The organism is Streptomyces sp. B6B3, from assembly GCF_039871525.1.
GTDB lineage: Bacteria > Actinomycetota > Actinomycetes > Streptomycetales > Streptomycetaceae > Streptomyces.
Genome location: NZ_JBDPLU010000019.1, coordinates 113,875 through 169,317, shown reverse-complemented (window position 1 = coordinate 169,317; position 55,443 = coordinate 113,875). Strand labels below are relative to the sequence as shown.

Here is a 55,443-nt window from a genome sequence, read left to right as displayed (position 1 = left end):
CCGCGCCGACCTGGAGGCTGGCTCCGACGAGTACGACGCCGCCTACGAGACGTCTGAGTACCACCTCGCGGACTCGCTGTTGATCACGCGGAGTAGGAACTCCGACGAGGAGCCGGACATCATCCGTGGTTTCGATGTCGAGACCGGCGAGGAGCTGTGGGAGCGGGAGTTCCCGGAGGGCCGGGGCCTGGTAGGTGCCGTGGACGAGGAGCCGCTGGTGCTCCACGAGGTGCTGGCGGACGAGGGGTACCCCTACCTCAATATCGCCCGGCTGGATCCGGCGGACGGCACGCTGAACCTCCAGGGACTCCTCCCTCAGGACGCCGAGGACAGCTTCCTCTACCTCACCGACGTCATGGAATGGGACGAACAATCCCTGTACGCGATGGAGTTGAACGGGGCAGCCCGCACGTTCCGTCTGGTCGCCATCCGCCGCTGACGGCACATCGTGCGTGGTGTGTCCCATCAGACAGGACACACCACGCACGAGATCGCCCAGCGCTCCGTACCTCTGGTTCGGGTGGCGGACACGTGGACGCCCTCCGCGCGCAGGACCCCGAGCAACCCGACCGACACCACCTGACCCGGCCGGGCCGCGTCCCTCATATGCGCGGTGGCCGACTCATCCGCGATGGGCCACGGCGAGCATGTGCGAGCTGGCTGCCAGGAGTTCGGGGAAGGGCTCGGCCATCTGCGCGGCAGCCAGCGCGGACTCGAACAAGGGCGTGTCGACGACGGAGACACCCGTGTGCCGCTCGGTGGCCGCGAGCATGGCCCAGGCCGGGCCCTCGACGCCGAAGACGTGGGCGCCGGTGAATCCCGCCCGCGTGACTTCGGCGTGCAACTCCTGCCCGCTGTGGAAGTACGCCTGGGTGAACGCGCGCTTTCCGTCATGGATCTTCGTCTCGAGAACGCGCGTGACGCTCTCGCGCATGGCCGGGGTGTGCAGATGAGAGAACGCGGCGTGTTCGAACAGGCTGGCGTAGCAGCTGATGCCGGCAGCGGCCAGCAGTCCGCCCGGGCAAAGGACTCGGCGTGCCTCGCGCAGGGCCTGGCGGCGGTCCTCGGCCTCGATGAGGTGATAGAGCGGGCCGAGTAGCAGCACCACATCGCATGAGGAGTCGCCGACGGCGAGTTGCCGAGCGTCCCCGAGCTCCGCCGTACAGCCGGACACCCGGCCCGCCTGTTCGACATGCCGTGGCACCGGGTCGACCAGGTGCACCTGGTACCCGTTCTCGGCGAGCCACCGTGCGTGGATCCCTGGACCACCGCCCACATCCAGGATCCGGGCCGGAGCGGGCGGCAGGTAGCGGCGCAGCAACTCCTGGGTGCGCAGCAGTTCCAGCCGGCCGTCGGCGGTGGTCGTCAGGCGGTCGGCCTCGTTGACCGTGGTGGCGTAGAACCGCATCACTTCGGGCGCCAGCACGGGCACGGGTTCGGCTCGGGTCATGGGCGCATTGTGTCCCGTGAGCAAGAGGCCGTTCGTCGTCACGTGAATGAGTCGTCCGCGATCACGAGCTTCATCACCAACTCGTTGTCGGTCAGATCTGGCAGGGTGGTGATGGCGCCAGCCGCACGGAGGTCTGCTTCGGAACTGCGGCCCGAGGCGACGCCGATGACGCGGACGTTGTTGGCCAGTGCCCCGGCGACGTCTGCCGGAGTGTCGCCGATGAGGACGACCCGACCCTCAGATTCGCTGTGCCGCGCACGGCGCAGGGCAGCTTGAACCAGCGGTGGCCGGGTGTCGCTGTCTTCGCCATAGGCACCGATGTCCCAGACGATCGGACCGTCGAGTCCGAACACCCGCAACTTGACCTCGGCCGACACGCGGATGTTGCCGGTGACCACAGTCTGGCGCATGCCCGGGACGCCTGCCAGCGCGCGAAGCGCCGATGCCGCGCCCGGGAGCGCGTGCCCCCGTTCGCGAATTTCCACCGCGCGGTTGAGGTGCTGGGCGCCCAGGGCAACCGCGAAGCTCTCGAAGTCCTTCCGGGTGGTGGTCAGACCGTGCAGAGCCGCCGTCTCGCGGAAGATCACGCGGTCGGTCATGCCGTCAACCGCCGCCTGCTGCCTCATGCGTACGCCGGTGACCTGTTCGAAAGCAGCACCGAACAGGTCCCGACCAGAGCCGCACATCGAGATCAAGGTGTGGTCGATGTCCCACAGCACCAGCCAGGTCATCTCATTCCCCTGCCCCGATCGGCCCACGTCACTTCTCGGCACTCCCTGTGCTTCTATGCTGACTCTACGGCCTCGCAGAGTGGGGGATCGCATGGCAGCGTCCGGATTCGAACTCGGGAAACGCCTGCGTGCGGCGCGGGAGAAACAGGGGCGATCGCAGGTTGCCGTTGCCGGCCTGTGCGGGATCACAGTTGATTACCTGTCACAGATCGAACGCGGCCTCAAGCTACCGTCACTCACAGTGCTTTCCTCCCTTGCCAGAGAGGTCGGGACTCCGCTGTCCGTTCTTCTGGGCGAGCCCGACCAAGCCGCACCCAGTGGCTCCGGAAGTGCCACCTCGGTCGTCGAGGGACTGCTCGGTATCGGTCCGGCGGCTGTCAGTGGCGGCGACCCACTTACTTCTGTCGTTCTCCGCGATCGCGTGGAGCAGGCATGGCGGATGTGGCAGACATCCCCCCAGCGTTTCACCGTGGCAGCCGCCGTACTGCCAACCCTGATTGCTGAAGTGGAGTGCGCACGGCGGGCCAGTGCCACAGCGACGCCCGACGAACGACGCGAAGTCCTCCGATGCGCCGCCGACCTCTATGGGCTTCTCCGCTCCTACTGTCGCCGTACCGGACGCTCCGACCTGTCGGTGATGGTCGCGGACCGGGCGTTGCGAGCTGCCGAAGAGGCCGATGACCCTGTGCGGATCGCCGCAGCGCACTGGAACCTTGGCCATGTGCTCCTCGGCGACGACCGCCCTGACGACGCCGAGCACGTGGCGCGGCAGGGGCTGAGCCAGCTCAAGGAGTGTCCGGGGAACCAGGACTCCAAAGCGATGCAGGGCGCTCTGGAACTGGTGGTCGTTCTCAGTCGGACTCACCGTCGCGAATGGTGGCCGGCTCGAGAGCATCTGGAGAAGAGCGCCGCTCCCCTGGCCGATAACGCGGGCGAAGGGAACACGATGTGGACGGTTTTCGGACCGACGAACGTGAAGCTGCACCTCCTGACCATCGAAATGCGGGCCGGGGAGACAACCGAAGCCCTGCGCGTTGCCGACCAGGTGAGTACGGACGTCTTACCCTCCCGCGAGCGGCGGTTCACCTTCACCCTTGACCTCGCACGCTGCTACGACCTGCGGCGCGAGGACACCGCTGTGCTGCTCCACCTCATCGACCTGGAAGAGATGGCCCCGGAGGATCTGGCGCGGAGCCCGGAAGCACACGCCATCGCACACCGCCTGGTCAGGCGGGTGCGCCCCACGTACCGCAGGCAGGCGAGCTCGCTGGCGCAGCGCATGGGCGCCCTCTGAGCAGCCGTCCCCGTGGTCGACCCGAACTGAGAGTTCGGGTCGGTTCGTCGACGGCGGCCTACGGTCCCTCCACCGACCTGAGCAACGGAGAGGGGCCGTCGTGTCGCCCGGAATTCTGCGTGACGCTGCGTCTCAACGCGAACACCGTGCCTACGTGCACAACATGTCCGGACGGGTAGCGCTGACCGACGTGGTGGCAGATCTCGGGCGGGTGCTGCGTCATGCCTGAGTCTGCCGGGCCACCAGCCCGTCCGGAGTGGCTGCCCGATGTCCGCCAGGGTGTTCGTGCGGTGCCGTGTGGGAGGTGGTGGGACGCCGTCCAGCTGGCCGCGTTCGACGCTGTCCTGGTCATCAATCTGATGCAGCACCGCTCCGGCCCGGCCATCGAGGACCAGAACGAGGACACCGTCACCTGGCTGGTGCCCGTCCGCACGACCGACGGCTGGCGGATCCCGAGCGTCACAGTCCTGGGCCGGGGACAGCAGATCCATGTCCCCCCGCCCCGTTGGGCCACGTCCCGGCGGTGGCTGATCGAGCCGCCGGTGGTCGGGGACTGCCTGACCAGCCCGGAGTTGCTGCGCACCGCCCTCGCCACGGTGCTCGGCTCGCCCCGCCGGGGGGATGGCGAGGTGCGCGGTGCCTGAGCCGATCGACTGGTCGGCGGGGACACCGGATCACATCCGCAACCCGATCCCGCATCACGAGCGGTGCGCCTGTGGCGGGTTGCTCACCGAGGCGGAGCGCGAGCGGCACGACTGCCCGGGCCCGACGGGCGTGGGCGTGGAGACGGTGCGGGATGGCGTTGATGCCGCGTAAGCAGATGCCGGCCATCGCCCGCGACGAGGCCGTGGCCCTCTACCGAGGCGGGCGGTCGATGAGTTCGCTGGCTCGGAAGTACGGCGTGTCCGCCGGCAGGCTCACCCGCCGGTTCCGGGAGTGGGGTGAGCCCGTGCGCGACCACGCCGCCGCCCAACGGGCCCGACGTGGGATGACTCTGGCCGAGTGGCGACGGCGCGTCGACCTCCCACCCTGACCAGGCGCCCGTGGTGGCCAGACGAACGGGTCTTGAGACGGACGCAGCCGGCCCGGAGCCGGATAGTGTGGCTGCGCTCCGGCAGCGGGATCGGCCGCGGGCCGGGCGGAGGTGTTCGTCCGCTGCATGCCGACCGTCAGGAGTGGAGCCATGCGCGCGAAGCGCCGCAGGCTGGTGTTCGAGGCCGTCGGGCCCTTGCTCGAACCGGGGGAGCCGGTTGAGGTGACGGCCATCGTGAACCTGAGCACCGTCTCCGCTGCCCGGGTCGTGGCGACGAGGGCCGCCTCCGCGGCCGTGTCCACGGTGCTGACCCTCGGGGCGCTGACGACGATCCCGAGGCGGGCTCCGTTCTATCTGGTGATGACCGACCGTCGGGTGTTCGTCTTCGGGACGAGGGGGGCGAACGAATGGCCGGGGGATCTCCAGATGACGATTCCGCGCGCCGGTCTGGTCCGCTCGAAGGTCAGGGAGCGCCTGCTCAACTCGTTCTTCGTCGTCCTCTCGCCGGGCGGCGAGCAGGGCTTGAAGATCATCTTCCCGTTGCCCCACCGCGGGGCGCGCCGCGCGATGGCGGCGGCTTTGCCCGAGGTCAGCTGACCGCCGCCGAGATCGTGGGCGTCGTTTCATGGGCCCTCGGCGTCCGGCGCGGTGCGCCGAACGCCGAACGCCGAGGGCTGATGCGGCGCACGCGGATCCACGGGAAGGTTCAGCCGTTGAGGATCCAGGAGAGGTTGAAGCGGCGCCAGACCATCGCACGGTAGGAGTCGGGGCCGGTGGTGTCGTTGAAGAAGTCGGTCTCGACCAGGGCGCCGATCTTCCAGTCGGCGGTCTTGGTCATGCAGGAGTAGCCGCCCTCGTAGCCGACGCCGGAGACCGGGACCTCCTCCAGCAGCCGGCTGGCGGTGTACGTGCGGGCGTCGGCGTCGTAGCTGATGCGCACCCGCATCGCCCGCCGGCTGCTGGTCGAGGCCGAGTTCAGGAAGATGGTGCGGGCCGGGGCGTCGATGTTGTAGGCCAGCACGCTGCCTTGGCATCGTGGGTCGGGCAGGCCGGTGTCGGTGCCGAACGCGCCGAAGCCGCCGAGCGTGCCGCGGGCCACCTGGCGGTAGGTCTCCTCGCCCGGCCGGTCGTTGCGGTACAGGTTCCCGTCGGGGGTCTGGGCGATGGTGCCCTCGCTCTCCGCGCCGCTCAGGCTCTGGTAGGACCAGGTCCGGTTGCCGGGGGAGCCGCGGCCGACGATGTTGCGGCCCTGGGCCGGCACCACCAGCTCGCCGGAGCGCAGGGCGATGCCGTTGCCGGGGCCGACGGCGTCCCACGCCCAGCCGCTCGGGGTGAGTTGCGACGTCAGGTTAACGGGCGTTGACCAGGTGTTTCCGTCGTCGGTGCTGGTGGTGAGATAGAGATGGCGCCGGCCCTCGTCGGTCGAGTCGACCTGCCTGGTGCGGGATCCGTCCGGCAGGAGTTCGTTGCCGAGGAAACTGCGGTCGCCCGCGTTCCACGACAGGAAGAGGTAGACGGTGTTTCCGTCCACGACCGGGGTGGGATTTCCCCAGGTGCCGGTCCCGGAACCCACGACTTCCCTCAGCCCTTCCCAGTCGCCCGGCGTCGCCCCGTGGTTGGTCGTCGTCGTGGTGCGCTTGTAGACGAGGTTGATGTCGCCGTAGTCGCGGTTGAAATGTCGGCGTCCCTCCGCGAAGGCAAGTATTCGTCCGGTGCTGGTGGTGACGACCGCGGGAATTCTGAAGGAATGGAATCCGACGCCGGAGGAGAGCTCGTCGGGGGAGGACATGTTGGCGCTCCTGAACAGGGGGAACACCTCGTGGTACGGGGTGGCAGAACCGGCGGGATCCTCGGCCGCCGAGGCCACGTGGCTGGATTGCGTGGCGAGGGCCAGGGCGGTGCCCAGGGGCACCGACATGAAGGTGCGGCGTTTCACGTCAACTGAACCCTTTTCTTCCGAGGCTCACGACCGCGCGGAATTCTGACGCGCTCGTCCGGATACGGAGACAGCGCCGCGTGATCGGTGGGGGAGCCGAGGGAAATCCTGAAATCAGGAAGGACGGTGGTGCGGCGGTGCATGGCTCGCGACGGCGCTGGACCGGGCTCGGAGAAGGCGGCCCGGTGCATGCCGGAGTGGGTGTGGCGTGACCCTGACAATATAGGTCGAGACCAATCGACTGTCCAGAGCCGGAAAGGTGACCTGACCTGGGCTCGTTCACATTTCCATTGGAATGACCTTTGGAAACGCGGCGAAACGCGGCGAGTCCACGGCGGCGCGGGCCGGTCGGCCGGGTGGGCGTCGGTGGATAATCGGCGCATGGTGACGATGAGCGACGTCGCGAAGGCGGCCGGCGTCTCCCCCATGACGGTGTCGAATGTCATCAACGGCCACCGGTACGTCAGCGACGAGACGCGACTCCGGGTGACCGAGGCGATAGACCGTCTGGGGTACCGGGTCAACGTCGCGGCCCGGAACCTGCGGGCCGGCAGCACGGGCGTGATCGGCCTGGCCCTGCCCGACATCGACCAGCCGTACTGCGCGCAACTCGCGGCCCAGGTCGTGGTCGAGGCGGGGCGCCGGGGCTACCGGGTGGCCATCGAGCAGACCGGCGCCTCGCGACAGGGCGAGGTGGACGCCCTGGTCCACTCGCGGCTGCGGATGTACGACGGCCTCATCATCAGCACCGTGGAGCTCGGCGACGCCGACGCGCCGACGTTTCCCACCGACTTCCCCGTGGTCGCGCTCGGCGAGCGGATCCGCGGGCGGGCTATCGACCACGTGTCGATGGCCAACTTCGAGGGCGCCAGGGACGTCACGCGGCATCTGGTGGAGGCCGGCTGCCGTCGCATCGCGATCGTCGGCGGCCGGACGGACGACGACGAGGGCGCGGCCCCGCTGCGCACCGCGGGGCATCTGGCGGCGCTCCGCGAGGCGGGCATCGCGGAGCGGGAGGAGCTGGTGGTGCCCTGCCCGTTCTCCATGGCCGCCGGCGCCGACGCCGTGCGGGGCCTCGTCGCCGCGGGCGTCCGGTTCGACGCCGCCATGTGCCTGACCGACTCGATCGCGGTGGGCGTGCTCCGGGGCCTGGCCGACGAGGGGCTGGCCGTGCCGGACGACGTGCTGGTCACCGGGTTCGACGACATCGGCCAGGCCGCGTACACCGTGCCGTCGCTGACCACCGTGGCGCCGGGCCACCAGGAGATGGTGGCGGCGGCCCTCGACATGCTGCGCGCGCGCATCGACGCCCCGCGGGGGGACGGCGAGGGCAACGCGTTCGTCGGACCGCACCGGGTGGTGGTCCGGGAGTCGACCACCCGCGGCTGACGGCCGGCGCCTCAGGATCGCCCGGAGCTGTCCGCGCTCTCAGGGCCGTCGTCCCCCCATCCCGCGTAGCAGAGATAGACGCGCGGCTCACCGCCCGGGTCGGGGACGGTGGAACCGGGCGTCTCGCGGACGCCGGCGGCCGTGATCCGGCCGGTGCGTGGATCCACCACCCGGTAGGGCAGGGGGACGACGCCCTCGGCCCAGGGCGCGAACCGGAGGTCGCCGCCGCGCTCGCCGTAGCCGACGTAGAGGGTGCCGGGGGACAGAAGCCCGCGCGGGGCCGTGGTCAGGGTCCAGCTGGGGCGCAGGTCCGTGGTGGGCAGCCCGGCCAGGACGCGGGAGATCATGCCGACATGGCCGGAGCCCTCGAAGTCCAGCGCCTCGCGCCAGCCCGCGCCCTCGACCAGGAAGAACGGCTCGTGCCCCGGTTCGCCCGGGCGCAGCACCCACTGCCACAGGCTGCCGGCGCCGTAGACCACGCCCATGGTGCCGCCGGCGCACAGGTTGCTCCACGCCTCGTGCCCCTGCCACCAGCCCGCGGCCTTGCCGCGCCGGCCCGAGTGCTCGTACGTCGGCTCGCCGTTGGCGACCCCGCGGGCCGGCTCGTTGCGCCACATGTCGGCCACCCGTTCCGGCACGTGATCGCCGCCGTGGCCGGTCTGGCACCACTGGAAGTCCAGCCAGGGCGCGTCCTGGTGGGCGTTGGCGACGGTGTGCGGGCGGTAGTGGATGCCGCAGGGCTGGCCGTAGGCGTCCCACTCCTCGATCTCCCGCCCGCCCGCCTCGACCTGCGGCTCCCGGCCGCTGCCGTCCGCGCCGACCAGGTAGACCACCGGGTCGGCGCCGTAACGGGCCACCAGATAACGGCAGTAGCGCGCGTACGCGGCGGGCGGGACGACCGTTCCCGCGACCGAGAGCCCCTTCCAGCCGAAGCCCTGGAAGACCGGCTGGAGCACCGGGACGATGCCGTGGTCGGTGAGGATCGCCAGCAGCCGGTCGAGGTACTGGAAGTAACCAGGGTTGAGCTCGTCGAGGCCGCCGTCCGCGAGGTCCTCGAAGGCGACGTCGAAGCCCTGGTCCGCGGTCCGGTCCCGCGGCCCGCGGGCGCCCATGTCCGGCTGAACGCTCATCAGCAGCGCGGCGTTGAACCCCTTGGCCGCCCGGTCGGCCGCGTAGACCCGGACCTGCTCCTCGGTGGCCCGCCAGGGCAGGGCCCAGACCGTGTCGCCGACCAGCAGCGCCGGCGTGCCGTCGGCGTGCACCAGGCTGCGCCCGCCGGGCGACATCCGCCAGAACCCGTGCCGGCGGAACGGGCCGTCCCCGGCGACCGCGCCGGACTCCGCGCCGGACTCCGCGCCAGGCTCCGCGCCGGACTCCGCGCCAGGCTCCGCGCCGGCCCGGTCGGCCTCCGCGCCGGCCCCGTCGGTGACGGACAGTTCGCCGGTGCGGCCGGCCAGTCCCGGGTCTGCGACGTCGGCCTCGGTGCGCCAGCGCCACCGGCCGCCGGCCAGCGGGGAGGCGAAGCGGACGCGCCAGGTGCGGCCGCCGTCCCAGAAGGCGGGGCGGCGCAGCGCCGCGCCCGAGTCGTGGACGAAGTCGGCCCACACCGCCACTCCGGCGTAGGCGTCGGGGTGGTCGTGGGCGGCGGTCAGGGTGATCTCGGCGCGCTGCCACGGGGCGATGCTCTGGTGCACGGTCGCGGGTCCTCGGTCGTCCTCGGTCGTCGGCCGTCACGGCCCGTTGGTGGTCGGTGGGTGGTGGGGTGCTGGTGGGGGCGGGGTGGGGGTGTCAGTCGCCGCCGTCGAGGTCGGTGCGGCGCCGCCCGAGCTCGAACCGGTCGCCGGCGTCATGCAGTTCGTACAGCTTGGCGCGGGTGGACGGGGAGCCGAAGGGGCGGTGCAGGATCATCAGCAGGGTGCCGTCGAAGGCGCGGAACGGCATGCCGTGCCCGCTGTCGCCGTCCACCAGCACCGGCCGCTGCTCCCAGGGGCCGGCGAGCGTGCCCGACGCCGAACGCGCCTGGGTCTGGGCGTAGTACTGGGCGCCGTTGGGGCCCAGCCAGGTGGACCACAGCATCAGCAGGTCGCCGGTGCGGCTGCGATAGAACTCGCAGCCGTCGGTGACATAGGTGAGCCCGCCGGCGTCGGCGGTGATCAGCTGGTTGATGCCCAGGGCGTCGGACGCCTTGAAGAGGTGCACCGGATCGCCCACCGTTCCGGTGAGGTCCGGGGTGAGCCGGACGGCCTCCATCGTGCCGTCCAGGCGCTGCAGCCACTCGTGCGCGTAGACGAGCCACGGCTGCCCGCGTTCCACGAACAGCGTGCCGTCCAGGGCCATGAACGTGTCGGGCGTGTGCGGGCGGTCCCGGTTCAGCGGGGTGAACGGGCCGTAGAGGGAGTCGCTGACCGCGACGATGGTGCCGCGCCGGTACGTCCGGATGGGCACGTCCGGCGGCGCGGCCAGCTCCTGCTCCTCGTCGTGCAGGGTGGTGAACAGGTACCACTTCCCGCGGTACTCGTGGACCTCGGGCGCCCAGCCGCCGTCCTTCGCCCAGTTGCCGTCAGGAACCCGGAAGACGACGTAGGGACCCTGCCAGGAGACGAGGTCCCGGCTGCGGTACATCATCGTCCCGGTGCCCGAGACCCCGCTGGTCTCCGGCACGTTGGTGATGTACAGGTGGTAGGTGCGGCTGCGCCGGTCCGCGACGACGAACGGGTCGTGCACCCAGACGTCCTTCAGCCGCAGTCCCGCCGGCGGTTCGCCACCCGGGGCGGCGAACGCGGCGTCGCCCAGCAGGGGAGTGGCGGCGGTGGCCCCGGCCGCGCCGATCAGAGCTCGTCTTCCCAGAGATGTCATGGACGGCTCCCCATCGCCGATCGGTCACACGAGAGCCGGGCAAACACGACCAGTTTGCGCAAACGCGCGCCGCCCGACGCCCACAAGTATGAGTTCTCGGTTTCGGGGGTCAATGGCTGAGGCGAAAGTTGTTCGGATCCGTGGCGCCTGTTCGGCATGCCGGACGAGTTGGAGGGTTCGGTCGGCTCGCGGTCGGCTCGGTCGGCTCCGACCGAGCGTCACCAGTCGAGCGGCAGGGTGGCGAGATGGTCGTCGAGCAGGCCCGAGATGATCCGGTGGTCGTGTAGCGAGGGGTGCCAGTCGCAGCCCAGCCGGTCCAGGGCCGGATCGTCGTAGTACCAGTAGCTGACCCGGTCGTCGCCCTGGCCGTTGCGGTCCTCGGCGACGCGGCGGACGGTGTCGGGGAACGTGCTGTCGCTCCCGGCGGGGGTGGCGCTGACCACGAGGAACGTCTCCGGGCCGTACCGGGCGCGCAGCGTGTCGAGGAAGCCGTGGTAGGCGGACTCGTAGTCGGCGACCAGGGCGTTCTGGGTGGCCCACCGCTCGCCCGCGTTCAGGGGCGTCGAGAAGTCGTTGATGCCCAGCCCGACCACGACCAGCCGCGGCCGCCAGGTCGCCGGCACCGTCCAGACGTCGCCGGCGACGGGCAGCAGGGCCCGCTCGTAGTAGGTGCGGAAGCTGGTGTCAGGGCTGTGGCCGTTGTAGTTGCGGACCATGCCGAGGCCCGAGAAGGCGGTGATCTGGGCGTCGGCGTCGAGGCCGCGGGCGGTGAGCGCGCCGAAGGCGAGGTCGGCGTTGGTGTTCCGGTTGACGCCGCCGTTGCTCGAACAGTCGCGGGTGGTCGAGACGTTGCCGTAGCCGGCGGTGTAGGAGTCGCCGATGAACTCGATCTGCCGGCTCCGCGCCGGCGGCGGGGCGAGGATCTCGCCCCCGGACGCGGCGACGAAGCCGCCGAACCGGCCCGCGGCCCAGGCGCTCTCCGTGCGCTTGACCAGCCGCACATCGTGCTCGGCGTCGGCGAGGCCCTCGACCCACGAGGTGGTCCGGCCCGGGGTGACCAGGGTGGCGACGGTCGTGCCGTCGACCTGGACGTCGTAGTCGTTGTCGGCGTCGTCCAGCACCACGCCGACTCCGGTGCCGCGGAACCGGCCCTCGAAGGAGACGCCGGGCCAGGAGTACTCCACGGAACCGTCCGCGGTGGCCCGGACGCGACCCACCGTGTGGAACGGGGCCGGCGCGCCGGACGCCGGCGAGGGAGCGGCGACGGCGGTGACGACGCCCGCGGCGGCAGCCGTCAGCAACGTCCTCCGGGACACACGACGGATCTGCATGGGGCCGTCCTTCGCTCTGGTCGAACTCGCTGCCGGTCGAACTCGCTGCCGGTCGACGGGGGATCCTGGCGGGGGTCATCCTTCCGTGGTCCGGCCCGGAGGGCCATGGGGCCTCCGCCGCCCGTTGTTCGCGGCCCGTTGTTCGTTGCTCGTGCACCGATGACCGGGGTTCACCCGCGCCGCCGCCCGCGGCGCAGGCGAACCCCGGTGTACCCGTCGCCCTGGCGTGGCGAGTTGTGGTTCGGCCAGGGCGGCGGGGGCGTGGGGCGCCGGTGATCGGGCGGGCGAGTGAGCGCTGTTCCTCGCGCGCCTCAGGGCGTCACCACCTCATGGGGCGCTGTCCAGGCCGAAGAACGCGATCACCCGCGGGTCCAGGCCGCCGGGCAGGCCGTGTCCCGAGCCGGCGAAGCTGTTCGCCTCGACCGTGGCCTGGGTGCCGGTGCCGCCGTAGCGGGTGCGGGTCAGGCCCTGCTGCGGGCTGTCGCTGAACTCCGGGGTCTGGCTCAGGCCGTGGACGTTGGTCCACTGCTTGATCTCCTCGGTGAAGTTCTGGTAGGCGAGAATGTCGTCGACGGTGCCGTGCCAGAGCTGCATCCGCGGGTACGGGCCGGTGTAGCCGGGGTAGGCGGCGCGCACCAGGTCGCCCCACTCCTGCGGCGTGTGGATGATCCGGCCGCCGGAGCACTCGCTGTTCCACTCGGAGCCGTTGGTGGTCGCGAAGCAGCCGAACGGCACGCCCGAGGACGCCGAGCCCGCCGCGAAGACGTCGGGGTAGACGCCGAGCATGACGTTGGTCATCATCGCGCCGGACGAGGCGCCGGTGACGAAGACGCGGCTGGTGTCCGCGTCGTAGGTCTCGACGGTGTGGTTCACCATCGACATCAGGCCCACCGGATCGCTGCCGCCGCCGCGGCTCAGCGCCTGGGGCGAGGAGACGTCCCAGCACCTGCTGCTGCGGGTGGCCGACGGGTAGATCACGATGAAGCCGTACTGGTCGGCCAGCGAGGCGAACTGGGTGCCGGAGTAGTACGCCTCGCCCGTGCCGGTGCAGTAGTGCAGGGCCAGCAGCACCGGCGGCTGTTCGGCCACGGAGTCCGGCACGTAGATCTGCATGCGCAGATTGGTGGGATTCTCGCCGAAGTTGGTGACCTCGGTGAGCTGAGCCGCGGAGGCCGGGGGCGCCGTCGCGGTGAGGAACGTCGCGGCCAGCAGTGCCAGCACCGCGCCGAGGAGCGTCGCGCGGGCGGAGCGCTGCCGCGGGTGGGGCCGGGGCGCGGACTCGGCGGCGGGTTGCGGGGGTGCGACAGTCTGGGACACGTCGTCGTCCTCTCGTGTCTGCGGCTGGTGGGGGTCGCGGGAAACCGTGGGGAACCGCGGGGAAACGGCGGTCAGGTGATCTGCTCGGTCGCGGGGCCGCTCTCCCGCCACGCGGCCGGGTGGTACGCGGCCGCGGATCCGTTCCCCGGTGCGTCGCCGTCACCGCCGCCGTGGGTGGTGGTGGCGGCGTTCAGCGCGTCCAGAACGGCCTGGTAGGCCTGCTTCTTGTTGTAGTTGGAGTCGAAGAGCAGCGGGGTGCTGCTGGCGCGCCAGGAGTACTTGTCGGTGATGCCCCAGACGGTGATGCCGTTGCAGCGGGACACCGCGACGCAGGCCCGGGTGACCTGCCCGTAGACGTTCGCCTGGGACGACCCCGAGCCGCCGACGTCGAGTTCGGTGATCTGCACGTCGACGCCGAGGTCGGCGAAGCGCTGCAGGTTCTGCTGGTAGCTGCTGAGGTTGGCGTTGGAGTCGAGGTGGGACTGGAAGCCGACGCAGTCGATGGGCACGCCGCGGGAGCGGAAGTCCTGGACCATCCGGTAGATGGCGTCGCTCTTGGCGTTGATGCCGTCGGTGCCGTAGTCGTTGTAGCAGAGCGTGGCGTTGGGGTCGGCGGCGTCGGCGGCGCGGAAGGCGTCCTCGATCCAGCCGTCGCCCATCTGCTGCTGGAGGTTGGACTGCCGGCGGCTGCCGTCCCATTCGAACGCCTCGTTGACCACGTCCCAGGAGTCGATCTGGCCCGCGTAGTGGCTCGCGACGCCGGATATGTGGTTGAGCATCGCCTGGCGGAGGTTGTTGCCGGTCAGGCCCTGGACCCAGCCCGGCTGCTGGGCGTGCCAGACCAGGGTGTGGCCCCGCACCTCCATGCCCTGGCTCTGCGCGTGGCGCACGAGTTGGTCGCCGCCGCTGAAGTTGAACTGGCCCTGGTTGGGCTCCGTGGCGTCCCACTTCATCGCGTTCTCGGCGACGAGGCTGTTGAACTCCCGGTTCAGCGTGGAGGCGTAGCCGGACTCCCCGAGGAAGTTGGGGGCGACGGCGGCGCCGTAGTACCGGCCGCTCTCGGCCGCGGCGGCGCCGAGCGTGTCGGCGGCCTGGGCGGTGCCGGCGAGGGCCACCACGCCGGTGGCCGCGAGTCCGGCGGTCGTGAACGCGGCGAGCACGGCTCTGGCCCGACGGCGCGTGCGTTGCGCGGGTGAACTGCTGTTCATTGCTACCCCTTCGACTTCCGGTGGCGAGACAGGCGGTTGCCTGTCCGGAACGGTGACGGGCTAGCGCGCCGCGGCGGGGGAGCGCACCGCGGACCGGCGACGAAGCCGGGCGGTGTCGCGGAACGACCTGCTGCGGCGTGCATGGGGCCACTCCATGGCGGCTCGGCCGGAGGGGCCCTACCCACACACGGACTTACGGCAGCCTGGCGCGTGGGGGGAGCCTCACCGGAACGGGAAACGGGTGGTGCGCGTGCCGTTCGTGAGCGGCCTGTGGGGCGGGCACATACCGAGACGGTCAGTCACGATCGTTCGACCGATCGAACGTTGACCGGCTGTTCAGACATCAGGATCATAGACAGCGCCGGGGTGGCGTCAAGCCCTCTGCCGGGTTTTCTTTCGGCAATCTGAACGAATGAATCTGGATCTCCTCCGCGACCAGGTGTCTTGAGTCCGGCGCCGGAGCGCGGCGCCGATGTGGCGGGAAAGCGTCGCTCGGAAACGATCGGAGTGAACGCCGTAATGATCGGGGTGCGGCCTCCGTCACCAGGGAAAGTCCTCGCCCGCGCCGTCCGCCGCCCGCCCGCGCGGCGGCCGTTCACCGCGGGCGCGGGGCCGGGTAAACCGGACAGTTCCTGGAGTTCGGCTGTCCGGGGTGTTGCCCAGGCCCGGCGGGGCTCCTAGATTGGGAGCGCTCCCACGAAGGTTCGTGGGACCCCGCGCCACACGCCCAGTCCGCCAAGGGGCCGGAGGACTGGTCGTTGCCGCACCACCGGAGGAAGAGGACTCGCAGTCCCGCTCCACACAAGGAGATTCCCTTGACGGCCTCATCTCTCGTCACCCCGCCGGCGGCTCCGCCCGCTCCGTTCGCCTCCCGCGTGACCGCCGTGCCCGGCGCGACCGCGGCGGGCGTTCCGCCCAGCGGCGGCGCCTGACCCGTACGGCCGCCCGGAGCCTCCGTCGCGGGCACCCCCACCAGGACGAGGTCGGGGGCCGTTTCCGCCGGGAGCCGGGGTGCGTCGCGTCGCCCGTGCCGCTCCGGGCGCCCCGACCTCTTCCCTCGTCTGCCGCGGCATCCCACCGCTCCCCACGACAACGACAAGGAAGCCCCATGACCAGCAGGCGACAATTCCTTCTCGGCGCCCTCGCCCTCGCCGCGGCCCCCACCGTCGTCGGCGCCGCCGCCGGCACCGCGCACGCCGCCGGTGTGCGGATGATGCCGCTCGGCGACTCGATCACCGACGGCTTCAACGTGCCGGGCGGCTACCGCGTCGACCTCTGGCAGAAGTTCCTCACCGGCGGACAGGAGGTCGACTTCGTCGGCTCGATGTCCAACGGCCCGAGCAGCCTCACCGACAAGAACCACGAGGGCCACTCGGGCTGGACCATCGCCCAGATCGACAGCAACATCAACGGCTGGCTCGCCACCTACCAGCCCAACACCATCCTGCTGCACATCGGCACCAACGACATGTACGGCAGCGACCCCGGCGGGGCACCGAACCGGCTGTCCGCCCTGCTCGACCGCATCACCGCGCAGTCCCCGAACGCGGAGCTCTTCGTGGCCACCATCGTCCCGATCTCCTTCGCCGACGGGACCGTCCGCACGTTCAACGCCCAGATCCCGGGGATCGTGCAGAGCAAGGTCAACGCCGGCAAGCGCGTCCACCTGGTCGACATGTACAGCAGGCTGACCAACGCCGACCTCGCCGACGGCGTGCACCCCAACGCCGGCGGCTACAGCAAGATGGCCACCGCCTGGTACGAGGCGCTCCTCTCGGTGCCCGGCAGCATCGGGAACGCCGCGACCCCCGCCCCCGCGCGCTAGCGCGGACCCTTCTCGCCCCGCCCCTTCCCGGCACGAGAGCCCCCCTCGGGCCCCGGAGGGGGCGGGGCGTCCTCGCCCCGCCGACCTGGGCGGACGGACGGACGGTGGGGTCAGGCCCGGCCGCGTTGGAAGACGCCGGGGGTGATGCCGTAGACGCGCTTGAACCAGCGGCCGAAGTGCGCCTGGTCCGCGAAGCCGGTGGCCGCCGCCGCGTCGGCGGGCGTGGCGCCGTCGGACAGCAGCCGGCGCGCCCGGCGGAGCCGGAGCTGGCGCTGGTAGTCGCTCGGCGGCATGCCGAACTCCGCGCGGAAGGCCCGGTAGAGGGCGAACCTGCTGCATCCCGCGGTGCCGGCCAGCTGTTCGGAGGTGACGGCCTCCGCGCCGCTCTCGTGCAGCAGCGCGTGCGCCCGGCGGGCCGCCTGCCGCTGCGCGCGCCCGGCCAGGGTGTGCATGCGCGGGGCGCGCGTCGCGCCGCGTTCCGCCATCGCGACGACCGTGGCGGTGAGCAGCTCGTCGCGTTCGAGAACGTCGCTGGCGCCGCTCACCAGGGCGGCGTGCAGCCGGGCCAGCGCGCCGGTGAGCACGGGGTCGGTCAGCACGGGCCGCACGAAGAACGGCAGGGCCGCGGCCTCCGCGTCGGCCGTTCCCGCCGCGTCGGCGGCGTCGGCGAGGATCTCGCGGATGAGCGACGGGCCCAGATGCACGATGCGGTAGTGGTACCCCAGCTCCGCGGCCGACCTGCCGTCGTGCGCCTCGTCCGGATTGAACGCCATCACCATGCCCGCGCCGCTGGTGTGGTCCGCGCCGCGGCAGCGGAACCGCTGGGCGCCGGCGTCGGTGATGCCGAAGGAGTAGGCGTCGTGGCTGTGCAGCGCGTACACGTGGTCGCGGAAGCGGGCGTGCATGGCCTCCAGCGGTCGTGCCTCGTCCCGCCAGTACCGCACCCAGTTGACGCCGGTTCCCATGCCCCGATTGTGGGACGCGCACCAGCCTTCAAGCCAGAGCGTTCCGCTGCGGTCAGAGTCACATCCATGAGCACGCGACGCGGGTCCACCAGCCCCTACCTGCTCCTGATGACCACCATGGTCCTGTGGGGCAGCGCCTTCTCCAGTTCCAAGGCGGTGGTGGAGCACGTGCCGCACGCCGCGGCCGCGCTGCTGCGTTTCGGCGGTGGCGCGATCGCCCTGCTGATCGCCCTGTCGCTGTTCGGCGGCCGGCGGCCGAGCGGCGCGGCGGGCGGTGGCCGGCGCGCGGCCGCCGCGGGCGTGCTGGGCGTCTTCGCCTACAACGGCTTCTTCTTCTGGGGCCTGTCGCTGGCGCCGTCGCTGGACGCCGGCATCCTGATACCGGTCATGAGCCCGGTGCTCACCAGCGGCTGGCTGCTGGCGACGGGCCGGGAGCACGCCTCGGCCGGGCGGCTGGCCGGCCTCGGGCTCGGGCTCGCCGGGGCGGTGATCTTCTTCCTGGGCGCCGGCGGCACGTCGGGAGGCGGCTCGTCGCGGCTCGCGGGCGACGCCCTCTTCCTGCTGAGCGCCGTCTGCTGGGCCGCCTTCACCCTCGCCGGGCCGCGCGTGCTGGCCGGCGTCGAACCGTTGCGCGCGACGACCTACGCCACCTGCGCGGGCGCGTTGCTGCTGGGCGTGCTCGCGGCCCCGGACCTCGACGCCGTGGACTGGGGCGAGCTGCCGGCCGGGGTCTGGCTGAACACCGCGTACCTGGCCGTCGGGTGCGCCGCCGTGGCCAACCTCCTCTACTACCGCGGGGTGGCGGCGGTGGGGCCCGCGAAGGCGTCGCTGATGATGTTCAACGTCCCGGTGATCAACACCCTGTGCGCCACGCTCTTCCTCGGCGAGACCTTCGGCGTCCTCCAGGGCACGGGCGCGCTGGTGCTGCTCGCCGGCGCGGTGCTCGCCGCCACCCGGAGCCGGACGCCCCGGCCCGCGCCGGCTCCGCGCGGCGCCACGGGACCGGCCACGCCGCCGCGGTGACCACCGCCGGCGGAGCCGCTCGCCTGGTGCGGGACAAGTCCGAGGTCCGTCGGAGTCATTGACGAGCGGTGGAGGAGCCCTTATCTTCTTCGCGATATTACGAACGGTGTTCGAAATATCGAAACTCCCTCTCGCCGCCCCCACCTTGGTAGTCGGAGCCGTCCCGGTTTCACACGGCGCGGTTCCGTCGCCCTCCGGCACCACCGTGACCCGAGAGGAGACCCCCATGCGCACCCGAAGGAACCACGTGCCGTGGCGCCTGAGAGCCGCGCTGCTGACGCTCGTGCTCGTCGCGGCGTCGTTCTCCGTGTCCGCGCCCCAGGGATCGGCGGCCGCCACCGCCTACCCGCCCTCCGCCGCGGCCGCCGCGTCGTTCACGAACCCCATCAACAGCACCGGTCCCGACCCGTGGATGACCTACCACGACGGCAACTACTACCTGATGACCACGCCCTGGAACGGGCCGCTGACCATGCGGAAGGCGCCCACGATCGCCGCGCTGAAACAGGCCGCGCCCGTCCCGATCTTCGACGACTTCCCCGCGGACCGCTGCTGTTGGGTGTGGGCGCCGGAGTTCCACCTCGTGGACGGGCCGAACGGCCCCCGGTGGTACGTCTACTACTCCGCGGGCACCGGTGACATCGAGACCCAGCGGGTGCATGTGCTGGAGAGCGCGGGCACCGATCCGATGGGTCCCTACACCTACAAGGGCATGGTGTTCGGCGCCAACGACTGGTGGGGCATCGACGGCAGCGTCGTCACCATCGACGACCGGCTCTACCTCACCTGGTCCGGCGTGCCCACGCCCCAGTGGGCGGGGTCGGACCCGAGCATCTACATCGCCGAACTCGGCAACCCCTGGACCGTCACCGGACCGCGCACGGCGATCTCCACCCCCACCCTCGACTGGGAACGACAGGGCACCCCCATGAACGAGGGGCCCGTCGCCCTCCAGCACGACGGCGACACCTTCATCGTCTGCTCGGCCAGCGCCTGCCAGACCCCCGACTACAAGCTGGGCATGCTCACCTACACCGGAGGCGACGTGCTCTCGGCCGAGTCCTGGGCCAAGCACCCGCAGCCGGTCTTCCAACGCGACGACGCCGACGGCGTCTACGGCCCGGGACACAACGGGTTCTTCACCTCGCCGGACGGCACCGAGAGCTGGATCGTCTACCACGGCAACGACTCGGCCAGCCAGGGCTGCGGCAGCACCCGCACCACTCGCGTCCAGGAGTTCACCTGGAACGCCGACGGCACGCCCGACTTCGGCACCCCGGTGGCCAACGGCACGGTGCTGGAGCCGCCGTCCGGCGAGCCGGAGGTCACCTACCACGCCGTCGCCAACGCGCGCAGCGGCAAGGTCATCGACGTCCAGGCGCCCAACACCGCGGACCGGGCCGTGATCGGCCAGTACGCGCCGAACGGCTCGGCGTGGCAGAAGTGGCGCTTCGTCGACGCCGGCGACGGCTACTACGCGCTCGAGAGCCTCAACAGCGGCAAGTGCCTCGACGTTCTCGACTTCTCCACGGCCGACGGCGCCGCCGTCATCCAGTGGCCCTGCCACGGCGGCACCAACCAGGAGTTCCGCCTGGATCCCGTCGGCGACTCCTTCCGGTTGGTCAACCGGAACAGCGGCAAGTGCCTGCGCGTCGCCGGCGGTTCCACCGCCGACCTGGCACCGCTGGAACAGCGCGCCTGCGGTAGCGACGACAGCTACCTCTGGTCCCGCGCCTGAACCACTCCCCGGGGGAACCGGGGGACGGCAGCCGAGCCACGGGACGGCCCGTGGCCGTCGCTCCGCCGTCCCCCACCCACTGATCGCCGGTCCCGGAGTCGACCCGTCAGCAACACCCACAGGGAGGACACGCATGCGCAATCCGTTACGAATGATCGTGACCGCGGTGCTCGCACTGCCGCTGGCCCTGGCCGGTGCCACCCCGGCCACGGCCGATCACCACCTCACGGACGGGGCGTCGGTCACGCTGGTCGCCGCCCATTCGGGGAGGTGCGCCGACGTCATCGGCGAGTCCACCGCCGACGGCGCCGAGGTCGGGCAGTACGACTGCACCGGCGGGCTGAACCAGCTGTGGCGCCTCCGCGACCTCGGGGACGGCCACGTCCAGCTGTCCCCCCGCCATTCGGACCAGTGCCTGGACGTTCTGGACGCGTCGACCGCGACCGGCGCCCAGATCGTCCAGTGGCCCTGCCACGGCGGGACCAACCAGCAGTGGCGGTTGCGGGACGCGGGGAACGGCCTCGTCGAGGTCGTCGCGCGGCATTCCGGCCGGTGCCTCACGGTCGCCGACGGCTCCACCGCCAACAGCGCCCGGCTCCAGCAGGGGGAGTGCGGCACGGGCGACGCCGTGCGATGGGAGCTGGGCCTCGTCTCCAACCCCGCGCTGCCGGGCCTGTTCGCCGACCCGAACCTCGTGGTGTTCGGGGACACCTACTACCTGTATCCGACCACCGACGGTTTCGCCGGCTGGTCCGGCACCCAGTTCCGGGCCTTCTCGTCCCGGGACCTCGTCCACTGGACCGACCACGGCGTGATCCTCGACGTGGCCGCCGACATCTCCTGGGCGGACAACAGCGCCTGGGCGCCGGCCATCGCCGAGCGGAACGGCAGGTACTACTTCTACTTCTCCGCCGGGCGCGCCAGCGGGGACACCGCGAAGCAGCTGGGCGTGGCGGTGTCCGACTCCCCGACGGGGCCGTTCGTCGACGCGCTCGGGAGGCCCATGGTCGCGGCCGGCAGCCACAGCGGCCAGATGATCGACCCGGCCGTCTTCACCGACGCGGACGGCCGGTCCTACCTGTACTGGGGCCAGGGCGCGTCGCACCAGGTGCCGCTCAACGCCGACATGGTCTCCTTCGATCCCGGCCAGGTGCGCACGTACGACCCCGTCAACTACAACGAGGGCAGCTTCGTGGTCAGGCGCGGCGACACCTACTACTTCATGTGGTCGGAGAACGACACCCGCAGCGAGGACTACCGGGTCGCCTACGCCACCGGGCCCTCGCCCACGGGGCCCTGGGGCGAACGCGTCGGGCTGATCCTGCAGAAGGACCTCGACCAGGGCATCAGGGGCACCGGCCACCATTCGGTGGTCCAGGTCCCCGGCACCGACGAGTGGTACGTCGCCTACCACCGGTTCGCGATTCCCGACGGTGACGGAACGCACCGGGAGACCATGATCGACCGCCTGTTCTTCGACGCGGACGGCTCGATCCGCCCCGTCGTGCCGACCCTGGACGGCGTGGACCCGCTCCAGCCGAACCAGGCGCGGAACCGTCCCGCCCACCCGTGGACGACCCCGCGGACAGCCACGTGGACCAACCCGTAGACGACAGAGAGGAGAAGAAGCGCATGGCACACGTCGTTTCCCGCCGCGCCGTCCTGTTGACCTCCGCGGCCGGACTGCTGGCCGCCTCGGTCCAGGTGACCGACCAGCGGACCGCGGCCGCCCAGGAGGCGTACACCGGCTACCTGATGGCCCATTTCATCGGCGAGCAGACCGACGGCGAGCAGCTGTACCTCGCCCACAGCGGCGACGGACTGAACTGGACCGACCTCAACAACGGCCGTCTCGTGCTGCGTTCGACGGTCGGCACGCGGGGGGTCCGCGACCCCGCCCTCATCCGGTCACCGGCAGGCGACCGGTACTGGATCATCGCGACGGACCTGCACATCGGCAGCGGCACGTCGTGGGACGACGCCATCAACCGGGGCAGCACCGCGATCGTGGTGTGGGAGTCGACCGACCTGGTGACCTGGTCGGCACCGCGGCTCCTCGACGTGGCGGGCGGCATACCCGACGCCACCAACGCCTGGGCCCCCGAGGCCATCCACAACCCCGAGACCGGCGACCACGTCCTCTACTGGGCGACGATCTCCACCGTCGGCGGGGTGCGGAAGCACCGCATCTGGTACGCGCGGACCAGCGACTTCCGCACCATCACCGCCCCGCGGGTGTACATCGACCGTCCCGGCACCCAGGAGCTCATCGACACCCAGATCATCGAGGTGCCGGACGGCACCGGCGGCTGGCGGTACTACCGGGCCTCGGGCGACGGCCAGATCACGATCGAGGCCAGCGACTCGATCCTCGGCGCCTGGACCCGGCTCGGGGACCTGTCGCACATGGGCATCACCGGCTCCGACGTCGAGGGCCCCATGTGGGCGAGGTTCAACGACCGCAACGAGTGGGCCCTGTGGCTGGACCAGTACTCCAGCGGTCGGGGATACCTGCCGCTGTCGTCCGCGAACCTCGGCAGCACCCGGAACTTCCAGCGGATCAGCTCCTACGACCTGGGCGGCACGCGCAAGCGCCACGGCTCCATCCTCAACCTCACCGCGCCGGAGCAGGCCCGGGTGCTCGACCGCTGGGAGACCGCGCCGACCAACCGGTTGCAGTCGTACAACTTCCAGGACCGGTACGTGCGGCACGCCGACTTCGACGTGCGGCTGGACGCGAACGTCTCTCCCGCCCAGGACGCGCAGTTCCGGCTGATGCCGGGGCTGGCGGACGACTCCGCGGGGCGGGTGTCGTTCGAGTCGGTGAACTTCCCCGGGTACTACCTGCGGCACTCGTCCTTCGACTTCTCCCTGGTACGGGACGACGGCTCCGCGCAGTTCGCCGAGGACGCGACGTTCCAGCGGGTGGCCGGCCTGGCCGACGCCTCGTGGAGCTCCTTCCGGTCGCACAACGTCCCGGACCGCTACCTCCGCCACTCCGGCTACGTCCTCCGCATGGACCAGCTCGGCTCCGGCTCGGCCCAGGCCGACCGCGCGGACGCCACCTTCCAGATCACCTACTAGGGGCCCGCCCGGGCACGCGGGGGTCGTCGGCTGCGGCCCCCGCGCGGCTCAGGCCAGGCAGCTGAGCGGCTTCCCGCCGTTGTAGGCCACCATGTCGGCCAGCGCGGCGTAGATGTCGACGGGCCCGCCGCGCGGCGTGCCGTCGAGCTCGGCGTAGGCGCGGTGCAGGTTGCCCACGATGCGTTCGGCGTCGGGCCACCCGGCGAAGCGGCCGAGATCGGTGTCGCGCGCGGCCTCCAGCGGGGTGACCCCGGCCTCCCGGCCCCGGACGGCGAGATCGGCGACGAAGCGCAGGTAGTCGAGCGTGTCCCGCAGCGGCGCGTCGCCCGCGAACACCGCGCCGTGCCCGGGGACGACGGTGCCGGCGCCCAGCGGGCGCACGACCTCCTCCAGCACCTCGATGGAGCCGGTGACGGAGCCCATCAGCACGAACGGCGTGCCGCCGTGGAACACGAGGTCACCGCAGTAGAGCACGGAGCGCTCGGGTATCCAGACGATCACGTCGTTGGTCGTGTGCGCCGGCGTGCCCACATGCCGCACCTCGACGCGCAGGTCGCCGACGTGCACGGTGACCTGGTCGGTGAACGTGACGAACGGCGGGTCGAGGGTCAGGCCGCCCCACTCCACGTGCTCCCAGTACGGCAGGGGGCGCGGCGGGCCGAACGCGAGCGCCTCCGCGCGCGCCCGCTCGTGGGCGAGGATCGTCGCCGTCGGGAACAGGCAGTTGCCGAACGTGTGGTCGCCGTGGTGGTGGGTGTTGATCAGGGTGCGCACGGGGGCGGAGCTGACGCTGGCGATGGCGCGCTGGTAGGCCAGGGTGCGCTGCCGGGTCGAGCAGGCGTCGACGCTGACCACCCCCTGGGGTCCCACCAGGAAGCCGGTGTTGTTGATCCACCAGGTGCCGTCGGGCTGGACGTAGGCGAACACGCCGTCGGAGACCTCCCGCAGCTCGGGTCGTCCGGGACGGGTGACGTCGTGACGGGCGCTGCTCACGGGCGGGCCTCCTCGTCGGGGGACAGCGGACGTGCCGGACTCCCGGCCAGCACGCGGGCGTCGATCGCGCCGAGCAACTCCCCCGCCAGGCGCACCCGATCGCCCTCGCGGAGATACGGGTACGTCTCCGCGCCGTGCACCCGGGACAGCTCCAGAACGCAGCCGGTGCCGACGGTCCCGCTGCCGATCACGTCGCCGGGGCGGACCCGGGTGCCGCGCGAGGCGTAGGAGACCATCTGCCCGAACGACCAGTACAGGCCGGCCACGTTCCCCCTGCTGTACGTGACGCCGTTGACCGACGCCGTCAGCCCGAGGTCGTAGCCGCGGTCCGCGGCGCGGGGCGCCACCTCGTCGCGGGTGACCAGCCACGGGCCGAAGCTGTGGGCAAAGTCCTTGCCCTTCGCGGGGCCCAGGTTCAGCCGCATCTCGGCGGTCTGCAGGTCGCGCGCGCTCCAGTCGCAGAACAGCACGAACCCGGCGATGTACCGCTCGGCCTCCTCGGGGTCGAGATCGCTCCCCTCCCGGCCGATCACCGCGGCGACCTCCAGCTCGTAGTCCAACGCCGCGCTGCCGGGCGGGATCCGGACGTCGGCCCGCGCGCCGCGCGCGGCGGCGGGGTTGGAGAAGTAGAAGACGGGCTGGCGGTACCACAGCGGGTCGACGGTGAGCCCGATCGCGGCGCTCGCGGTGACCACATGCTCCTCGAAGGACATGAAGTCCCTGATCGACGGCGGTTCGGGAACGGGCGGCAGCAGCTCGACCCCGGCCGCGTCCACTCCCGCGCCCGAGGCGACGGCCGCCTCACCCGCCGCGCGTAACCGTGAGCCGTCGTCGCCGAGCAGGTCCACCAGCCGGCCGACGCCCGGCACCGGGTACAGCGCCTCCCCGCGCCACACCCCGACCCGCTCCTCGCCGTCGGCGGTGCGGAAGGTGCTCCAACGCATGCCTGCTCCCGAAGACGCGACGACCCGTAGTCCTCACCCTCCCCCACCCCCACGCGCCCCCAAACGGCCCCGTTCCCGCGCCGGGGGGCGGGGCTCGCTATTCGTGGTCCGGTGCCGGCCGGACGGTGTCGGCCGGGGGTGCCGGGGTTTTCGCGTAGAGGACCTCGCGGGCCTGTTCGGCGGCGCGGATGATGCTCTCGGCGGTGAAGTCGAGGAAGCGGGCGATGTTCTCCAGGCGGGCGGCGGCCGGGGTGCCGGGGCCGAGGACGGCGACGCCCTGGCGTGCGGTCTCGGCGAGCTGGTTGTTCGACCGGGCGCTGTCGATCATCGACTGGTACCAGATGTCGTCGTCGACGACGTAGCGCTCGCGGCGGCCCTCGTCGCGCTCCCGGCGCACCAGGGTCATGGTCTCGAGCATGGTGATCGCCTTGGAGATGGACGCCGGGCTGACCTGGAGGCGCTCCACGAGCTCGGACGCGGTGAGGCTGCCCGTGTCGCTGGTGTAGAGGCAGGTCAGCACCCGGGACAGCATCTTGGGCACGCCCGACCGCATCAGGACGGTGACGAACGTCTCCTCGTACTCGCGCACGGCCTCGGCGTCGCGTCCGTAGGGCAGCGCCGGCGTGTGCGGCCCCACGGGCGCGGCCTGCCGGCGCCGGTGGGTGCGGCGCTCGGTGGCGCGGTGGGCGAGGTCGGCGCGGTAGGCGGTGGGGCCGCCGTTCCGCATCACCTCGCGCGTGATCGTCGAGGTGGGGCGGTCGAGACGCCTGGCGATCTCCGCGTAGGCGTCACCGTCGGCCAGCCCCAGCGCGATCTGCTGGCGTTCCTGCTGGGTGAGCCTGCCTCCCGGCATCGCGACCTCCTCGGTGCGCCACGGTCTCCTCGGTGCCCTCAGCATAGCGATCACGCGCGGTTCAGCGCAACGAACCGGTCGGCTCACGTTGCGTTGAGTGCCGACCCATTGCAACGATTCTAAGGTGCTCACCTGCAATTATTCAGTTTCTGTGCAACATGCTTGTTGCCAGATCTATGAACGCAACGTAGCTTTTCCAACATCGGAAACAACGAGCCGAAGGACAGAACGATGCAGAAGTTCGACACCCCCGACCCGATCTCCGCCGTCCTCGACATCCCCGCCGGACGCATCCGCTTCATCGCCGCCGACCGGGCCGACACCACGGTCGAGGTGCTGCCCGCGAACGCCGCCAAGAGCCGCGACGTGAAGGCCGCGGAGCAGACCACCGTCGCGTACGCCGACGGCGTCCTGCGGATCGACGCCCCCGCGGCGAGGAACCAGTACTTCGGCCCCTCCGGATCCCTTGAGGTGACCATCCAGCTGCCCGCCGGCTCGGACGTCGAGGCGAAGGCGGCCAGCGCCGAGTTCCGCGTCGTCGGACGCCTGGGCGACGTCGACTTCGAAGGCGCGCACGGCGCGGTCAGGATCGACGAGGCCGCGAGCGTTCGGCTCACCGCCGCCGCCGGTGACGTCTCGGTCGGCCGCCTGGGCGGCCCCGCACAGATCAGCACCCAGAAGGGCGACATCGACATCACCGAGGCGGTGCGCGGCGCGGTCGTGCTGACCACCCAGATGGGCGACGTGTCCATCGGCGCCGCCCACGGGGTCTCCGCCGCCCTGGACGCCGGCACCACCTACGGCCGGATCGACAACGCGCTGCGGAACACCGAAGGCGCCGCCGCCGGCCTGACCATCCGCGCGACCACCTCGCACGGCGACATCACCGCCCGCAGTCTCTGACATCCCCAGCCGCTACAAGGAGCACCTGTCATGACCAACCTGGCCATCGCGGCGAACGGGCTGCGCAAGTCCTACGGCGACAAGACCGTCCTGGACGGCGTCGACCTGGCCGTCCCCGAGGGAACGATCTTCTCCCTGCTCGGCCCGAACGGCGCCGGCAAGACCACCGTCGTCAAGATCCTCTCCACCCTGATCGGCGCGGACGACGGCGTGATCCGCGTCGGCGGGCACGATCTGGCCACCGACCCCCAGGCGGTGCGGGCCGCGATCGGGGTCACCGGGCAGTTCTCGGCGGTGGACGGCCTGATCACCGGTGAGGAGAACATGCTGCTGATGGCCGACCTGCACCATCTCTCGCGGAACGAGGGGCGGCGGGTGGCCGCCGAACTGCTGGAGCGTTTCGACCTGGTGGAGGCGGCGAACAAGCCCGCCGCCACCTACTCCGGCGGCATGAAGCGGCGGCTGGACATCGCGATGACGCTGGTCGGCAACCCGCGGATCATCTTCCTCGACGAGCCGACGACGGGCCTGGACCCCCGGTCCCGGCACACCATGTGGGGCATCATCCGCGAACTCGTCTCCGGCGGCACCACCGTCCTTCTCACCACGCAGTACCTGGACGAGGCCGACGAACTCGCCGACCGCATCGCGGTGCTCCACGACGGCAGGATCGCCGCCGAGGGCACGGCAGAGGAACTCAAGCGGCTGATCCCCGGCGGACACGTCCGGCTCCGCTTCGCCGACCCGGCCGCGTACCAGTCCGCCGCCTCCGCCCTGACCGAAGCCGCCCGCGACGACCAGGCCCTGGCGTTGCAGATCCCCTCCGACGGCAGCCAACGCGAACTGCGCGCCATCCTCGACCGGCTCGACGCCGAGAGCGTCGAGGCCGACGAGCTGACCGTGCACACCCCCGACCTCGACGACGTGTTCTTCGCCCTGACCGCCAACAGCGACATCCCGCCCCAGACCAGCCAGACCAGCCAGACCAAGGAGACCGTCCGATGAGCTCCCTGTCCCTCGCCGTGCGCGACTCCTCCACGATGCTGCGCCGGAACCTGCTGCACGCCCGCCGCTACCCGTCGCTCACCCTGAACCTGCTGCTCACCCCGGTCATGCTGCTGCTGCTCTTCGTCTACATCTTCGGCGACACCATGAGCGCGGGCATCGGCGGCGGCGGCGCCGACCGCTCCGACTACATCGCCTACCTCGCCCCGGGCCTGGTGCTGATGACCGTCGGCAGCACCACGATCGGCACCGCGGTGTCCGTCTCCAACGACATGACCGAGGGCATCATCGCCCGCTTCCGCACCATGGCGATCCACCGCGGGTCCGTGCTCGTCGGGCACGTCCTCGGCAGCGTCCTCCAGTGCGTGCTGAGCGTGATCCTCGTCGGCGCCGTCGCGGTGGCCATCGGCTTCCGCTCCACCGACGCCACGGCGCTGGAGTGGCTCGCGGCGTTCGGACTGGTCGCGCTGTTCGCCCTGGCGCTGACCTGGATCGCGGTCGGCATGGGCATGGTCAGCCCGAACGCCGAGGCGGCCAGCAACAACGCGCTCCCGCTGATCTTCCTGCCGCTGATCTCCAGCACCTTCGTCCCCATCGACGCGATGCCCGGTTGGTTCCAGCCGATCGCCGAGTACCAGCCGTTCACCCCGGCCATCGAGACCCTGCGCGGCCTGCTCCTCGGCACCGGGATCGGCCACAACGGATGGCTCGCGATCGCCTGGTGCCTCGCACTGACCCTCCTCGGCTACCGATGGTCGAAGTCGACCTTCAACCGCGACCCGAAGTAACCGCGATGGCAGCGCGGGCCCACCCCCCGCAACCCCATCCGCCCCAGGGCGGCGTACCCCGACACCACGTCGGCGTACGCCGCCCCTCGGCGTTCCCGGCCCGGGACCGGGGCGATCAGTCCTCGTTGTTGCAGGCCTCGATGTGCTCCGGCGACAGCACCTCGATGGGGATGGCGATGGCGTTGCCGCCGGAGGTGGAGATGCACTGCTGGGCGTTCCAGCTGTGGCCGAGGTGGACCTCGGTGTCGGCCACGGCGGGGCCGGCCATGGCGAGGACGCCGCCGGCGGCGAGGGCGAGGGCGGTGAGTGTGGTGCGGATGCGCATGAGGGTCTCCCCGAGCGTCAGGCGGGCCGCCTGGTACGGCCTGCTTTCTGGCGAGGGCTGCCCCACCGACCCGTCATCCACGTGCGGAGTCACCCGGTCGAGCGTCCGGCCTCACCCGATTGGCCTACGACACGTCGCGCGGGGCGAGGTGCGAGACGCGCTGGTGCGACAGGCGAAGGGCGGCCCCGGCGTCGCGTGTGGTCCAGCCCTGTCCGGTGAGGGTGCGGGCGGCCGTCCGGGTGGTGCCCTGGGCCCTACTGCCGTGTGGGGCCGACGGACAGGGCGTGGTGGAAGACGTTGTGCGGGTCCCAGCGGTGCTTGACGCGTTGCAGGCGGGCGTAGCCGTCCTTGAAGTACAGCTCGTGCCAGGGGGTGCCCGAGGCGTTGTGGCGCGGGTCGGCGAGGTCGTTGTCCGGATAGTTGATGAACGTTCCGTCGTCGTCGGCGCCGGCCGGGACGCCGCCGGAGGCCGCGTACACGTCCGCGTACAGCTCGCGGATCCACCGCAGCTGGCGCGCGTCCTCCCCGGAGCCCTGCCAGCCGGCGAGGAAGCCGACGAGGAAGACGGAGTCGCGGTGCGGCATCGCGGTCGCGCCGGGGGAGACGGCGTTGACCCGGCCGCCGTAGGTGTTGACGAACACGTGGCCGTACGGGCTGGCGGGGTCGGTGAGGTACCGGTGGAGGGTGGCGAGTTGGCGGTCGGTGAGGCCGCGGCGCCGGTAGCCCGACTTGATCTTCATGCGGCTGTCGTACGGAACGGGCTCGCCGCCGCTGCCCAGCATCGCGGCGGTCAGCCACGGCACGGTCACGGCCTGCCGTACGGGCCGCGCGCCGACGCCGGACGAGAGCGCGCCCTCGAGGTCGTCGAGCAGTCGCAGCGCGGCGGCGCCCTCCGCGGCGACCTGGCCGGCGATGCCGATGGTCTCGCCCGGCGCGGCGGCGAGGACGAACTCGCCGTAGAGCGGGGCCGCGGGGGAGCCGGGGGCGGAGTTGCGCTCGCCCCACCGGCCGTAGTTGCGCATCAGCGTGACGAACGCGGTCTCGTCGAGGTCGGCCCAGCGCCAGTCGAGGGAGTAGCTGAGCACGGTGGCCGGGGGACGGGGCAGCAGCTCGCCGGGGTCGGCGCCGCGGGGGGCGTCGGGGGAGCGGAACCAGTAGCGGGTGACCACCCCGAAGTTGCCGCCGCCGGCCCCGGTGTGCGCCCACCACAGGTCATGGTGGGGGTCGGTGCGTTCCCGGGTGGCGACGACGCTCCTGGCCCGTCCCGAGCGGTCCGCCACGACGACCTCGACCGCCTGGAGGTGGTCGACGGTCAGCCCGTACATCCGGCACAGCGCGCCGTAGCCGCCGCCCGCGATGTGGCCGCCCGCGCCCACGTCGGGGCAGGTGCCGCCGGGGACGGTCACGCCCCAGCCCAGGAACAGCCGCCGGTAGGCCTCGCCGAGCGTCGCGCCGGGCTCGACGGAGAAGGCGTCGCGGCGGGGGTCGTAGCCCACGTCGCGCATGCCGGCCAGGTCGATGACGACCTCGGTGGACGGATGGTCGACGAAGTCCTCGAAGCAGTGCCCGCCACTGCGCACGGCCACCCGCCGCCCGGTCCGTAGGGCGTCGTCGACGGCCCGTACGACGTCCTCGGTGGAGCCGACGAGGCGGATCTGGTCCGGCTGGCTCGCGAAGCGGTGGTTGTAGCCGCGTCGGGCCAGCGAGCGGTAGCGCGGGTCGTCCGGACCGACGGTCACCGGGCCGAACGCGCCGTCGCCCGCCACCGTTGCCGGCGCGGCGGGTGCGGCCCGCGCGGCGTCCCACCAGGAGCCGGCGAGCGCGGCGGCGGGCGCGGCCGAGGCGGCCGCGGCTCCGGTGCGCAGTAAGTCGCGCCGGGTGGACTCGGACATGGTGGACCTCCGTGCGCCGGAAGGACGGGCCTACGACGCTAGGGACCCACCGCTCGCCGCGACATGGCCCTACCACCCCGCCGCGGGGTGTACCCACCACCCGGAGCCGCCCGCCCGTGGGCTACCGGCAGGTGTGCCGTTCGAACCGGGTCCGGGCGGCCTGGTACTGCTCCCGCACGTAGCCCTCGCGGAGGTGGCTGCCCCAGCGGTAGTGCTCCTGGTGGCCGCACCGGGAGCAGACCAGCTCGGGCAGGTCCTCCGGACGCTGGTCCGCGAGGGTGATCGCATGCTTGGGCATGCTCCAGGGAACGCCGTTGCCGTGTCCGGTGACGCCGACCTCCTCGGCGGCGGCCGTGCCGAGGTTCCAGGCGAGAGCGACGGCGAAGGGCAGGGCCAGGAGTGCCCACGGGGCGCTGCCGGTGACCACGGCGACCAGGGTCGCGACGGTCAGCACGAGGCCGCCCCAGGCCCCCACCCGCCATCTCGCCTGGCGGCGCCGGGTGGCCGCGACGCTGTGCGCGGTGAACGTCAGCTCCTTGTCGCACACCCGGCAGCGCACCGCATGCCGCGTCGCGGGCTGCCCGTCGTCGGGCCGAACCACCTCCCAGGGGCTGCCCTGGTACTTCCAGGACACGGTGGAGGACCCGGTGGGGCGCCCCCAGAAGTTCATCCGATGCGACACCGTCGCCTGCTGCCTCCGTGCGACATTGAGCGGCACGCCCAACCCCCCTGTGTATGCGTGACGTTGAGTCGATTCTCGGAGCTGGGGCACGGTCGGTCAACGGCCGTGCGCGGCTCGTGGCCGCGGATGGCACGGGGGCCGGGGGCGGTCGTGTGTCCCCACCTTGGTGAAGATCCTGCGCGAGCACGTTCACCGCGGAGGACTTCAGGCCACGAATCGGTCTCTTGCGGGGCGAACGCGGCGGCGTTCCGATGGGCTCCGTGACCGCCGAGCCCGTGCCGGGGCCGCGCGGACGTGCCGACCCCGGCGGGGTGCGACGCGCCGCCGGGCCGGCGCGTCTATGACCTGTGCCACACCCGCCCGTCCGGCCGTGGGTGTGACGGAGGTGCGCCGAGGTGGCCAGGGCCGCACGGGGCGCGGCGCGGCACCGGTGCCCCGGCCCGCGAGCGTCCAGCGCTCCTGGCTCGTCCCGCCGGCGCCTCGGAGGGTCCTTCGAGGAGGTCGCTGACCTGCGGAAACGCGCGCGAAAGAGAGCCCGGTGATCGTGTGCCCCCGGCAGGACTCGAACCTGCGGCCAAGTGCTTAGAAGGCACCTGGCCGACACGATTTCACGACTCGCTGACCAGCATGTACCCAGGGATTCGCTCGGGTTGGCGATTTTTTCGTCGCGTATTCGACGCTGCCGAACTTCCGAAGCCCTGGCCGTGGGTGCTTCTCCCGGTCTGAAGGCAGAACCGGGACCGGATCTCCACCCCCCCGCTCACGGGGAACGGGTCGGCAGTGAACCGCTCTGCTTGTTCGTCCCCGGACCACCCCCGCTCGCGCGGGGAACGGCGACAGGGGACGGGGCCCGGCGGGGATCAGTTTGCCGCGGGGGGCGCCGACGCGGGGTTGGCGGGCGCCGCGAGGCCGGACAGCACCGCGTCGTCTCCTCCGGTGACCCGTCGGGCGAGGGCGGACAGGTGCTCGTGGTGGGCCCGCGCGTGATTACGGAGGACCGCGAAGGCCTCGTCCATCGGCAGGTTCAGCCGTGCCGCGATCATGCCCTTGGCCTGTTCGATGATGATCCGGCTGGTCAGTGCGTTCTGTAGCTGGCTGGTGAGGGTCGTCTGCTCCTGGTGGTTGCGCTGGGACAGGATGCTGATCGTGGAGATGTCCGCAAGCGCCTGTCCGACGTGCCGATCGGCGTCGGTGAGGGTGTGGGTGCTGTTGTGGAAGAGGTTCAGGGCGCCGATGATCTCCCCGCGCAGCCGCAGCGGCAGCGCGTGGACCGCGATGAAGCCGGCCGCGCGGGCGGCCTCGGTGAAGTGCGGCCAGCGCGGCTCGTCAAGGTCGGCGTTGACCACCGGCTGTCCGGTACGGAAGCAGTCGACGCACGGGCCCGCGTCCGTCTGCGTTTCGAACAGCTCCAGCAGCCGGGCGTTCTCCGAGGAGGCGGCAGCGGGCCACAGCCGACCGCGGGGGTCGACCAGCATGAGGCCGGCCGCGTCCACGTCGAGGAGTTCCACGCAACGACGGGCCAGGGTGTGCAGGAAGTCGATGAGGTCGAAGTCGTCGACCAGGGTGTCGGCGAGTTCGACGAAGGCCCGGGTAAGTCGCCGTTCACGCATCGCGCACTCTCCTCACCACTCGTGGGTGTCGCCCACGAGGAACGCTACCGGTATCACTGGCATGCGTCGCACCACCAGCCCGTCTCACCGGTGTTCGGTGAAGTTCAGCCTTCCCGCCACGACGTCGGCGGCGACGTCATTGATCGGACGGCCGCTTCCGAAGGCATGAGCCCGCAGCCGTGCCAGGGCCTCGGCCAGTCCGGTTTCGAGCTGAACAGCGATCATCCCGGTGGCCTGGTGGACCGCCGCGCGCAGATCCACCGCCCCTGCGTCGGCGGACAGCCTCAGCAGCCGCGCCGTCACCGCATCGGCCAGCACCAGCCCGTCGATCAACTCCACGGCCCCCAACGGGCCCGGCGCGTCGCGGTAGACCTCCAGCACACCCAGGCCGATCGCGCCCATGCGCAGGGGGAAGGCGAACAGCGCCCGCACCCCGAGGTCGTGGGCGGCGATGGCGAATACGGGCCATCTCGCGGGGGACGTGCCCACTTCCGGTGCCAGCACCAGAACACCGCGCCGTGCGGCATCCACGGAGGGCCCTTCTCCCAGAGTGAACCCAAGGTCCTGCAGGGCGAGGCTGGTCGTGTCGCCGGACCAGATCGTCTCGGCGCCATCGGCACTGGTGCTGATGCTCGCGCTGAGACTGGTCGTCCCCAGGACGCCCGCTGCCCGGCCTGCCAGCGAGGCGTTCAGACCGGCTCCGCGGGCCAACAGGGCGAGGACCGCCGCCATGCGCTCACTGACCAATGCCCTCGTCTCCCGCCTGGCTTCCGGAGTGGCCGATCGATCGCGCCCTGACCGGCTCACGCCCCGGCCGCGCCGTAGCCACTGTTCCCCCGGCCCTGCCAACCCCCACGTCACGACCGAAGACGAGGTACGTCCAAGGGGACCCGTTCGTGGACAGTCGCCCGCCACGGCCCACGGAGCACCCTACGGGCAGGGGACCGGGAACGTGCCGGCGCGGAAGCACAGCCGGTGGCCCCAGCCGCGGAAGGCCGTTCCCTCCCGGTCGGTCGGCGACGTCCACCCGAGCGCCACGTCCGGTTTCGGGGGTGCGTCGCGCGCTGTACACGCCAGTCCGCCCACGGTAGTCTGAGTGCCAGTCGCCCCGGACCTCGGCGGCATTCCGCCCGAAGAGGATCCGCCCGGACACAGGTCTCCTGACAGCAGATCGCTGAGTGCTTCCGAGAGGCAGCCGATCGGCCTGAGCCGTCCTCGATGGTGTCCGTTCGGGCCCATGGCCTCCAGCCATCGGTAGCAGCCACGGTGAGTCGCAGCGCGTGCGGCACGTACGGAACTCCCACTACGCCGCCGGCACGCGATGCCGCTCTCGCCCACCTTCAAGGTCCATCCGCCGCGCCTGGCGTCCAGGGACTCGGTGTCGGACGGGCGACACGGCCGAAGCACGTGGCACATCCGAGGTGTTCGGGGGCAACGACCGGTCGACCCTGGCAGTCCCAGCCCGAAGGAGGCGTCGCATAAGCGTCATCAGGGCTCGGGGCAGGAGCCAGACAAGGATGCGTGAACCGTGAGCAGCACCGACAAGGAGCCGGCAAACGGTGCGGCAGGCCGAGCGGAGCACCTCGAAACCGTGGTCGTGGAAGATGAACTGGAGCTGACCCTGGTGCTGTCCGACTGGCTGACAGCGCCGGTACGCACCTGTTTCACCTATCGCACGGACGACCCCTACGCCGTCCATCTGCTGTTTCGGTTCGACTTTCAGAAGCCCGTGCGATGGGTCTTCGCCCGCGACCTGCTGACAGCGGGGATGTCCGACCGCGCGGGTATCGCGGATGTGACCGTCCGGCCCTCGAGTGACTGTTTCCTGACGAGCCTTTCCCTCGCCTCCCCGCACGGCCGGGTGGAGGTGGAGGCGCCAACGCTGTCCCTGGCCACGTGGCTGGCACGCACCCACCTGGCCGTCCCGGCGGGGCATGAGGACCGCCATCTCGACCTCGACGCCGCGGTGGAACGCCTGCTGCGGGAGCCGGGGCCGCCCCCGCCTGCGATCGAGGGCGGTTGAGAAGGAGACGGCCGGACAGCGGCACGGGCACCACGATGGTCACGGCACCGAAGTGTCCACGGGGCGAGCACGCGCGTGGGGTGTCCACCGGCTCCCGACGCAACACATCGGCCGCCGCGGCGACCGACCGGGCGGCGCCACCCCCCACCCGCGCAGGGCCCATCCCCTCGTGTGGACGCACCGCACCCAACCCGACCTCACCTCCACGGAAACCGGACTCATCGCCTCCCCCAGCCATTCCGGTGGCACCTGCACCGCGTGATGGCGGTGGCCGAACAGAGCCGGCCCGCCGACCCCGATCAAACGCACGTCCTCACATGGGGGCGCACCGCTCCTGGCGGGCTCCCGGAACCGAGGCACCATGCCTGTCCCGAAGACCCTGATTCTGCACCGACGCGACAGCCGGAGCCGGGCGTTGATCACCCTGTCCGGTGAGATGGACCTGCATTCGGCACCGGTGGTGCGTGAGTCGCTTGCGCGCTGTCTGCGCGACGGCGTCCGCGTGATCGACATCGACCTCACCGACGTCACGTTCTGCGACTGCCATGGTCTTGGCGTCTTCCTCGAAGCGCGGCGGCACGCCATCGCGAACGGAGGATCTCTGCGCCTGCACCACCCCAGCCCCGCACTGAGCCGGCTCCTCGACCTCGCCGGCGTCGGCCCTCTCCTCCTTGGCCCCCGATTCCTTCTCATGCCGCTGGCCGCGTTGAGAGGCCGACGCGGAAGTCGGTCGAACGGACCGCCGCGCGCCACAGCCCCGGACCCTGGCACGAACGCCGCCACCGGGTCGGCACAGGTCGCGCCGCCGGGGAGTGTGACGCTCCTCCCGGCTTCGACAACACAGGCAGATGAGGGAGTGACGTTTCCGCACCAATAGGTATACCAGGGGTTTTGCGGCCGTCACCTCGGGCAGGCGATAGTCGTGCTTCACCTGGAGGCACATCCGTGGGAGAGGTCTGTGGCCCCCCGGGGGAGTTCCGGTCTTGGAACGCTTTCACGGCGAAAGGGCAAGTTTCGCCGAACTGGAAGCGTGATTCTCATGACCACTGCGCAAATACCGCGACCGTCGCGACGAAAGCACCCCCACCACGATGCCCCCGACACCATCGAGGCTTTCCATCACCTGGCCCGGCTGGAATCGGGCAGGCAGCGCGAAGCGCTGCGCGAGGAACTCGTCCGCGCCTGGATGCCCATGGCCGCCCGCCTGGCCCGCCGCTTCCGCAACCGCGGCGAGGCTCTCGAAGACCTGGAACAGGTTGCCTACCTGGGCCTGATCAACGCCGTGAAGCGCTATGACCCGGAACTGAAGACGGCATTCGAAAGCTACGCCGTACCGACCATCGTTGGGGAACTCAGGCGACACTTCCGTGACCACTCCTGGGGAGTGCACGTCCCCCGCCGGGCCCAGGAACTACGCAACCGGGTCCGCACCGCCCACCACGAACTGTGCCGCTCGCTGGACCACCAGCCGAACGTCACGCAACTGGCCCGGCAAACCGAACTGACCGAAAGCGAGGTCCGCACCGGCCTGGAAGCCATGGATTCATACTCCCCGCTGTCCCTGGACGCGGAAATCGCCAGCACCCCCGGCGACGGCCACTCCCTCCTGGACTTCCTGGGCAAGACCGAGACGGCCTACGACCAGGCACTGGAGCGCGAGGCAGCCGCCCCCTGTCTGCGCAAGCTCCCCGAACGCGAACGACGCATCCTCCACCTACGGTTCTACAAAGGCATGACCCAACGCGCCATCGCCGACGAACTCGGCATCTCCCAGGCGCACGTCTCCCGCCTGCTTACCCGCACCTGCACCCAGCTCCGCCAACAGGTCGAACGCCCCGTCACCCGACCCACTGCCGCGCCAGGTCCCTGAAACCAGCCAACGAACCGGTCGGCCGCGCCGCCCCGAAACCGCAGCGATGACGAGGCTGGTGGGCCGGGACGCGGGTGACCGGCCGGTCACGGTGGGCCGGCGACAGCCGAGGAGCCCCAGCGGTTCACCGCCTGCGAGTTCGTCGGACCAGCCTCAGCGGCGACGGCGCGGCAGGGGATCGGCGAGGCGATGGCAATGGGCTGTCCGCGTGCCATGCGGTCAGGTTGGTTCAGTCAACGGTTCATCTGGCGTCGCCGCCGCGCCATTCGAGCAGCAGAAGGGTCGCGTCGTCGCTGGTGGTCCCGCCCCTCATCTGTTTGAGGGTGCTGGACAGGGCGCGCACCACCGCCCGGACTCCGCTGCCCTCGGCGCTGACGCGGTTGACCCAGTCGATGAGACGCGCTTCACCGAACTGGGCGCCCCCCGCCACGTGTTCCTCGATCACGCCGTCCGTGAAGAACAGCAGTCGATCCCCGGGCCTGAGCGACACCTCGCTGATCTGAGGTGCCTCCCCGCCGAAGCCGACCGGCAGGGTGGTGGCGCTCAGCAGTTGGTGCTTCACCCGACGATCACGAATCAGCAGCGGCGCCGGGTGGCCGGCGTTGACCCACGTGAGATCACCCGTAGTGATGTCCAGGCGCATCATCTGCGCGGTGAGGAAGTGATCGGGACCGAACTGCTGGGCGATGGCCTGATCGAGGTACGTGTAGATCTGAGACAGGTCGATGTCGGCACGCCTGGCGTGGCGGTAGGCGCCGATGGCGACGGTCGCCATGGTGGCCGCGTCCAGGCCATGTCCCATCGCGTCCACCATCGCCACGTGCAGGATGTTGTCGTTGAGGGCGTAGTCGAAGCTGTCGCCTGCGACGTTGTAGGCGGGTTCGAGGATGCCGGCCAACTCCACCTGCGGAACGGACATCGACAGCGGCGGCAGAAGCGACCACTGGATCTCCGCGGAAACGCTCATCTCCTCGGTGCGGCGTGCCTTGAAGAACTGATCGGTGTAGGCGTGCTTGGTGACGATGATGTCGGCCACCAGGCCGGCGAGTCGGCGCAGCAGCCGGCGGTCGTTGTCGTCGACGGTGTCCAGGGTGAGGGCCATCACGCCCACCTGGTCGCTGCCGTCCAGCAGCGGAAGGAACATGCGGATGCCGTCGTCCTGAGGCGTCTCGACGGCGGTCGCCCGCAGGAAGGCGGTGCCGGCGTCGGAGCCGTTGACCGGCTGGGGTTCGCCGACCAACAAGCGGTACCCGGGCAGCGGGACGAGGACCAGTTGGCTGTAGTCCTGCAGCAGGATGGAGACGTCACGACCGCCGACGTTGGCCACCTCCTCCGCGATCAGCGGCGCGATCATCTGCGGCGGCATCTCGTGGGCGCGATCCAGGAGCACTCCGAGGAGCCGCTCACCGAACCCCTCGGTCCGGTCCACCTGCTGCTCTGGCGAGCGGTCAACGGACGACATCGTCGTGCTCCCTCGGCCTGGCCGCCCTCCCGCTGCTGATCCGCCAGAGATCTCGCCGGCCTCGCACGGCAGCACAGGATGTGCCGTTCGCACCCACTCGGACCCGTCCTTCGCCCATCTCGCATCCCGTCGCCTGCCCACTCACCTGCCGGTGGGTAAACGGGACCCACACAATCACGATCGCTCGCACAGGGAGACGTAGGCCCTCGGCGTGGCGGACTCATGCCCCCTAAAGCAGCATGTCATCACCCTGCCGGCGACCTTCACGCCTCACGCCGCGGCACTCCAAGCAGGGCAGGCAGGGAACATCCGCCAGTCAGGTATCGCACTCCGGCCCACACCTCTGGAACACGGGGCGATCGACCCTTTCCGTGACGCTTCGCCGTGCATCCCGTCAGGCACGACGGGAGACATCGAGAATCAGCAATAAGTCCGCCATTCTCAGAAACTGGTTCTCGACCAGGTGATTCATGTGGGTGGTTCGACGTTCCAGGAGAAGAAAAACAGCGCCATCTCACACCCGCCGCCCCCCGGCGGCGGGTGTGAGATGGCGCTGGTGTCAGGTTCTCGGTAGAGGCCATATGCACCGGGCCCCCATCGCCCGGTGACCGACCGCCTGAGGCAGGATCCCTACGGCGGGCTGTGGGGTGCGGGTTGTGTCCACGGTGAGGTGCAGGCGGGTGCCCGTACCGGTCTCACCCGCAGGGAAGCTGCGTTGCTCCGTGCTGGCGAACCAGGCCCGCAGTAGCTGCGCCACCTGCCGCGCGACCTCGGGGGAGGCCGCGGTGATGCGAACCTCCGCGAGGCCCTTCGCGGGAAGACTGGGGTCGTGAGTCATGAGTGATTCCTCTGGGGTCGTGTCGCTGTTCGGCCGCGCGGCCGGCGTCCGCCGAAAGCCGCGCGCGTTGTGTTCCGCCCCGACGTGCGGATTCTCCGAAGGACACCCGGTCATGTCGCCGCGGTCAGGCCGGTCGCGAGCGAGGCGGGGCGTGTCCCTGAGGCGCCGCCCTCGTGCTCCCAGCTCTCAACGGGATCCTCCAGCCGGTCGACCGTCGACACGTCCCGGCGGGACTCCTCGTCCGCGACGAGCGTGCTCGCCGTGCTGAGCGGCTCCGCCGTGTCGCACGCCGCGGCCATCAGCCGCGCCGCCGAGGCCGCGCTGGCCTGCGGCGGAACCACCAGCAGGTCCCAGCGGCCGACGGCGTAGGAGCGCAGCAGAACCTGATGGGGGTCAAGTGTCTCGGAGAACCAGCCCACCTTGATCACGTGCCCGTGGACCGCCACTTTGCGCGGGATGACCGGCCAGAACCGAGGGTTGACCGCGATACGGGTCACCCGTCCCCACCGGGGATCCAGCACCTGGGCCAGAACGGGAAGTTCCCGGGACAGGTCCCGGGAACGTGGCCACCACGCCCCGTCCAGCAGCCCTCGATGGGCGTCGGCATCCTTCAGCTGGAGACGCGCGGGGGAATCATTGACATGTTCTCCCGGAAACGCGAGGAAATCGGTCGTCGCGGACATGGGTTCAGACCCTGTCTCCAGCCCTGCGCAAAGTGGAGGCCGGCATTGTCTTTCATCAAGAACGGCGCCCGCATGAAGGCCGACGTACGACAGACTCTCGACTGCTCCAGGGTACTCCTTTTTCGGGCGGAACGGGTCGCTTTATCGGCGTCAATTTCCGTTGCACTGAGGATTTCTTGGCGTCGGCGGAGGGGACGGGTTCACCACGTTCATCAGGCAGGGGCCAGCACGTGCCCGGGGGTCGTCCGACGGTTGAGAACACCCGGGTAGGAAGTCACCTCGTTCCCGAGGATCAACGTCGAGATCCGCCACATCGTGTGCACCACCAACGCGATCGAGAGCCTCAACACCCCCAGCCACCGAGCGGTCACGGTTCGCGGGCACTTCCCCGTCGAGCGAACCGCGCTGAGGTGCGTCCCCATGCCGATCACCCCTGGGCCCGACCGGAGCTGCCGCGCACACACGCTCCCTGCGGATCGTGCGCTGCCAGGTCCCGGTCCAGGCGGCGTTTCCCCCCGGCTGACTCGCCGGGGCACTGACCCGCACCCTGGCTGAGATCACCGAACGCCTGCTGCCCCCACGCCGCCACCGGACCTGCCCCCGAGTGATCAAACGCGAGATGTCCAACTGGCCGCTCAAACGAGCCGAGCACCGCAACCGGACACCACCCGCACCAGACACCGTCACCCGACAAGGCGCAACCTAAGTCACCAGCTTTGCACCTAGATGTGGAGCAGTCTCTGGGTGATCTCCCGGTACTGCCTCAGTGCGTGCCGAAGTTCGTCGGACTGTGCGTCGGGGTTCTGGTCCTGCCAGCCGGCGCGCAGGAGACGCCGTCGTTCCGCGAGGACGTTCACGAGTTGGGCGGTGGCTTCGTCATAGGCGCTCTCGGCCTCTTCCAGCGCCTCGATCGGGGTGTCGGCGAAGGTGTTGAAGGCGTGCCGGAGGCGCTGGACGATCTTGTCCAGTTCGTCCGACGGGAGCAGCGGCTTCGGGCTCGGGCTGCGGCGTCCGGCCGGGCCCGGAGTCTGGCCGGCGGATTGCCGGGCGCGTGTCTGGTCGTACATCATCGGGGGCCGCTTCCGTTTCGCCTGAAGGCGTCCTTGGTCTTCTCGACGGCCTGTTTCAGGCTTCCGGAGACGCGGTCGTTGCTGCCTCGGCGTTGCAGTCGCCTGTTGCGGGTGACCCCGCCGAGCTCTTCCGTGATCCTGCCCTTCATCGTCTGCGCCTGGTTCCTGATACTCCGTGCAACGGGCATGGTCGGCCTTGCTGTTGTCCGGTGGGTGGGTTCTCGCGGGGACTGGGCGAGGCGGAATGGCGGAATGCTTCGCCGTGTGTTCCGGAGTTGCATGGCCCGGCACCGTGCGGCCTTTCCGCGTCCGGCGACGGTCCGTGTCAACGCGGTGGCCACGCGTCCGGGTTGCCTCGTTACGGCCGGGGCGGTGGCGCATATGGTCGCATCGACGCGGCCAGCCGGTCGGGCCGTCCGGTGTCGGCGTCGTGCGATGTGGAGGGGGCGTCGACCTGTCCCGCCGTCATGAGAGCGGTCGCGGTCGACTGCGGGGCGGTGCTCGCGCTCGCGGCGGCCATCAGCCGGGCGGCCGAGGGGGCGGTGGCCTCCGGAGGTATCACCAGGAGGTCCCAGCAGCCCGACGTTCCGGACAGCAGCAGGATCTTGTGCGGGTCCAGCTCCGTGGTGAACCAACCGACCTTCACCACACGGCCGTTGACGAAAATTCGTTGCGGGATGATCGGCCAGTAGCGGGGGTTGACGGCGATACGGGTGATCCGCCCCCACAGCGGGTCCAGTACGTCGGCCAGCGCGGAGAGTTCGTGGCTCAGTTCACGGGAGCGGGGCCACCAGGCGCCGTCCAGCAGGGCTGGTGCGGAACCCACGGGAGCCAGCGACAGACGGGGCGAGGACGAGGAGGACCAGTCAACGGCTTCGAGCGTCGGCGAGGGGGAGATGGTCGCGGTCATGACGCGGACCCTGAGCCTTTTCCAACCTCAGGCTGCCGGCCTGAGGTTGGAAAAGGCTCCCTGCCCGGGGCCGGCCGCAACCGGCCCGGCGTAATCGATCGCCGAAAACGACACGGCATGGAAGCCGGTGCGCGAAGTATCTTCGGTAGTTTCAGCGTACTCCCCGGGCAGGCCGACGGACCGTACGGTCAACGTGCGTCTCTGCCTGGAACCGCCGGAATTCAGCAGAGCATCGTGGGATGTGACCGCCGTGGTCACTGTCTTGGCTCACCTGCGCCTGTCCGAACTCGCGGCACAGATCATCTCCGGCGCCTTCGACAGTACGGTCATCCCGGCGCCGGTACCGGACTGGCACGACGGCCGCCTCGGCTGACCGGCGTCAAGTCTTCGGCGCTGCCCGGTCGGTACCGGTGTTGATGAGGATCTGTTCGGCTTGCGTGATGTTGTCGGCGCGGACGGCTTCGGCCATCGCGGTGCGTGCGGCCTCGGGCGTCGCGTGCGGCGGGATGACAAGGAGGGAGACAACGAGGTCGTCATACAGCCCAAGGAAACTCCCCCGGACGGACACGCCGACGTACGTATCGTCGCCGCCTCCTCCGAGGTCGCCCGTCGGGTCGCGGAAATTCTCCGTCACTGCTTCGCCACCACAGAACAGCGCAGCTATCCCGCGGACGCCGAGGGAGGGACCCGCCTCCAGCTCACCGTGGACACCACCAGCGCGACAGAACCGGCGCGGTCCTGGCTGGAGACCAGCCGTTCCTCGGGCAAGGACGGCCGCCGGAAGTGAGGGTATCTCCGGGAGCGGTCTGTTCGGCCACTTCGGGGAGTAACGTGAACCCATCGGGAGCACTTCGCGCACCGGCCCCGATACCGGTGTCGTTCCTGGTGAGCAACGGCACCGGGCAACTGCTCACGCGCAGGGGTTCGGAGACGGGTTCGCACGATGTCCGCGATCACCGACCATCTCTCGCCCCGCGTCGTGCCCTTCAGGGCCCCGACCGCACGCCTCGCCCTCAAACCCGTGAGCCCCGCCCCGGGAGAGGTCGAGCTGGACGGCGCCTGGTGGCCCCGCTCCCGTGAACTGAGCCACGAACTCCCCTCCCCGACCGCCGTACTGGACCCGTTGTGGGGCGGGTCACCCGGGTCACGATCAATCCCACCCACTGGCCGGTCGTCCCGCGCACGGTGCCCGCCGCCGGGCACCGTGGTGAAACGTGGGCTGGTTCTTGTCCGAGCAGGACCCGCACGAACTGCTGCTGCTCTCCTACCGCGTGGACCGCTGGAACCTCCTGGGGGTCCCGCCGCAGACCACTCCCGTCACAGCCGCCTGGCTGATGGCCGCCGCGAGCGACCCACTGGGTACGTCGACCGCGAGTTGGTTGATGGAGGAGGCTGCGCGCCTGCGGATGGTGTCCGAGACCGACCGGGCCGTGGAAGCGGTCTGGGACTCCGAAGGAGGACATGAAGCCCGCGAGCCGGCCACAGGTCCACGGATCCCGGCCGTCACCGCCCCGCTGTCGCATCAGCCGACGGGGGTGAGGACCGTGGAGATGTTCGTGGCCGTGGTCGTGATCCTGGCGATGATCGCTCTGCCGTCACCGAGCGGAACCGCACCTACCTGGAGATCAAGCATCTGTGCGACGAACTCTCCGACACGGTGTTTGCCCTGCGACCGGGGCGGAAGGCGACCGGCGCCGGCCGCGCGGCGACTCGGGACGGCGGTCGGAGGACGACTGAATGCCGGATGCCCCGACGGCTACGGCCGCGACGCCGCCCGGGTCTCCTCGTGGGCGTGCGGGTACCTTGCGGTGCGGTGCTGGAAGGCGAGCACCTTGGGGTTCTGGACGACGCCTCCGCGGATCTCGATGGCGTGCCGGATCGTGTCGTCGGTGTCCCAGCCGTCGGGGCCCTGGAGCACGACGTCCAGATACGGCAGGAGGGCCTCGCTGTTCTCCCAGGTCGCGGAGTTCCACAGGTAGGAGGGGCTGTGGTCCACCCCGTAGTACCTGACGTGGTCGCCGACGGTGAACATCGGGTCGGTGAAGGTGGTGGGTCGGGCCCAGTCGAAGCCCATGCCCTTGTCGCAGGAGACGTCAATGACCAGGGTCCCGGGGGCCAGCTTGGGCAGATCCTCGTCTATCAGGAACATCAGCGGCGCGTCGGTGTCCTGCAGCACGCAGTTGACGATGATGTCGTGCCGGGCGAGGAACTCGGCCAGCGGCAGCGGGCCGTCCTCGGTGAGTGCGACACTGCGTCGCGGGTCGAGGGTGTCGTCGGCTTTGTCGTGGTCGAAGTGGACCATCCGCGCGGAGTGGATCGGGGAACTGACGGCGGTGACGCCACGCGCGGTGAGCACGTCGACGTCGTGCACGCCCAGGGCGCTGAGCGCGGTCACTGCGCCGCGGGCGGTCGCGCCGAAGCCGATGACGACGGCACGCTGCCGCCGCCCGTAATCGCCAGTCACGCCGGTCAGCTGCATGGCGTGCAGGACCGAGGAGTACCCGGCCAGCTCGTTGTTCTTGTGGAAGACGTGCAAGTTGAAGGCGCCACTGCGGGTCCAGTGGTTCATCGCTTCGAAGGCGATCAAAGTCAGCCGCCGGTCGATGGCGGTCTGGGTGAGCCTCTCGTCCTGGACACAGTGCGGCCAGCCCCACAAAACCTGACCCTCGCGCAGTTCCGCCAGGTCTTCGTGGAGCGGTTTGGCCAGCAGGATGACATCGCAGTTGGCGATGAGTTCCTCGCGCGTGCGGAAGCCCGCGATGAGCGGGGCGAGCCGGCTGTCCGGGACGCCGAAGTGCTCTCCGTAGTTTTCCTGGAGGTAGATGCGCTTGCGGAGACCGGCGTCGATGCGGTCGAAATGAGCGGGGTGGACGGGGAGACGATGCTCGTTTTCCTTGCGGGTCTGCGACATGATTCCGAGCGTGAGCTGCTGCAAAATGCCCCTTTGGTTGCTTCCTGTTTAGCACACCGGGTCAATCCGGCAGCCGGTCGCGACGGGCGGGGCCAGGGGCAGGCGCACGGGCGGGAGCCGGGTCCGGGCGACATACGCGTGGCCCTGTGCGCTTCCGGACGGCGGCATCCGTCTCTGCGGCGATCGGGTCGCACGGTGCTGGTCAACTCTGTCGGGTGCGGCCTCGATCGACGCTTGCGCGGGCCTGAAGGCGCCACGGCCCGAGGACAAACAACAATTCCCGTAAGAACGCGTGCTGGATGCCCGGGTGGTGTCTGGGGCGCCGGTCACGCTGTCGAGTGAGGAGATCGAGCGGAAGATCGGCTTCGTCGGCTTCTCCTCGCTGACGGTCAGGGCCGTGAAGGTGCCGCTGGAGGACCGCTGCGAGGACTACGGGCAGATCGCCTTCTATCGGGGCACGCTGCCCCGGGCGGCCTCATGCCTTCGACCTGGACGAGGATCACCGGTTCCCCACCGGCAAGCCTGTCCTGGTGTGCGGCAATACCGCCGACATCCTGGCCGCCAGCCGCTACGGCGAGCACTTCGAGATTATCGGTGACAAGTCGATGCACCATGGCCTGTTCCCATGCGGCCCGGCCGACCGGCAGAACGGCGAGGGGGCGGCCAGCGGCTCCTGCTGCTGACCGCGCACAGCCCCGACGGGGCGGCCGTGCCATCGGAATCGGTGGCACGGCCGCCTCGCGCTCTCACCCCGCCGCCGTGGTGTACCGGCGGCGTAGGGCGAGGGAGGCGTGGACCAGCGCCACCAGGACGGGAACCTCGATGAGCGGGCCGACGACCCCGGCCAGGGTGCCGTCCCCGTGCTCCGTCCCCTTGACCTGATTGCGCTCCCAGCGCAATCGTGCGGAGACCACGAGCGCCGCATTCGGCAAGGTCCCATGCACGGAGGAGCGTCTTGCGCCGTTCCTCCGGGCCCGCGGGCACTTCCCGAACGAGCAGGCCGCTCTCAAGTGCGTCTACATGGCGCTGATGAGCCTGGACCCGACCGGCAAGGGCCGCAAGCGGTGGACCATGCGCTGGAAGGCGCCGCTGAACGCCTTCCAGATCGCCTTCGAGGGCCGTCTGACCCCGAGCAACAACTGACCACTCAACAACCAAGATCAGCCGTTAAATTGACACACCCCTACGCCGGAGCCCGCCCGGAAGAAGTTGTCGCGCTGCGGGCGAACGACATCACCCTTCCGGACGCAGACGCTGACGATCAGTGGGGAGAGCTGTTGCTCCATACAGCCACCCCGGAGGTGGGCAAGCAGTGGACCGACTCGGGGCAGACCCACGACGAGCGGCACCTCAAGGGACGCGCCGCAGGTGACACGAGGGTGGTGCCGGGGCATCCCGCGTTGGTGAAGATCCTTCGCGAGCACATCCACCGCGAAGGGCTGCAGCCCACGGACCGCCTCTTCCCGGGCGAGCGTGGCGGTGCCCTGGCGGGTTCGGTGATCCGCCGGGCCTGGCGGCAGGCTCGGGCGTGCGTGCTGACCGAGGCGGAGTGCGCCTCGCCGCTGGGTCGGCGTGTCTATGATCTGCGCCACACGTGCCTGACCACCTGGCTGAACAACGGAGTCCCGCCGGCGCACGTCGCCGAGTGGGCGGGCAACAGTGTCCCTGTCCTGCTGGCCACCTACACCCGCTGCCTATCGGGACAGCTGAGGGACCTCCAGCGGCGCGTCGAAGCGGCCCAGGACCTCACAGGACTCGCCTCGGCACCGATGGCGAGGCCGGAAAACTTCTCCGTGTATTCACCGCAGCCACCCGCCGAAACCCGCCACCAGTCGGGTACAGCCGGACCCGCGCGGTCGGCAGGGGCCGCAGGTGCGCCCGGTCGCCAGAGCGTGCAGCGTGGTCGCTGACCTGCGGAAACAGGAGACGGCAAGGATGCGACGATCGTGTGCCCCCGGCAGGACTCGAACCTGCGGCCAAGTGCTTAGAAGGCACCTGCTCTATCCACTGAGCTACGGGGGCCGGTCTCCCTCATGGCGCGGGACGGTGCCCCCCTCGGTGACCTCGCCGCGCACAGGATAGGGCTTCGAGGGGTCCGTTCCCGTTGCTTCACCGCAACCCCGTCCTGTGGAGATCCAGTGAAGCAGACCTGATAATCGCAGGCGAGTGCGAAGCGCGCAGCGTTTTTGGTGCGTTGTTCGGTGGGGTGTTGCGCAGTCGTTATGCCCGGGGACGGGTTACACATGGCGGAAGATGCTTGGGAAAACGCTCTAAACCGGGCATTCTGCGCTTGTGGCGATCTTGGAAGCAGGGCCCGGGCTGCTCGACGCGTTGACCGTGCTGCGGGAGCGACTCGCCGCCGCGCGGTTCCCGCTGGAGCTGCCAGGGGCCGAACGGGCCAGGCGGACCAGGGGTGAGCTGCTCGCGCAGCTCGACGGGTACCTGCTGCCACGGCTGCGCGAGCCTGCGGCGCCGCTGCTCGCGGTGATCGGCGGCTCGACCGGGGCCGGCAAGTCCACGCTCGTCAACTCCCTGGTCGGCCGGCGGGTCAGCGAGGCCGGGGTGCTGCGGCCCACCACCCGGACCCCGGTGCTGGTGTGTCACCCGGAGGACCGCCACTGGTTCGTCGACCAGCGGGTGCTGTCCCGTTTCGAACGCGTCTCGCGGCGTCCGTCCGGCGCGCCGCTCTCGGGCATCCGGGGCCTGTCCGGCATCCCCGCCCCGGGCACCGGGACCCTGCCGGACGCGGGGCTGTCCGGGCCGCCGGACGCCGAGGACCCGGGCGATCCGGTGTTGGTCGTGGAGACCGACATCACCGTGCCGGCGGGCCTCGCGCTGCTGGACGCGCCCGACATCGACTCCCTGGTGGTGGAGAGCCGCGAACGGGCCGCCGAACTGCTCTGCGCCGCCGACATCTGGGTGGTCGTCACCACCGCCGCGAGGTACGCCGACGCGCTGCCCTGGCACCTGCTGCGCAGCGCCCAGGAGTACGACGTGACGCTCGCCACGGTGCTCGACCGGGTGCCGCACCAGGTCGCCGCCGAGGTGTCCCGGCAGTACGCCGTCCTGCTGGAACGGGCCGGGCTCGGCCACGTCCCCCGGTTCACCGTCCCCGAGCTCCCGGAGTCCGCGGGCGGCGGCTCCGGGCTGCTGCCGGGCACCGCCGTCGCCGCGCTGCGCGACTGGCTGGGCCGGCGGGCCCTGGACCCGGAGGTGCGGGCGGCGGCCGCCAACCGGACCGCGACGGGCATGCTCGCCTCGCTCCGCGGCCGGGTCGCCGAACTGGCCGGCGCGTGCGCGGCCCAGTACGCCGCCGCGGTCCGGCTCGGCCAACGGCTCGACGAGTGCTACGCGGAGGCGGCCGGCCGGGTGCGGGCCTGCGTGACCGGGGGCGGCCTGCTGACCGGCGAGGCCCGCGCCCACTGGCTGGCGTTCCCCGACGACGCGAGCGGCGACGAGGTGCTGGAGGCGCTGCTGGAAGGGCTCGCCGGGCTGCTGGCCGAGTCCGTGGCCGCGGCCGACGCGAGCGTCGACGCGGCCTGGCGGCGCGAGCCGGGCGCCCCGGCCGCGGTCGCCGGCATCGACGGCCCGGGCGGTGTCGACGCGTTGCGGGCCCGTGCCGGCGTGCCCGTGCGGAAGCTGGGCCGCTGCCTGGTGGAGCTTGCCGAGGAGGTACGCGCCGACGCGGGCGCCGGCGCGCATCCGGGCTTCGGCGCCGGGTCGCACTCCGTACCGCGCCCCGGGCACGAGGCGGAGACCGCGGCGCTGCTCGCCGTGGCGCTGATGGGCGGTGGGACCGCGGTCGTGGCCCAGCAGAACCTCACGGGGGCGCTCGGGGAGCCGGCCGCCGTCCGGCTGCGGGAACAGGGGACGCGGCTGCTCGCGGAGTGTGTGGAGCGGGTGTTGGCCGGCGAACGCCACCGCCGCGGCGCGCCCCTGCACCGGCTGGCGGTCACCCCCGACCACCAGGTGGAGCTGGTCGCCGCCCTGTCCACCGTGCGGACCCGGCAGGCCACCCACGTCGCCGTGTAGCCCGCCCGACGACCAGGACCGCCAGACAGGCACGACCGGCGCAAGGCCCAGGGGGGTCACGGGGAGCCACAGGAACAAGGAGTGATCGGGATGCTGGACGAGAGGACGACCGCCACCGAGGGCCGTTGGATGGTCGGGCCGTTGGCGCCCGCCGTCCCCGCGGCCTTCCACCCCTCCGCCGCGCCCGACCGCCCCGGCGGGCTCGCCGGCGCGGAGGACGGGCCGGACACGGCGCTGGACCGCCGGCTCACCGCGCTGCGCGAGCTGCTCGGCCTGTCCCGCACCCGGCTCGCCGGCGAACCCGGCCACGGTTCGGACGAACTCGCCGCGGCCGCCCGGTTGCTCGACGAGGCCGCCGCCCGCGAGCGGCTGCCCCGCGCGTACACCTGCGTCGCCATCGCCGGCGCCACCGGCAGCGGGAAGTCCACGCTGTTCAACGCCCTGGCCGGGGCCCGGCTGTCCGAGGCCGGGGTGCGGCGCCCCACCACCGCGGACGCGCTGTCCTGCGCCTGGGACGCCCAGGAGTCCGCCGAAGGCCCCGACGACCTGCTGGAGCGCCTCGGCGTCCCGGTGCAGTCCCGGCGTCAGGCGCCTCTTGCGGATCCGGGGCTGCGCGGCCTCGTGCTGCTCGACCTGCCCGACCACGACTCGTTGGACGCCACGCACCGCCAGCAGGCCGACCGGCTGCTCGCCCTCGTCGACGCGGTGATCTGGCTGGTGGACCCGGAGAAGTACGCGGACGCGCTGCTGCACGAGCACTACCTGCGGGCCTTCGCCGACCACGCCGAGGTCAGCCTGGTCGTGCTCAACCAGGCCGACCGGCTGCCCGGCGAGGCGCTGGACGTGGTGCTGCACGACCTGCGGCGGCTGCTCGACGAGCGCGGCGTCGCGCTGGGCGAGCACGGCGATCCTGGCGCCCGGGTGCTCGCGGTGTCCGCGCTCACCGGCCGCGGCGTGGGCGAACTCCGGGCCGAGCTGGCGCAGCTGGTGGCCGGCCGGGGCGCGGCGGCCCGGCGCCTGGTGGCCGACCTGGACGGGCTGGTGCGGCGGCTGCGCCCGCTGTACGTGGCGGCCGACGGCGTCGCCCCGGCCGGGCTCACCGACGAGGCCAGGGAGGGCTTCGAGGAGCGGCTCGCGGCGGCCGTCGGCGCCCCGGCGGCGGGCCAGGCCGCCGAACGCGCCTGGCTGCGCCGCGCCGACCGGGCCTGCGGCACGCCCTGGTCGCTGCTGCTGCGGTGGCTCGCCCTGCACCAGGCGGAGCGGCGCGGTGAGCCGCCGGCGCTGGCCGCGAAGCGGCTGCGCGCCGCGGAACCGCCTTCGGTGTCCAGGACCGACGTGGAGCGCGCCGTGCGCCGGCTGGTCACCGACACCACGGCGGGGCTGCCCGAGCCGTGGGCCGAGGCGGTGGGGGAGGCGGCGTGGCGCGGCGCGGCGGCGCTGCCGCGGGCCCTGGAGTCCGCGCTCGGCGCGCAGCCGACGGGGACGCAGCCACGCCCCCGCTGGTGGTCGGCCGGCGCGGTCGGGCAGGGGGTGCTGCTGGCCGCGCAACTGCTCGGTCTCGGCTGGCTGCTGGCCGCCCTCGTCGGCCAGCCCGCGGTGGGGCGGTGGCTGCCGCTGGCGCTGCTGGCCGGCGGGGCGCTCGCCGGCCCGCTGCTCGCCTGGGGCTGCCGGATCGCCGCCCGGGGCCCGGCCCGGGTGTTCGGCCAGCGGGAGACGTGGCGGCTGCGCCATCTGGCGGCCGACCGCGGCCACCGCCACGTGCTGGAGCCGTTGGTCGCGGAGCTGCTGCGTTACCGCGAGGTACGCGAACGGTATGTCATCGCCGCGTCACCGAACGGGAGATAGCCGCCGTCGCGGGCCCTTCGGGGGATACCCGGGGGATAGCGCCAATAGTCGTCCAACCCCCCTCATGGCCACCGTCGCCAGGTAACGATTCGAGCTCGAGATGTGTAACTCTCGTATCCCCTGGGGACATTGCGCGACCGCTCTCTCTACGATCCAGCGTACGCACGGGGGTCACGAGAAGCGTGTGGTCGGGGCACACCCCTGCGCCCGACCGCCGGCACCGTGACGACAAGTGGACTTGTGGAGGAGACACACAGATGTTGTTTGCGCGCAGGCGGGTCGCCACTCGCCTTGCGGCCACGGCCGTCGCCACCGGGCTCTTCACGGCCGGTGCGATAGCCGTCGCCGGGACGGCCACCGCCGACGAGAACCCCTGGGACGGCGGCGCGACCGCGGTGCTCGACGGGCTCTCGGTCTCCGACGAGGTCGACGTCGTGATCGACGGCGAGGAGCACACCTACGGGGCCGGGCTGTTCAACCTCACCGGGTCGGACGGCAGCAGCCTCCAGACCTACTGCATCGACTTCCTGACGGGCGCCCAGAACGGCACCCAGTACAAGGAGACCGGCTGGGACTCCTCCACGCTGCACGACAACCCCGACGCGGGCAAGATCCAGTGGATCCTGGAGAACTCGTACCCGTCGGTCGACGTGGCCGCCCTGGCCGGTAGCGCCGGCGTCGACTCGCTGACCCCGGAGACCGCCGCCGCCGGCACCCAGGCCGCCATCTGGGGCTTCTCCGACGGCGTCGAGGCCGTGCCGCAGGACGGCAACGCCGCGGCGCTCGCCGAGTGGCTGACAACCAGCGCCGAGGCCGTCGAGGAGCCGGGCGCCTCCCTGGAGCTCAGCCCGCGCGAGGTCTCCGGCACCCCCGGCTCGCTGGTCGGCCCGGTGACCGTCAACACCAGCTCCGAGTCGGTCACCGTCACCCCCGACGCGGCCTCCGCTGACCAGGGCGTCCAGATCGTCGACGCCGACGGCAACGTCATCACCGCGGACACCCCGGTGACCGACGGCACCGAGCTCTTCTTCGACGTGCCCGAGGGCGCCGACCCCGGCGCCGCCTCGTTCGACGTGACCGCCTCCTCCACCGTCCCGGTCGGCCGCGCCTTCACCGGCGTGGACACGATCACCCAGACGATGATCCTGGCCGGTTCCACCGACTCCTCGGTCACCGCCACCGCGACCGGCCGCTGGGCCGTCGGCCCCTCGCCGTCCATCACGGCCGACGAGGTCTGCGCCGAGGGCGGCGTGGAGATCACCGCCACCAACAACGGTGACGAGACGTACACCTTCACCCTGGCCGGTGAGGAGCACGAGGTCGCGCCCGGCGACTCCGCGTCGGTGGTCTTCCCGGTCGAGGACCAGCAGCCGTACGAGATCGTCATCGAGAACCCCATGGGCGACAACTGGGAGTTCACCGGCGTGCTCGACTGCTCCACCGAGGGTGACACGCCCGACGGTCCGAACGCGCCCGAGCCCGCCAGCACCGGTGGTGCCGGCGGCGCCGAGGAGGCCGAGGACGACGTCGACCTGGCCGAGACCGGCAGCAGCAACAGCCCGGCCATGATCGGCGGCATCGCCCTGGCCCTGCTGGTCGCCGGTGGTGGCGCGCTGTTCTTCATGCGCCGCCGGGCCGCGACCGTCAGCGCCGGGTCGGAGGACTGAACGACCATCGCAGCGCGGCGCTGACGCGCTGACGCAGCCGAGGGGCGGGCCCGCGGGCCCGCCCCTTCGTGCTGCCGTCGCGCCGTCGTCGTGCCGCCGTCGAAGCGCTCTCCTGCCCGCCGCCCGGGCCGCCGGTCCTGGCGGGCGTCCCTCGTCGCCAGCCGGTTTCCTGACGGGCGGGGCGATGCGGCAGGATGGGTGCATCCGCCTTTCCACCCTGATCCATCACCGAACTAGGCTGCCGGACGGTTTCTCTTGGCTGAGTACATCTACACCATGCGCAAGACGCGCAAGGCCCACGGCGACAAGGTGATCCTGGACGACGTCACCCTGAGCTTCCTGCCCGGGGCCAAGATCGGTGTCGTGGGTCCCAACGGCGCCGGCAAGTCCACGGTGCTGAAGATCATGGCCGGTCTGGAGCAGCCCTCCAACGGCGACGCCTTCCTGACCCCCGGGTACAGCGTCGGCATCCTGCTCCAGGAGCCGCCGCTGGACGAGACGCGGACCGTGCTGGAGAACGTCCAGCAGGGCGTGGCCGAGATCAAGGGCAAGCTCGACCGGTTCAACGAGATCGCCGAGCAGATGGCGACCGACTACTCCGACGCCCTGATGGAGGAGATGGGCACGCTCCAGGAGAAGCTCGACCACGCGGGCGCCTGGGACCTGGACGCCCAGCTGGAGCAGGCCATGGACGCCCTGGGCTGCCCCCCCGGCGACTGGCCGGTCACCAACCTCTCCGGCGGCGAGAAGCGCCGCGTCGCGCTGTGCAAGCTGCTGCTGGAGCAGCCCGACCTGCTGCTGCTGGACGAGCCGACGAACCACCTGGACGCCGAGTCCGTGCAGTGGCTGGAGCAGCACCTGGCGAAGTACGAGGGCACCGTCGTCGCGATCACCCACGACCGGTACTTCCTGGACAACGTCGCCGAGTGGATCCTGGAGCTGGACCGGGGCCGGGCGTACGTCTACGAGGGGAACTACTCGAAGTACCTGGAGACCAAGCAGTCCCGGCTCAAGGTCGAGGGTGCCAAGGACGCCAAGCGCGCCAAGCGCCTCAAGGACGAGCTGGACTGGGTCCGCTCCAACGCCAAGGGCCGGCAGGCCAAGTCCCGGGCCCGTCTCGCCCGGTACGAGGAGATGGCCGCGGAGGCGGAGAAGACCAGGAAGCTGGACTTCGAGGAGATCCAGATCCCGCCGGGCCCGCGGCTCGGCAACATCGTGGTCGAGGTGGAGCACCTGGCGAAGTCGTTCGACAGCAAGGTGCTGGTGGACGACCTGTCCTTCACCCTGCCGAGGAACGGGATCGTCGGCGTGATCGGCCCGAACGGCGCCGGCAAGACGACGCTGTTCAAGATGATCCTCGACCAGGAGCAGCCGAGCTCCGGCCGGATCCGGGTCGGCGACACCGTGCAGGTCTCCTACGTGGACCAGGGCCGGGCCAACATCGACCCGAAGAAGACGCTGTGGGAGGTCGTCTCCGACGGCCTGGACTACATCAACGTCGGCCACGTCGAGATGCCGTCCCGGGCGTACGTCAGCGCGTTCGGCTTCAAGGGCCCGGACCAGCAGAAGCCGGCGGGCGTGCTGTCCGGCGGCGAGCGGAACCGGCTGAACCTCGCGCTCACCCTCAAGCAGGGCGGGAACCTGCTGCTGCTCGACGAGCCCACCAACGACCTCGACGTGGAGACGCTCTCCTCGCTGGAGAACGCGCTGCTGGAGTTCCCGGGCTGCGCCGTGGTGATCTCCCACGACCGCTGGTTCCTGGACCGCATCGCGACGCACATCCTCGCCTACGAGGGCGAGTCGCAGTGGTTCTGGTTCGAGGGCAACTTCGCGTCCTACGAGAAGAACAAGTCCGAGCGCCTCGGGCCCGAGGCCACCCGCCCGCACCGCGCCACGTACAAGAAGCTGACCCGGGGCTGACCGTGCGGCACGTGTACGAGTGCCCGCTGCGCTGGTCGGACATGGACTCCTTCGGGCACGTCAACAACGTGGTCTTCCTGCGCTACCTGGAGGAGGCCCGGATCGACCTGTTCTTCCGGGTCGCGGCCGAGGCGGCCGGCGGCTCCTTCAGCAGCGGCTCGGTGGTCGCCCGGCACGAGATCGACTACCTCCGGCCGCTGACGTACCGCCCCGAGCCGGTCACCGTCGAGACCTGGGTGACCCGGCTCGGCGGCGCGTCGATCCACGTGGCGTACGAGGTCAGGGACGCGGACGTGGTGTACGCGCGGGCCACCTCCGTCGTGGTGGTCTACGACCTGGAGCGCGGCGCGCCCCGGCGGATGACGCCGGAGGAGCGGAGCTTCGTCGAGAAGTACCGGGAGGACCCGGTGGACCCGGCGGGCCCGGGGAGCCCGGAGCGGCGCTCGGAGAAGGGCACGGGGCGGCGCTCGGTGGGCCCGGGCGAGGGGGGCTCGTTCCACGCATGATTCCACGCACGACCGAGCACGGCGAGCCGGAACCCGACGCCGGGGGAGGCGGCCGGCTGGCCTTCGCCGAGGCCGGCGCGGCCGCGGACCTCGCGGCGTTCCTGCGCCGCCAGCTGGCCTGGGACCGGGCCGCCGCGGCCCGGCTCACCGCCGGCGGCGACACCGCCGGCACGGTCGCGGCGGTGTTCACCCGGCCGGCTCGTTTCGACGTGCTGGCGGTCCGCCCGGGGCGGCTGCGGGAGCCGGCGCGACTCGACCTGACCGTGTCCGCCGGCGAGCTGCTGGAGGGCATCGACGAGGAGAGCGAGGCGGTGGTGCTGCCGGAGCCGGTCACCGGGCCCGCCTGGGCCGGGGTGCTGCCGCCGCGCGGCGGCTGGCGGCAGCTGGCCGAGGTGGCGCACGACGAGGCGCGGGCCGCGGCGGCCGGGGCGGTGGCGGAGTTCCGCGAACGGCGGGAGCGGCTGGCCGATCCGGACCGCACCCGCGAGGCGCTGGACGCGCTCGCCGAGGAGATCTGGTCCCGGACGCTAC

Annotated in this window: 52 protein-coding genes, 1 tRNA gene and 5 pseudogenes (2 of these 58 cut by a window edge); 32 read left to right on the top strand and 26 right to left on the bottom strand. The window is 71.2% G+C overall.

What is annotated here, in order from left to right:
- On the top strand, window positions 1-439 hold the 3' portion of the coding sequence (locus ABGB06_RS30900) for a PQQ-binding-like beta-propeller repeat protein (protein WP_347595654.1). 902 nt of this gene lie to the left of the window's left edge; only the last 439 of its 1,341 coding nucleotides appear in the window; its start codon lies beyond the left edge, outside the window; the stop codon is at window positions 437-439.
- A 183-nt stretch (window positions 440-622) separates the two neighbouring features.
- Here ABGB06_RS30900 and ABGB06_RS30895 read toward each other — a convergent pair whose 3' ends face one another.
- Together ABGB06_RS30895 and ABGB06_RS30890 are read right to left on the bottom strand one after the other, a co-directional pair.
- Window positions 623-1,450: a class I SAM-dependent methyltransferase gene (locus ABGB06_RS30895; protein WP_347595652.1), complete on the bottom strand. Its 828-nt coding sequence runs from the start codon at window positions 1,448-1,450 to the stop codon at window positions 623-625.
- A 38-nt stretch (window positions 1,451-1,488) separates the two neighbouring features.
- Window positions 1,489-2,181 (bottom strand): haloacid dehalogenase-like hydrolase, encoded by a 693-nt coding sequence (locus tag ABGB06_RS30890; RefSeq protein ID WP_347595649.1) that lies wholly within the window; start codon window positions 2,179-2,181, stop codon window positions 1,489-1,491.
- A gap of 91 nt (window positions 2,182-2,272) precedes the next feature.
- On the opposite strand from ABGB06_RS30890, the gene ABGB06_RS30885 reads away from it, so the two are divergent.
- The 5 genes from ABGB06_RS30885 (at window position 2,273) to ABGB06_RS30865 (ending at window position 5,105) form a co-directional block, all read left to right on the top strand.
- On the top strand, window positions 2,273-3,475 hold the full coding sequence (locus ABGB06_RS30885) for a helix-turn-helix transcriptional regulator (RefSeq protein WP_347595646.1): 1,203 nt from the start codon (window positions 2,273-2,275) through the stop codon (window positions 3,473-3,475).
- Between the two features lie 290 nt (window positions 3,476-3,765).
- Entirely contained in the window at window positions 3,766-4,119 is a 354-nt protein-coding gene (locus ABGB06_RS30880; protein WP_347595643.1) for a hypothetical protein, read from the top strand.
- The gene (locus ABGB06_RS30875; protein WP_347595641.1) at window positions 4,112-4,291 is read left to right on the top strand and encodes a hypothetical protein; all 180 of its coding nucleotides are present in this window, start codon (window positions 4,112-4,114) and stop codon (window positions 4,289-4,291) included. Before ABGB06_RS30880 ends, ABGB06_RS30875 begins: the two co-directional genes overlap by 8 nt.
- Window positions 4,281-4,508, top strand: a complete 228-nt coding sequence (locus tag ABGB06_RS30870; RefSeq protein ID WP_347595639.1) for a hypothetical protein — start codon at window positions 4,281-4,283, stop codon at window positions 4,506-4,508. The genes ABGB06_RS30875 and ABGB06_RS30870 overlap by 11 nt, the downstream gene beginning before the upstream one ends.
- A 150-nt stretch (window positions 4,509-4,658) precedes the next feature.
- On the top strand, window positions 4,659-5,105 hold the full coding sequence (locus ABGB06_RS30865; protein WP_347595636.1) for a hypothetical protein: 447 nt from the start codon (window positions 4,659-4,661) through the stop codon (window positions 5,103-5,105).
- Window positions 5,106-5,214: 109 nt separating this feature from the next.
- Here ABGB06_RS30865 and ABGB06_RS30860 read toward each other — a convergent pair whose 3' ends face one another.
- Entirely contained in the window at window positions 5,215-6,444 is a 1,230-nt protein-coding gene (locus ABGB06_RS30860; RefSeq protein ID WP_347595633.1) for an exo-alpha-sialidase, read from the bottom strand.
- Between the two features lie 381 nt (window positions 6,445-6,825).
- Here ABGB06_RS30860 and ABGB06_RS30855 point away from each other — a divergent pair, with 381 nt between their 5' ends.
- A complete protein-coding gene (locus tag ABGB06_RS30855; RefSeq protein ID WP_347595630.1) occupies window positions 6,826-7,833 on the top strand; it encodes a LacI family DNA-binding transcriptional regulator in 1,008 nt (335 codons plus the stop codon).
- Between the two features lie 11 nt (window positions 7,834-7,844).
- On the opposite strand, the gene ABGB06_RS30850 is transcribed toward ABGB06_RS30855, so the two are convergent.
- From ABGB06_RS30850 to ABGB06_RS30830, 5 genes are all read right to left on the bottom strand, one after another.
- Window positions 7,845-9,527 carry a DUF4038 domain-containing protein gene (locus tag ABGB06_RS30850; protein WP_347595627.1) on the bottom strand — a complete coding sequence of 561 codons (1,683 nt, stop codon included), beginning with the start codon at window positions 9,525-9,527 and terminating at the stop codon, window positions 7,845-7,847.
- A 94-nt stretch (window positions 9,528-9,621) separates the two neighbouring features.
- Window positions 9,622-10,689 carry a glycoside hydrolase family 43 protein gene (locus ABGB06_RS30845; RefSeq protein WP_347595624.1) on the bottom strand — a complete coding sequence of 356 codons (1,068 nt, stop codon included), beginning with the start codon at window positions 10,687-10,689 and terminating at the stop codon, window positions 9,622-9,624.
- Window positions 10,690-10,907: 218 nt separating this feature from the next.
- Window positions 10,908-12,020: an SGNH/GDSL hydrolase family protein gene (locus ABGB06_RS30840; protein WP_347595621.1), complete on the bottom strand. Its 1,113-nt coding sequence runs from the start codon at window positions 12,018-12,020 to the stop codon at window positions 10,908-10,910.
- Window positions 12,021-12,347: 327 nt separating this feature from the next.
- Window positions 12,348-13,337, bottom strand: a complete 990-nt coding sequence (locus ABGB06_RS30835; RefSeq protein ID WP_347595618.1) for a PHB depolymerase family esterase — start codon at window positions 13,335-13,337, stop codon at window positions 12,348-12,350.
- A gap of 71 nt (window positions 13,338-13,408) precedes the next feature.
- Window positions 13,409-14,545 (bottom strand): endo-1,4-beta-xylanase, encoded by a 1,137-nt coding sequence (locus ABGB06_RS30830; protein ID WP_347595615.1) that lies wholly within the window; start codon window positions 14,543-14,545, stop codon window positions 13,409-13,411.
- 1,108 nt (window positions 14,546-15,653) lie between these two features.
- On the opposite strand from ABGB06_RS30830, the gene ABGB06_RS30825 reads away from it, so the two are divergent.
- Window positions 15,654-16,370, top strand: a complete 717-nt coding sequence (locus ABGB06_RS30825) for an SGNH/GDSL hydrolase family protein (RefSeq protein WP_347595612.1) — start codon at window positions 15,654-15,656, stop codon at window positions 16,368-16,370.
- A gap of 110 nt (window positions 16,371-16,480) precedes the next feature.
- Here the strand turns inward: ABGB06_RS30825 and ABGB06_RS30820 are convergent, their stop codons facing one another.
- Window positions 16,481-17,335, bottom strand: coding sequence for an AraC family transcriptional regulator (locus tag ABGB06_RS30820; protein ID WP_347595609.1), 855 nt, complete (start codon window positions 17,333-17,335; stop codon window positions 16,481-16,483).
- Between the two features lie 66 nt (window positions 17,336-17,401).
- Between ABGB06_RS30820 and ABGB06_RS30815 the strand changes: the two genes are divergently transcribed.
- From ABGB06_RS30815 to ABGB06_RS30795, 5 genes and pseudogenes are all read left to right on the top strand, one after another.
- Window positions 17,402-18,358 carry a DMT family transporter gene (locus ABGB06_RS30815; protein ID WP_347595606.1) on the top strand — a complete coding sequence of 319 codons (957 nt, stop codon included), beginning with the start codon at window positions 17,402-17,404 and terminating at the stop codon, window positions 18,356-18,358.
- Between the two features lie 226 nt (window positions 18,359-18,584).
- Entirely contained in the window at window positions 18,585-20,096 is a 1,512-nt protein-coding gene (locus tag ABGB06_RS30810; RefSeq protein WP_347595603.1) for a family 43 glycosylhydrolase, read from the top strand.
- Window positions 20,097-20,229: 133 nt separating this feature from the next.
- Window positions 20,230-20,727: pseudogene (locus tag ABGB06_RS30805) on the top strand (RICIN domain-containing protein); the annotation flags it as partial.
- A gap of 24 nt (window positions 20,728-20,751) precedes the next feature.
- Window positions 20,752-21,630, top strand: a pseudogene (locus ABGB06_RS30800) (family 43 glycosylhydrolase); the annotation flags it as partial.
- A 98-nt stretch (window positions 21,631-21,728) separates the two neighbouring features.
- Entirely contained in the window at window positions 21,729-23,180 is a 1,452-nt protein-coding gene (locus ABGB06_RS30795) for a glycoside hydrolase family 43 protein (RefSeq protein ID WP_347595600.1), read from the top strand.
- A 48-nt stretch (window positions 23,181-23,228) separates the two neighbouring features.
- On the opposite strand, the gene ABGB06_RS30790 is transcribed toward ABGB06_RS30795, so the two are convergent.
- The 3 genes from ABGB06_RS30790 to ABGB06_RS30780 form a co-directional block, all read right to left on the bottom strand.
- Window positions 23,229-24,173 carry an MBL fold metallo-hydrolase gene (locus ABGB06_RS30790; RefSeq protein WP_347595597.1) on the bottom strand — a complete coding sequence of 315 codons (945 nt, stop codon included), beginning with the start codon at window positions 24,171-24,173 and terminating at the stop codon, window positions 23,229-23,231.
- Window positions 24,170-25,117 (bottom strand): fumarylacetoacetate hydrolase family protein, encoded by a 948-nt coding sequence (locus ABGB06_RS30785; protein ID WP_347595594.1) that lies wholly within the window; start codon window positions 25,115-25,117, stop codon window positions 24,170-24,172. Before ABGB06_RS30785 ends, ABGB06_RS30790 begins: the two co-directional genes overlap by 4 nt.
- Before the next feature lie 97 nt (window positions 25,118-25,214).
- Window positions 25,215-25,970 carry a helix-turn-helix domain-containing protein gene (locus ABGB06_RS30780; RefSeq protein WP_347595591.1) on the bottom strand — a complete coding sequence of 252 codons (756 nt, stop codon included), beginning with the start codon at window positions 25,968-25,970 and terminating at the stop codon, window positions 25,215-25,217.
- A gap of 231 nt (window positions 25,971-26,201) precedes the next feature.
- Here ABGB06_RS30780 and ABGB06_RS30775 point away from each other — a divergent pair, with 231 nt between their 5' ends.
- Genes ABGB06_RS30775 through ABGB06_RS30765 form a run of 3 tightly spaced genes read left to right on the top strand, consistent with a single transcriptional unit; the run spans window position 26,202 to window position 28,666 of the window.
- On the top strand, window positions 26,202-26,873 hold the full coding sequence (locus tag ABGB06_RS30775; protein ID WP_347595588.1) for a DUF4097 family beta strand repeat-containing protein: 672 nt from the start codon (window positions 26,202-26,204) through the stop codon (window positions 26,871-26,873).
- A 30-nt stretch (window positions 26,874-26,903) separates the two neighbouring features.
- On the top strand, window positions 26,904-27,878 hold the full coding sequence (locus tag ABGB06_RS30770) for an ATP-binding cassette domain-containing protein (protein WP_347595585.1): 975 nt from the start codon (window positions 26,904-26,906) through the stop codon (window positions 27,876-27,878).
- On the top strand, window positions 27,875-28,666 hold the full coding sequence (locus tag ABGB06_RS30765; protein WP_347595582.1) for an ABC transporter permease: 792 nt from the start codon (window positions 27,875-27,877) through the stop codon (window positions 28,664-28,666). Before ABGB06_RS30770 ends, ABGB06_RS30765 begins: the two co-directional genes overlap by 4 nt.
- A gap of 115 nt (window positions 28,667-28,781) precedes the next feature.
- Here the strand turns inward: ABGB06_RS30765 and ABGB06_RS30760 are convergent, their stop codons facing one another.
- The 5 genes from ABGB06_RS30760 to ABGB06_RS30740 form a co-directional block, all read right to left on the bottom strand.
- Window positions 28,782-28,991 carry a chaplin gene (locus ABGB06_RS30760; RefSeq protein ID WP_347595579.1) on the bottom strand — a complete coding sequence of 70 codons (210 nt, stop codon included), beginning with the start codon at window positions 28,989-28,991 and terminating at the stop codon, window positions 28,782-28,784.
- Between the two features lie 254 nt (window positions 28,992-29,245).
- Entirely contained in the window at window positions 29,246-30,883 is a 1,638-nt protein-coding gene (locus ABGB06_RS30755) for an FAD-binding oxidoreductase (RefSeq protein WP_347595576.1), read from the bottom strand.
- A gap of 121 nt (window positions 30,884-31,004) precedes the next feature.
- Window positions 31,005-31,553 (bottom strand): hypothetical protein, encoded by a 549-nt coding sequence (locus tag ABGB06_RS30750; protein WP_347595574.1) that lies wholly within the window; start codon window positions 31,551-31,553, stop codon window positions 31,005-31,007.
- Window positions 31,554-32,425: 872 nt separating this feature from the next.
- Entirely contained in the window at window positions 32,426-33,175 is a 750-nt protein-coding gene (locus ABGB06_RS30745; RefSeq protein WP_347595571.1) for a GAF and ANTAR domain-containing protein, read from the bottom strand.
- An 84-nt stretch (window positions 33,176-33,259) separates the two neighbouring features.
- Window positions 33,260-33,907: an ANTAR domain-containing protein gene (locus ABGB06_RS30740; protein ID WP_347595568.1), complete on the bottom strand. Its 648-nt coding sequence runs from the start codon at window positions 33,905-33,907 to the stop codon at window positions 33,260-33,262.
- A 796-nt stretch (window positions 33,908-34,703) separates the two neighbouring features.
- On the opposite strand from ABGB06_RS30740, the gene ABGB06_RS30735 reads away from it, so the two are divergent.
- From ABGB06_RS30735 to ABGB06_RS30725, 3 genes are all read left to right on the top strand, one after another.
- Complete coding sequence (locus ABGB06_RS30735) at window positions 34,704-35,198, top strand: SsgA family sporulation/cell division regulator (RefSeq protein ID WP_347595565.1); 495 nt, start codon at window positions 34,704-34,706, stop codon at window positions 35,196-35,198.
- Window positions 35,199-35,559: 361 nt separating this feature from the next.
- Entirely contained in the window at window positions 35,560-36,075 is a 516-nt protein-coding gene (locus ABGB06_RS30730) for an STAS domain-containing protein (RefSeq protein WP_347595562.1), read from the top strand.
- Window positions 36,076-36,237: 162 nt separating this feature from the next.
- On the top strand, window positions 36,238-37,068 hold the full coding sequence (locus ABGB06_RS30725; RefSeq protein WP_347595560.1) for a SigB/SigF/SigG family RNA polymerase sigma factor: 831 nt from the start codon (window positions 36,238-36,240) through the stop codon (window positions 37,066-37,068).
- 241 nt (window positions 37,069-37,309) lie between these two features.
- Here ABGB06_RS30725 and ABGB06_RS30720 read toward each other — a convergent pair whose 3' ends face one another.
- The 3 genes from ABGB06_RS30720 to ABGB06_RS30710 all read right to left on the bottom strand — a co-directional run bounded on the left by ABGB06_RS30720 (window position 37,310) and on the right by ABGB06_RS30710 (window position 40,051).
- The gene (locus ABGB06_RS30720; protein ID WP_347595557.1) at window positions 37,310-38,530 is read right to left on the bottom strand and encodes a PP2C family protein-serine/threonine phosphatase; all 1,221 of its coding nucleotides are present in this window, start codon (window positions 38,528-38,530) and stop codon (window positions 37,310-37,312) included.
- Between the two features lie 559 nt (window positions 38,531-39,089).
- Window positions 39,090-39,368 carry a hypothetical protein gene (locus ABGB06_RS30715; protein WP_347595554.1) on the bottom strand — a complete coding sequence of 93 codons (279 nt, stop codon included), beginning with the start codon at window positions 39,366-39,368 and terminating at the stop codon, window positions 39,090-39,092.
- 110 nt (window positions 39,369-39,478) lie between these two features.
- A complete protein-coding gene (locus ABGB06_RS30710) occupies window positions 39,479-40,051 on the bottom strand; it encodes a DUF5994 family protein (protein ID WP_347595551.1) in 573 nt (190 codons plus the stop codon).
- Between the two features lie 285 nt (window positions 40,052-40,336).
- Between ABGB06_RS30710 and ABGB06_RS30705 the strand changes: the two are divergent.
- A pseudogene (locus ABGB06_RS30705) lies at window positions 40,337-40,606 on the top strand (transposase); the annotation flags it as partial.
- Window positions 40,607-40,773: 167 nt separating this feature from the next.
- Here the strand turns inward: ABGB06_RS30705 and ABGB06_RS30700 are convergent.
- The gene (locus ABGB06_RS30700; protein WP_347595548.1) at window positions 40,774-41,121 is read right to left on the bottom strand and encodes a hypothetical protein; all 348 of its coding nucleotides are present in this window, start codon (window positions 41,119-41,121) and stop codon (window positions 40,774-40,776) included.
- A 358-nt stretch (window positions 41,122-41,479) separates the two neighbouring features.
- Complete coding sequence (locus ABGB06_RS30695) at window positions 41,480-42,031, bottom strand: DUF5994 family protein (protein ID WP_347595545.1); 552 nt, start codon at window positions 42,029-42,031, stop codon at window positions 41,480-41,482.
- 241 nt (window positions 42,032-42,272) lie between these two features.
- Between ABGB06_RS30695 and ABGB06_RS30690 the strand changes: the two genes are divergently transcribed.
- Window positions 42,273-42,404, top strand: coding sequence for a hypothetical protein (locus ABGB06_RS30690; RefSeq protein WP_347595542.1), 132 nt, complete (start codon window positions 42,273-42,275; stop codon window positions 42,402-42,404).
- A gap of 6 nt (window positions 42,405-42,410) precedes the next feature.
- Here ABGB06_RS30690 and ABGB06_RS30685 read toward each other — a convergent pair whose 3' ends face one another.
- Complete coding sequence (locus tag ABGB06_RS30685) at window positions 42,411-42,665, bottom strand: hypothetical protein (protein ID WP_347595743.1); 255 nt, start codon at window positions 42,663-42,665, stop codon at window positions 42,411-42,413.
- Between ABGB06_RS30685 and ABGB06_RS30680 the strand changes: the two genes are divergently transcribed.
- Together ABGB06_RS30680 and ABGB06_RS30675 are read left to right on the top strand one after the other, a co-directional pair.
- Window positions 42,567-42,818, top strand: a complete 252-nt coding sequence (locus ABGB06_RS30680) for a hypothetical protein (protein ID WP_347595737.1) — start codon at window positions 42,567-42,569, stop codon at window positions 42,816-42,818. The two genes, ABGB06_RS30685 and ABGB06_RS30680, sit on opposite strands and share 99 nt — an antisense overlap.
- A 156-nt stretch (window positions 42,819-42,974) precedes the next feature.
- Window positions 42,975-43,500: pseudogene (locus tag ABGB06_RS30675) on the top strand (DUF5994 family protein); the annotation flags it as partial.
- Window positions 43,501-43,787: 287 nt separating this feature from the next.
- Here the strand turns inward: ABGB06_RS30675 and ABGB06_RS30670 are convergent.
- The gene (locus ABGB06_RS30670; RefSeq protein WP_347595539.1) at window positions 43,788-44,966 is read right to left on the bottom strand and encodes a N(5)-(carboxyethyl)ornithine synthase; all 1,179 of its coding nucleotides are present in this window, start codon (window positions 44,964-44,966) and stop codon (window positions 43,788-43,790) included.
- 506 nt (window positions 44,967-45,472) lie between these two features.
- Between ABGB06_RS30670 and ABGB06_RS30665 the strand changes: the two genes are divergently transcribed.
- Window positions 45,473-45,625, top strand: coding sequence for a hypothetical protein (locus ABGB06_RS30665; RefSeq protein ID WP_347595536.1), 153 nt, complete (start codon window positions 45,473-45,475; stop codon window positions 45,623-45,625).
- A gap of 63 nt (window positions 45,626-45,688) precedes the next feature.
- Here ABGB06_RS30665 and ABGB06_RS30660 read toward each other — a convergent pair whose 3' ends face one another.
- Window positions 45,689-45,856, bottom strand: coding sequence for a hypothetical protein (locus ABGB06_RS30660; RefSeq protein WP_347595740.1), 168 nt, complete (start codon window positions 45,854-45,856; stop codon window positions 45,689-45,691).
- A gap of 52 nt (window positions 45,857-45,908) precedes the next feature.
- On the opposite strand from ABGB06_RS30660, the pseudogene ABGB06_RS30655 reads away from it, so the two are divergent.
- Together ABGB06_RS30655 and ABGB06_RS30650 are read left to right on the top strand one after the other, a co-directional pair.
- Window positions 45,909-46,085 (top strand): annotated as a pseudogene (locus tag ABGB06_RS30655) (IS256 family transposase); the annotation flags it as partial.
- A gap of 29 nt (window positions 46,086-46,114) precedes the next feature.
- Window positions 46,115-46,852, top strand: coding sequence for a hypothetical protein (locus ABGB06_RS30650; protein WP_347595533.1), 738 nt, complete (start codon window positions 46,115-46,117; stop codon window positions 46,850-46,852).
- 39 nt (window positions 46,853-46,891) lie between these two features.
- Here ABGB06_RS30650 and ABGB06_RS30645 read toward each other — a convergent pair.
- A tRNA-Arg gene (locus ABGB06_RS30645) sits at window positions 46,892-46,964 on the bottom strand.
- A gap of 270 nt (window positions 46,965-47,234) precedes the next feature.
- Between ABGB06_RS30645 and ABGB06_RS30640 the strand changes: the two genes are divergently transcribed.
- The 6 genes from ABGB06_RS30640 to ABGB06_RS30615 all read left to right on the top strand — a co-directional run.
- Window positions 47,235-48,974, top strand: coding sequence for a dynamin family protein (locus tag ABGB06_RS30640; protein ID WP_347595530.1), 1,740 nt, complete (start codon window positions 47,235-47,237; stop codon window positions 48,972-48,974).
- Window positions 48,975-49,064: 90 nt separating this feature from the next.
- Window positions 49,065-50,819 carry a GTPase gene (locus ABGB06_RS30635; protein WP_347595527.1) on the top strand — a complete coding sequence of 585 codons (1,755 nt, stop codon included), beginning with the start codon at window positions 49,065-49,067 and terminating at the stop codon, window positions 50,817-50,819.
- Between the two features lie 257 nt (window positions 50,820-51,076).
- Window positions 51,077-52,486, top strand: a complete 1,410-nt coding sequence (locus tag ABGB06_RS30630) for a thioester domain-containing protein (RefSeq protein ID WP_347595524.1) — start codon at window positions 51,077-51,079, stop codon at window positions 52,484-52,486.
- Window positions 52,487-52,741: 255 nt separating this feature from the next.
- Window positions 52,742-54,406, top strand: coding sequence for an energy-dependent translational throttle protein EttA (ettA, locus tag ABGB06_RS30625; protein WP_347595521.1), 1,665 nt, complete (start codon window positions 52,742-52,744; stop codon window positions 54,404-54,406).
- 41 nt (window positions 54,407-54,447) lie between these two features.
- Window positions 54,448-54,912 (top strand): thioesterase family protein, encoded by a 465-nt coding sequence (locus ABGB06_RS30620; protein ID WP_347595734.1) that lies wholly within the window; start codon window positions 54,448-54,450, stop codon window positions 54,910-54,912.
- Window positions 54,909-55,443: the 5' portion of a hypothetical protein gene (locus ABGB06_RS30615; RefSeq protein WP_347595518.1), read on the top strand. 176 nt of this gene lie beyond the right edge of the window; the window shows 535 of its 711 coding nt (coding positions 1-535); its start codon is at window positions 54,909-54,911; the stop codon falls past the right edge of the window. Before ABGB06_RS30620 ends, ABGB06_RS30615 begins: the two co-directional genes overlap by 4 nt.

What these genes read in the sequence shown, in the direction of transcription:
- ABGB06_RS30635 (WP_347595527.1), top strand. Translation starts at nt 49,065, where the DNA reads ATGCTGGACGAGAGGACGACCGCCACCGAGGGCCGTTGGATGGTCGGG.
- ABGB06_RS30715 (WP_347595554.1), bottom strand. Translation starts at nt 39,368, where the DNA reads ATGACTCACGACCCCAGTCTTCCCGCGAAGGGCCTCGCGGAGGTTCGC.
- ABGB06_RS30765 (WP_347595582.1), top strand. Translation starts at nt 27,875, where the DNA reads ATGAGCTCCCTGTCCCTCGCCGTGCGCGACTCCTCCACGATGCTGCGC.
- ABGB06_RS30825 (WP_347595612.1), top strand. Translation starts at nt 15,654, where the DNA reads ATGACCAGCAGGCGACAATTCCTTCTCGGCGCCCTCGCCCTCGCCGCG.
- ABGB06_RS30870 (WP_347595639.1), top strand. Translation starts at nt 4,281, where the DNA reads ATGCCGCGTAAGCAGATGCCGGCCATCGCCCGCGACGAGGCCGTGGCC.
- ABGB06_RS30885 (WP_347595646.1), top strand. Translation starts at nt 2,273, where the DNA reads ATGGCAGCGTCCGGATTCGAACTCGGGAAACGCCTGCGTGCGGCGCGG.
- ABGB06_RS30630 (WP_347595524.1), top strand. Translation starts at nt 51,077, where the DNA reads ATGTTGTTTGCGCGCAGGCGGGTCGCCACTCGCCTTGCGGCCACGGCC.
- ABGB06_RS30620 (WP_347595734.1), top strand. Translation starts at nt 54,448, where the DNA reads ATGGACTCCTTCGGGCACGTCAACAACGTGGTCTTCCTGCGCTACCTG.
- ABGB06_RS30775 (WP_347595588.1), top strand. Translation starts at nt 26,202, where the DNA reads ATGCAGAAGTTCGACACCCCCGACCCGATCTCCGCCGTCCTCGACATC.
- ABGB06_RS30830 (WP_347595615.1), bottom strand. Translation starts at nt 14,545, where the DNA reads ATGAACAGCAGTTCACCCGCGCAACGCACGCGCCGTCGGGCCAGAGCC.
- ABGB06_RS30755 (WP_347595576.1), bottom strand. Translation starts at nt 30,883, where the DNA reads ATGTCCGAGTCCACCCGGCGCGACTTACTGCGCACCGGAGCCGCGGCC.
- ABGB06_RS30785 (WP_347595594.1), bottom strand. Translation starts at nt 25,117, where the DNA reads ATGCGTTGGAGCACCTTCCGCACCGCCGACGGCGAGGAGCGGGTCGGG.
- ABGB06_RS30710 (WP_347595551.1), bottom strand. Translation starts at nt 40,051, where the DNA reads ATGTCCGCGACGACCGATTTCCTCGCGTTTCCGGGAGAACATGTCAAT.
- ABGB06_RS30725 (WP_347595560.1), top strand. Translation starts at nt 36,238, where the DNA reads ATGACCACTGCGCAAATACCGCGACCGTCGCGACGAAAGCACCCCCAC.
- ABGB06_RS30695 (WP_347595545.1), bottom strand. Translation starts at nt 42,031, where the DNA reads ATGACCGCGACCATCTCCCCCTCGCCGACGCTCGAAGCCGTTGACTGG.
- ABGB06_RS30815 (WP_347595606.1), top strand. Translation starts at nt 17,402, where the DNA reads ATGAGCACGCGACGCGGGTCCACCAGCCCCTACCTGCTCCTGATGACC.
- ABGB06_RS30720 (WP_347595557.1), bottom strand. Translation starts at nt 38,530, where the DNA reads ATGTCGTCCGTTGACCGCTCGCCAGAGCAGCAGGTGGACCGGACCGAG.
- ABGB06_RS30855 (WP_347595630.1), top strand. Translation starts at nt 6,826, where the DNA reads ATGGTGACGATGAGCGACGTCGCGAAGGCGGCCGGCGTCTCCCCCATG.
- ABGB06_RS30745 (WP_347595571.1), bottom strand. Translation starts at nt 33,175, where the DNA reads ATGCGTGAACGGCGACTTACCCGGGCCTTCGTCGAACTCGCCGACACC.
- ABGB06_RS30795 (WP_347595600.1), top strand. Translation starts at nt 21,729, where the DNA reads ATGGCACACGTCGTTTCCCGCCGCGCCGTCCTGTTGACCTCCGCGGCC.
- ABGB06_RS30780 (WP_347595591.1), bottom strand. Translation starts at nt 25,970, where the DNA reads ATGCCGGGAGGCAGGCTCACCCAGCAGGAACGCCAGCAGATCGCGCTG.
- ABGB06_RS30895 (WP_347595652.1), bottom strand. Translation starts at nt 1,450, where the DNA reads ATGACCCGAGCCGAACCCGTGCCCGTGCTGGCGCCCGAAGTGATGCGG.
- ABGB06_RS30730 (WP_347595562.1), top strand. Translation starts at nt 35,560, where the DNA reads ATGCCTGTCCCGAAGACCCTGATTCTGCACCGACGCGACAGCCGGAGC.
- ABGB06_RS30865 (WP_347595636.1), top strand. Translation starts at nt 4,659, where the DNA reads ATGCGCGCGAAGCGCCGCAGGCTGGTGTTCGAGGCCGTCGGGCCCTTG.
- ABGB06_RS30700 (WP_347595548.1), bottom strand. Translation starts at nt 41,121, where the DNA reads ATGATGTACGACCAGACACGCGCCCGGCAATCCGCCGGCCAGACTCCG.
- ABGB06_RS30770 (WP_347595585.1), top strand. Translation starts at nt 26,904, where the DNA reads ATGACCAACCTGGCCATCGCGGCGAACGGGCTGCGCAAGTCCTACGGC.
- ABGB06_RS30890 (WP_347595649.1), bottom strand. Translation starts at nt 2,181, where the DNA reads ATGACCTGGCTGGTGCTGTGGGACATCGACCACACCTTGATCTCGATG.
- ABGB06_RS30810 (WP_347595603.1), top strand. Translation starts at nt 18,585, where the DNA reads ATGCGCACCCGAAGGAACCACGTGCCGTGGCGCCTGAGAGCCGCGCTG.
- ABGB06_RS30740 (WP_347595568.1), bottom strand. Translation starts at nt 33,907, where the DNA reads ATGGCGGCGGTCCTCGCCCTGTTGGCCCGCGGAGCCGGTCTGAACGCC.
- ABGB06_RS30760 (WP_347595579.1), bottom strand. Translation starts at nt 28,991, where the DNA reads ATGCGCATCCGCACCACACTCACCGCCCTCGCCCTCGCCGCCGGCGGC.
- ABGB06_RS30820 (WP_347595609.1), bottom strand. Translation starts at nt 17,335, where the DNA reads ATGGGAACCGGCGTCAACTGGGTGCGGTACTGGCGGGACGAGGCACGA.
- ABGB06_RS30750 (WP_347595574.1), bottom strand. Translation starts at nt 31,553, where the DNA reads ATGAACTTCTGGGGGCGCCCCACCGGGTCCTCCACCGTGTCCTGGAAG.
- ABGB06_RS30845 (WP_347595624.1), bottom strand. Translation starts at nt 10,689, where the DNA reads ATGACATCTCTGGGAAGACGAGCTCTGATCGGCGCGGCCGGGGCCACC.
- ABGB06_RS30840 (WP_347595621.1), bottom strand. Translation starts at nt 12,020, where the DNA reads ATGCAGATCCGTCGTGTGTCCCGGAGGACGTTGCTGACGGCTGCCGCC.